The 43,041-nt window shown below is 68.5% G+C and carries 36 protein-coding genes and 1 pseudogene (1 of these 37 cut by a window edge); 19 read left to right on the forward strand and 18 right to left on the reverse strand.

The features are described from left to right. Positions 1–170, forward strand: partial view of a carbohydrate ABC transporter permease gene (locus FGD71_RS04340; protein WP_119099030.1) — the 3' portion only. 661 nt of this gene lie to the left of the window's left edge; only the last 170 of its 831 coding nucleotides appear in the window; its start codon lies off the left edge, out of view; the stop codon is at positions 168–170. Here FGD71_RS04340 and FGD71_RS04345 read toward each other — a convergent pair. Further along, positions 148–1,428: an HRDC domain-containing protein gene (locus FGD71_RS04345; RefSeq protein WP_119099031.1), complete on the reverse strand. Its 1,281-nt coding sequence runs from the start codon at positions 1,426–1,428 to the stop codon at positions 148–150. The genes FGD71_RS04340 and FGD71_RS04345 overlap by 23 nt on opposite strands. Before the next feature lie 232 nt (positions 1,429–1,660). Here FGD71_RS04345 and FGD71_RS04350 point away from each other — a divergent pair, with 232 nt between their 5' ends. Both FGD71_RS04350 and FGD71_RS04355 read left to right on the forward strand, forming a co-directional pair. After that, positions 1,661–2,290, forward strand: a complete 630-nt coding sequence (locus FGD71_RS04350; protein WP_119099032.1) for a phosphotransferase-like protein — start codon at positions 1,661–1,663, stop codon at positions 2,288–2,290. Positions 2,291–2,336: 46 nt separating this feature from the next. After that, positions 2,337–2,954 carry a LysE family translocator gene (locus tag FGD71_RS04355; protein ID WP_119099033.1) on the forward strand — a complete coding sequence of 206 codons (618 nt, stop codon included), beginning with the start codon at positions 2,337–2,339 and terminating at the stop codon, positions 2,952–2,954. A 152-nt stretch (positions 2,955–3,106) separates the two neighbouring features. On the opposite strand, the gene FGD71_RS04360 is transcribed toward FGD71_RS04355, so the two are convergent. Together FGD71_RS04360 and FGD71_RS04365 are read right to left on the reverse strand one after the other, a co-directional pair. Then, entirely contained in the window at positions 3,107–3,769 is a 663-nt protein-coding gene (locus FGD71_RS04360; protein WP_119099034.1) for a helix-turn-helix transcriptional regulator, read from the reverse strand. 293 nt (positions 3,770–4,062) lie between these two features. Continuing rightward, positions 4,063–4,731, reverse strand: a complete 669-nt coding sequence (locus tag FGD71_RS04365; protein WP_119099035.1) for a DUF3000 domain-containing protein — start codon at positions 4,729–4,731, stop codon at positions 4,063–4,065. Between the two features lie 150 nt (positions 4,732–4,881). Between FGD71_RS04365 and hemE the strand changes: the two genes are divergently transcribed. Beyond that, positions 4,882–5,946, forward strand: a complete 1,065-nt coding sequence (gene hemE, locus FGD71_RS04370) for a uroporphyrinogen decarboxylase (RefSeq protein WP_119099036.1) — start codon at positions 4,882–4,884, stop codon at positions 5,944–5,946. A gap of 135 nt (positions 5,947–6,081) precedes the next feature. Here the strand turns inward: hemE and FGD71_RS04375 are convergent, their stop codons facing one another. Next, positions 6,082–7,524: an MFS transporter gene (locus FGD71_RS04375; protein WP_119099037.1), complete on the reverse strand. Its 1,443-nt coding sequence runs from the start codon at positions 7,522–7,524 to the stop codon at positions 6,082–6,084. Positions 7,525–7,729: 205 nt separating this feature from the next. Further along, entirely contained in the window at positions 7,730–7,894 is a 165-nt protein-coding gene (locus FGD71_RS48415; RefSeq protein WP_240436385.1) for a hypothetical protein, read from the reverse strand. Between the two features lie 46 nt (positions 7,895–7,940). Here FGD71_RS48415 and FGD71_RS48420 point away from each other — a divergent pair, with 46 nt between their 5' ends. Together FGD71_RS48420 and FGD71_RS04385 are read left to right on the forward strand one after the other, a co-directional pair. Then, positions 7,941–8,210 (forward strand): DUF6153 family protein, encoded by a 270-nt coding sequence (locus FGD71_RS48420; RefSeq protein WP_240436386.1) that lies wholly within the window; start codon positions 7,941–7,943, stop codon positions 8,208–8,210. Between the two features lie 84 nt (positions 8,211–8,294). After that, positions 8,295–9,875 carry a multicopper oxidase family protein gene (locus FGD71_RS04385; protein WP_119099039.1) on the forward strand — a complete coding sequence of 527 codons (1,581 nt, stop codon included), beginning with the start codon at positions 8,295–8,297 and terminating at the stop codon, positions 9,873–9,875. Between the two features lie 137 nt (positions 9,876–10,012). Here FGD71_RS04385 and FGD71_RS04390 read toward each other — a convergent pair whose 3' ends face one another. The 5 genes from FGD71_RS04390 to FGD71_RS04410 all read right to left on the reverse strand — a co-directional run bounded on the left by FGD71_RS04390 (position 10,013) and on the right by FGD71_RS04410 (position 14,125). After that, positions 10,013–10,297: a hypothetical protein gene (locus FGD71_RS04390; protein WP_140935819.1), complete on the reverse strand. Its 285-nt coding sequence runs from the start codon at positions 10,295–10,297 to the stop codon at positions 10,013–10,015. Between the two features lie 439 nt (positions 10,298–10,736). Then, positions 10,737–11,600, reverse strand: a complete 864-nt coding sequence (locus FGD71_RS04395; protein WP_119099040.1) for a F510_1955 family glycosylhydrolase — start codon at positions 11,598–11,600, stop codon at positions 10,737–10,739. A 32-nt stretch (positions 11,601–11,632) separates the two neighbouring features. Then, positions 11,633–12,658 carry a C40 family peptidase gene (locus FGD71_RS04400; protein WP_119099041.1) on the reverse strand — a complete coding sequence of 342 codons (1,026 nt, stop codon included), beginning with the start codon at positions 12,656–12,658 and terminating at the stop codon, positions 11,633–11,635. Between the two features lie 196 nt (positions 12,659–12,854). Next, a complete protein-coding gene (locus tag FGD71_RS04405) occupies positions 12,855–13,760 on the reverse strand; it encodes a M56 family metallopeptidase (protein WP_119099042.1) in 906 nt (301 codons plus the stop codon). Further along, a complete protein-coding gene (locus FGD71_RS04410; protein WP_119099043.1) occupies positions 13,757–14,125 on the reverse strand; it encodes a BlaI/MecI/CopY family transcriptional regulator in 369 nt (122 codons plus the stop codon). Before FGD71_RS04410 ends, FGD71_RS04405 begins: the two co-directional genes overlap by 4 nt. 195 nt (positions 14,126–14,320) lie before the next feature. Between FGD71_RS04410 and FGD71_RS04415 the strand changes: the two genes are divergently transcribed. Then, positions 14,321–15,196 carry a hypothetical protein gene (locus tag FGD71_RS04415; protein WP_420878233.1) on the forward strand — a complete coding sequence of 292 codons (876 nt, stop codon included), beginning with the start codon at positions 14,321–14,323 and terminating at the stop codon, positions 15,194–15,196. Between the two features lie 14 nt (positions 15,197–15,210). Here the strand turns inward: FGD71_RS04415 and FGD71_RS04420 are convergent, their stop codons facing one another. The 4 genes and pseudogenes from FGD71_RS04420 to FGD71_RS04435 form a co-directional block, all read right to left on the reverse strand. Continuing rightward, on the reverse strand, positions 15,211–15,951 hold the full coding sequence (locus tag FGD71_RS04420; protein ID WP_140935820.1) for a hypothetical protein: 741 nt from the start codon (positions 15,949–15,951) through the stop codon (positions 15,211–15,213). Positions 15,952–16,055: 104 nt separating this feature from the next. Further along, positions 16,056–16,757, reverse strand: a complete 702-nt coding sequence (locus tag FGD71_RS04425; RefSeq protein ID WP_119099045.1) for a cation efflux transmembrane domain-containing protein — start codon at positions 16,755–16,757, stop codon at positions 16,056–16,058. Beyond that, positions 16,757–17,092, reverse strand: coding sequence for an ArsR/SmtB family transcription factor (locus FGD71_RS04430; RefSeq protein WP_119099046.1), 336 nt, complete (start codon positions 17,090–17,092; stop codon positions 16,757–16,759). Before FGD71_RS04430 ends, FGD71_RS04425 begins: the two co-directional genes overlap by 1 nt. 58 nt (positions 17,093–17,150) lie before the next feature. Then, positions 17,151–17,374: pseudogene (locus FGD71_RS04435) on the reverse strand (rhomboid family intramembrane serine protease); the annotation flags it as partial. Between the two features lie 60 nt (positions 17,375–17,434). On the opposite strand from FGD71_RS04435, the gene FGD71_RS04440 reads away from it, so the two are divergent. The 6 genes from FGD71_RS04440 to FGD71_RS04470 all read left to right on the forward strand — a co-directional run bounded on the left by FGD71_RS04440 (position 17,435) and on the right by FGD71_RS04470 (position 25,626). Continuing rightward, the gene (locus tag FGD71_RS04440; RefSeq protein WP_119099047.1) at positions 17,435–17,602 is read left to right on the forward strand and encodes an ABC transporter permease; all 168 of its coding nucleotides are present in this window, start codon (positions 17,435–17,437) and stop codon (positions 17,600–17,602) included. A gap of 223 nt (positions 17,603–17,825) precedes the next feature. Then, a complete protein-coding gene (locus FGD71_RS47245; RefSeq protein WP_162931019.1) occupies positions 17,826–17,990 on the forward strand; it encodes a hypothetical protein in 165 nt (54 codons plus the stop codon). Positions 17,991–18,134: 144 nt separating this feature from the next. Then, positions 18,135–21,374 (forward strand): type 2 lanthipeptide synthetase LanM family protein, encoded by a 3,240-nt coding sequence (locus FGD71_RS04445; RefSeq protein WP_119099048.1) that lies wholly within the window; start codon positions 18,135–18,137, stop codon positions 21,372–21,374. A gap of 66 nt (positions 21,375–21,440) precedes the next feature. Beyond that, positions 21,441–22,265, forward strand: a complete 825-nt coding sequence (locus tag FGD71_RS04450) for a class I SAM-dependent methyltransferase (protein WP_119099049.1) — start codon at positions 21,441–21,443, stop codon at positions 22,263–22,265. Between the two features lie 677 nt (positions 22,266–22,942). Next, complete coding sequence (locus FGD71_RS04460) at positions 22,943–23,761, forward strand: AfsR/SARP family transcriptional regulator (protein ID WP_119099050.1); 819 nt, start codon at positions 22,943–22,945, stop codon at positions 23,759–23,761. Between the two features lie 590 nt (positions 23,762–24,351). Further along, on the forward strand, positions 24,352–25,626 hold the full coding sequence (locus FGD71_RS04470) for a sensor histidine kinase (protein WP_162931021.1): 1,275 nt from the start codon (positions 24,352–24,354) through the stop codon (positions 25,624–25,626). A 143-nt stretch (positions 25,627–25,769) separates the two neighbouring features. Here FGD71_RS04470 and FGD71_RS04475 read toward each other — a convergent pair whose 3' ends face one another. Beyond that, the gene (locus FGD71_RS04475; protein ID WP_119099052.1) at positions 25,770–26,432 is read right to left on the reverse strand and encodes a response regulator; all 663 of its coding nucleotides are present in this window, start codon (positions 26,430–26,432) and stop codon (positions 25,770–25,772) included. 1,969 nt (positions 26,433–28,401) lie between these two features. Between FGD71_RS04475 and FGD71_RS04480 the strand changes: the two genes are divergently transcribed. Beyond that, a complete protein-coding gene (locus FGD71_RS04480) occupies positions 28,402–28,872 on the forward strand; it encodes an ATP-binding cassette domain-containing protein (RefSeq protein WP_140935821.1) in 471 nt (156 codons plus the stop codon). A gap of 49 nt (positions 28,873–28,921) precedes the next feature. Here FGD71_RS04480 and FGD71_RS04485 read toward each other — a convergent pair whose 3' ends face one another. Continuing rightward, positions 28,922–30,190, reverse strand: a complete 1,269-nt coding sequence (locus FGD71_RS04485) for an AAA family ATPase (RefSeq protein ID WP_119099054.1) — start codon at positions 30,188–30,190, stop codon at positions 28,922–28,924. A gap of 1,284 nt (positions 30,191–31,474) precedes the next feature. On the opposite strand from FGD71_RS04485, the gene FGD71_RS04490 reads away from it, so the two are divergent. Further along, positions 31,475–32,683 carry a glycosyltransferase gene (locus FGD71_RS04490; protein WP_119099055.1) on the forward strand — a complete coding sequence of 403 codons (1,209 nt, stop codon included), beginning with the start codon at positions 31,475–31,477 and terminating at the stop codon, positions 32,681–32,683. Between the two features lie 187 nt (positions 32,684–32,870). Here FGD71_RS04490 and FGD71_RS04495 read toward each other — a convergent pair whose 3' ends face one another. Together FGD71_RS04495 and FGD71_RS04500 are read right to left on the reverse strand one after the other, a co-directional pair. Continuing rightward, positions 32,871–33,698 (reverse strand): hypothetical protein, encoded by an 828-nt coding sequence (locus FGD71_RS04495; protein ID WP_119099056.1) that lies wholly within the window; start codon positions 33,696–33,698, stop codon positions 32,871–32,873. 290 nt (positions 33,699–33,988) lie between these two features. Next, complete coding sequence (locus FGD71_RS04500) at positions 33,989–34,420, reverse strand: cold-shock protein (protein WP_420878234.1); 432 nt, start codon at positions 34,418–34,420, stop codon at positions 33,989–33,991. A gap of 1,311 nt (positions 34,421–35,731) precedes the next feature. Here FGD71_RS04500 and FGD71_RS04505 point away from each other — a divergent pair. From FGD71_RS04505 to FGD71_RS04520, 4 genes are all read left to right on the forward strand, one after another. Then, a complete protein-coding gene (locus tag FGD71_RS04505) occupies positions 35,732–38,551 on the forward strand; it encodes an ATP-binding protein (protein WP_119099057.1) in 2,820 nt (939 codons plus the stop codon). A gap of 560 nt (positions 38,552–39,111) precedes the next feature. Then, positions 39,112–40,740 (forward strand): flavin monoamine oxidase family protein, encoded by a 1,629-nt coding sequence (locus tag FGD71_RS04510; RefSeq protein ID WP_119099058.1) that lies wholly within the window; start codon positions 39,112–39,114, stop codon positions 40,738–40,740. Positions 40,741–40,845: 105 nt separating this feature from the next. Further along, a complete protein-coding gene (locus FGD71_RS04515) occupies positions 40,846–41,964 on the forward strand; it encodes an agmatinase family protein (RefSeq protein WP_119099059.1) in 1,119 nt (372 codons plus the stop codon). A 236-nt stretch (positions 41,965–42,200) separates the two neighbouring features. Continuing rightward, entirely contained in the window at positions 42,201–42,974 is a 774-nt protein-coding gene (locus tag FGD71_RS04520; RefSeq protein ID WP_119099060.1) for a thioesterase II family protein, read from the forward strand. Positions 42,975–43,041: the final 67 nt, after the last annotated feature.

Genomic DNA, 43,041 nt, shown 5'->3' on the forward strand with positions numbered 1-43,041 from the left:
AGGACCTTGGCGTGATTTCGACGTCGCTGTTCCGCTTCAAGGGACCGTTCGGAGCGCACTGGGAGAACATCTCGGCCGGTGCGGTCCTCGTCATCCTCCCGACGCTGATCGTCTTCCTGTTCCTGCAGCGCTACATCTACAACGGCTTCACTCGGGGGGCGACGAAGTAAGGGCCGTCACCAGGACCGGGGCGACCTGAGCGATCTGCCAGGGCCGCGCCCCGTGTCCGGCGAGCGCGGCCGCGACCGAGGCGGCGTCCGGCACGGCGGGCGGTTCCCAGCACACGCGGCGGACGGTGTCCGGGGTGATCAGGTTCTCCTGCGGCATGTTCAGGGTCTCCGCGAGGGCCGACACCGCCGCGCGCGCGGCGGAGAGCCGGGCCGCGGCGGCCGGGTCCTTCTCGGCCCAGGCACGCGGTGGCGGGGGACCGGTCACCGGCTGGCCCGGCTGCGGCAGCTCGGAGTCCAGCAGGGCCTTCGCGCGGTCCACGGCGGCCTGCCACTGCTCCAGCTGCCGCCTGCCCATGCGGTGCCCGAAGCCGTTCAGCGCGGTGAGGGCGTGCACATTGGCGGGCAGGGCGAGCGCGGCCTCGACGATCGCCGCGTCACCGAGCACCTTGCCCGGCGAGACGTCCCGGCGCCGCGCGACCCGGTCCCGGGCCTGCCACAGTTCCCGTACGACGGCCATCTGCCGGCGGCGGCGCACCTTGTGCATGCCCGACGTGCGGCGCCACGGGTCCTTGCGGGGCTCCGGCGGGGGCGCCGAGGCGATCGCGTCGAACTCCTGGATGGCCCACTCCAGCTTGCCCTGCCGGTCGAGGTCCTTCTCCAGCGCGTCCCGCAGGTCGACGAGCAACTCCACATCGAGCGCGGCATAGCGCAGCCACGGCTCCGGCAGGGGACGCGTCGACCAGTCGACCGCGGAGTGCCCCTTCTCGAGGACGAAGCCCAGGACGCCCTCGACCATCGCGCCGAGACCCACGCGCGGGAACCCGGCGAGCCGTCCGGCCAGCTCGGTGTCGAAGATGCGGCTGGGGATCATGCCTATCTCGCGGAGACAGGGCAGGTCCTGCGTGGCGGCGTGCAGTACCCACTCCACACCGGAGAGCGCCTCGCCGAGTCCGGACAGATCGGGGCAAGCGACGGGATCGATGAGCGCGGTGCCCGAGCCCTCACGGCGCAACTGCACCAGATAGGCCCGCTGGCCGTAGCGGTAACCGGAGGCGCGCTCGGCGTCGACGGCGACGGGGCCGCTCCCGGCGGCGAACGCGGCGATCACCTCGGCGAGCGAGGCCTCGTCGGCGATCACGGGCGGAATTCCGTCGCGGGGCTCGAGCAACGGGATCGGCGCCGTTTCGACGTCGTCCGGAGGAGCGCCTCCGGTGGTTCGCAGTGAGCTGTCTGCTGCGGTCTCTTGGGCGTCGGTCACCCGTCAAGGGTATCCGTACTGAGCGGTCTCCTGACCTGCACTTTCGGACGAAGCTCCGACTGACCTGCGGAAACGGGTTCTCGAGACTTGTCCCGGTTTCCGGGTTTTTCCCGCCCCCTGCGGCATGCACGCGGCCCCTACTTGGTCGGCTTACCCTCGCTCTGTTCCGGCCTCAGGCGCGCCGGCCAACTCCAGCGCCTGAGCGGCCCACTGCGGACGGAAGGATCACACCATGGCAACCGAGGCGGCTGCGGACACGGCCGACCCGGCGCACGCGCGCATCCCCGGCACCCCGGCCGGGGGCACGGTCATCCTGCTCAACGGGACGTCCAGCTCCGGCAAGTCCAGCATCGCCCGCGCACTCCTCGGCATCCTCGACGGAACGTGGTTTCACATGCCGGTGGACGCCTTTCACGCCATGCGCTGCGAGCGCCCCATAGCCGACGAGGACCTCCAGCCCGAGATCGACCGCACCGTCAAGGGCTTCCACCGCGCGGTCGCCGGTATGGCCGCGGGTGGCAACAACCTCGTGGTCGACCATCCGCTCAGCCGCCGCTGGCGGCTGCTGGATCTCCTTGATCTGCTGGTGCCCGAAGACGTGGTCTTCATCGCGGTCCGCTGCCCGCTGCCCGAGCTGGAACGCCGTGAGGCCGCGCGCGGCGACCGGCAGCCGGGACTGGCCGCCATGCAGTACAGCCAGGTGCACTCCCACGAACTGCACGACCTCGCTGTGGACACCAGCCGCCACACCCCGGAGGAATGTGCCCTTCGCATCCGCGGCTTCCTGTCGGAGCGGCCGAGCCCCACCGCCTTCGCAACGCTCCAACGGGCCCTGCGGAAACCGGCTGCCGGCCGAGGGTGATCGTTGTCACAGCTTGGATGTGATCGTTCCGCAGCAGACTGGCCCCATGTGGACACAGACAGCCGCGGCGCTCGGAGTGCTCGCCCTGTTGACCGTGGTGCCAGGGCCGGACATGGCCGTGGTCACCAAGCACGCGATGGCTTCCGGCAGGGCGGAGGCCCTGCGCACCGCCGCCGGCATCACCGCCGGGCTGCTGGTGTGGGGCGTGTTCACCGTCGCCGGGCTTTCGGCCGTCCTCGCGGCCTCGGCGGAGGCGTACTTCGCCGTCAAGATCCTGGGCGCCGCGTACCTTGTCTTCCTCGGTCTGCAGGCCCTGTGGCAGAGCCGCCGCTCCGCGCCGCGGAGCGCCGCGCCGGCGGCCACCGGATCGGGGCACGCGTTCCTGACGGGCCTGACCACCAACGTCCTCAACCCGAAGATCGCGGTCTTCTACACCGGTCTGCTGCCGACCCTGGCCCCGGACGTACTGCCCACGGCGGCCGGTATGGGACTGCTGGTTCTGCTGCACGCGGCACTGACCCTGACCTGGCTCGGCGGATACGTCTATCTGCTCTCCAGGGCGCGCTCGGTCTTCGAACGGCCCCGCGTCCGGCGCCTGCTGGACCGGGTGGCGGGCGTGGTGCTCATCGGCTTCGGCGCGCGGGTCGCCGCGGAAGCCAACTGAGGATCCGGCCGCGAGCAGTGCGGTCCCGAAGAGGTCCGTGCATGGACAACGCCCGTCGACGGAACGTTCCGTCCACGGGCGTTTGAGCGGGCAAACCAGTCAGGTAGGTGAATGGATCCGGGTTGGGGTCGGTGAATTGAGTCTGGTCGCGGTCAGTGGATGATCCCGGTCCGCAGTGCCACCGCCACCATGCCGGCACGGTCGCCCGTGCCGAGCTTGCGGGCGATGCGGGCCAGGTGGCTTTTGACGGTCAGTGCGGACAGGCCCATCGAGACGCCGATGGCCTTGTTCGACTGGCCCTCCGCCACCAGCCGCAGCACCTCGACCTCGCGGCCGGACAGTTCGCGGTAGCCGCCCGGGTGGCTCGGGGCGCCCGGGGGGCGGCGGTGCATACGGGCGGCGACGGAGCCGATGGGGGCGGCGCCCGGCCGGGTGGGGAGCCCGATGTTCGTACGGGTGCCGGTGACGACGTAACCCTTCACACCGCCCGCGAGGGCGTTGCGTACGGCGCCGATGTCGTCGGCGGCGGACAGGGCCAGGCCGTTGGGCCAGCCCGCGGCTCGGGTCTCGGAGAGGAGGGTGAGGCCGGAACCATCCGGCAGGTGGACTTCCGCGACGCAGATGTCACGGGGGTTGCCGATGCGGGGACGAGCCTCCGCGACGGACGAGGCCTCGATCACGTCGCGTACACCGAGCGCCCACAAGTGGCGGGTGACGGTGGAGCGCACGCGGGGATCGGCCACGACCACCATCGCGGTCGGCTTGTTCGGGCGGTAGGCGACCAGGCTTGCGGGCTGCTCGAGGAGAACGGACACCAGGCCTCCTGGGGTGCGGGACGGGACCGGCCTGGGGGCAAGCCGGAACGAACCGTTGCTTTCAAGGTCACAAGGGTCTTCGGCACCAAACCCGTCTGCCTTTAGAGAATGATCACGATTTGGTGAGTAACAATCCGTGCAATTCGGACGCGCGATCGATCAGTCGAAGATCGAACGAGTTCGCTCCGCTTCGTTATGAGGCTGAAAGTGGCCGTATCGACAAAGAGGTTGGCCCGCTCAGGGCGCGGGGGCGCTGCGATTGTCGTACGGCGGAATGCGGTGGAATGCGGCGCTCAGCGGGGCTGGGGGCCGCGGCGCTGGGGGAGCGTCACCACCGACGCGTCGCCCGGCGCGACCGGGGGCAGTCCCGCGACCTGGCACAACAGGTCGCACCATGCGGCAAGGTGGGACGCCGCGTCCGGGACACCGCCGAGCCCCTCGCGGGGGGTCCACGACGCGCGGATCTCGATCTGGGAGGTGGACGGGCGTTCCGCGAGGCCGCCGAAGTAGTGGGAGCTCGCGCGGGTGACGGTGCCGCCGGGTTCGCCGTACGACAGGCCGCGGGCCCGGAGCGCGCCGGTCAGCCAGGACCAGCAGACGTCGGGCAGCAGCGGATCGGCGGCCATCTCCGACTCCAGTTCCGCGCGGACCAGGGTGACCAGACGAAAGGACCCCTGCCAGGCTTCGTGGCCCGCCGGGTCGTGGAGGAGGATGAGGCGGCCGTCCGCGAGGTCCTCGTCGCCGTCGAGGACCGTGGCCTCCAGCGCGTGCGCGAACGGGGCGAGCCGCTGCGGCGCCCGGGTCGGGTCGAGCTCGATCTCCGGCCTCGGCCGTGCGGCCTTGAGCGCCTCGACGGCCGTACGGAAGGGCAGCGGAGCCGCGTCCGTACCATTGCGCTCCCCCTCTCCCGCCTCGTCCATCCCGTCAGCGCCGTCCGACAGTCGTCCTTGAGCCGCAGCCATGCGGGGAAGGTTAAGGGGAACGAAGCCTTCGTGCAGGGAGAGACACCCGTGCACCCGGCCACTGTCCGGATCACGCCCCCTCAAACACGCCCCTGCGCTCCTGTGGGACCCAGGCTTGAGGTGTTTCCAGGGCGTGCGAGACTTTTCGACGTGAACGCCAACGACCGCCCCCTGGGCCAGCCGACAGCCACGTACGAATCCGTCTTCATGAAGGCGTGCCGGCGTGAGAGCGTGCCGCACACGCCGGTGTGGTTCATGCGGCAGGCCGGGCGTTCCCTGCCCGAGTACCGCAAGGTGCGTGAGGGCATCCCCATGCTCGAGTCGTGTATGCGGCCCGAGTTGGTCGCGGAGATCACGCTGCAGCCGGTGCGCCGGCACAACGTCGACGCGGCGATCTACTTCAGCGACATCGTCGTACCGCTCAAGGCCATCGGCGTCGACCTCGACATCAAGCCGGGCGTCGGCCCGGTGGTCGAGAACCCGATCCGCTCCCGCGCGGACCTCGCGCAGCTGCGCGACCTGACGCCCGAGGACGTCTCGTACATCACCGAGGCGATCGGACTGCTCACCGCCGAACTCGGCGAGACCCCGCTCATCGGCTTCGCCGGCGCGCCCTTCACGCTCGCGAGCTATCTCGTGGAGGGCGGTCCCTCACGCAACCACGAGCACACCAAGGCACTGATGTACGGCGACCCGCAGCTGTGGGCCGACCTGCTCGACCGGCTCGCGGAGATCACGGCGACGTTCCTGAAGGTGCAGATCGAGGCGGGAGCCTCCGCCGTCCAGCTCTTCGACTCCTGGGTCGGCGCCCTCGCCCCCGCCGACTACCGGCGCTCGGTCATGCCCGCCTCCACCAAGGTGTTCCAGGCCGTCGAGGGGTACGGAGTTCCGCGCATCCACTTCGGCGTCGGCACCGGCGAGCTGCTCGGCCTCCTGGGAGAGGCGGGCGCGGACGTCGTCGGCGTCGACTGGCGCGTCCCGCTGGACGAGGCCGCCCGCCGTGTCGGCCCGGGCAAGGCGCTCCAGGGCAACCTCGACCCCGCCGTCCTCTTCTCCTCCACCGAGGCCGTCGAGACCAAGACCCAGGAGGTCCTCGACGCCGCCGCGGGCCTGGAGGGCCACATCTTCAACCTCGGCCACGGCGTCCTGCCGAGCACGGACCCGGACGCGCTGACCCGACTCGTGGAGTACGTCCACACACGGACCGCCCGCTAGTCGCCCGCCAGGGCCTGTCCGGCGGATCAGGGCAATGAACCCGTGGGCACGATAAGGGGGCCGCTCGATGTCTTGCTGAGACATCGGGCGGCCCCTGGTTGAGGTGTCGCATGAGGTTGCCGGGCAGCCCATCGGCTAGACGCCGACCTGCTCGCCCTTGGCCGCCGGTGCGGACGCCTGCTGTGCGGCGGCTGCGGCCTTGTCGCCGCGCATCACGAGGAGGGTGATGAGACCGCCGGCGGCGGCGACCGCGGCGGCGCCCAGGAACGCGGCACTGAAGCCGTCGGTGAGCGCCGGCAGGTTGCCCAGCTGTCCCGCGCCCTGCGAGGTGGCGAGAGCGGTCAGGGTCGCCAGACCGAGGGCCGAGCCGACCTGGTAGGTGGTGTTGACGATGCCGGAGGCCAGGCCCGCCTGCTCCTGCGGGGCACCGGACATGGCGGCCATCATCGCCGGGATGTACGCCAGCGACATGCCGAGCGCCGCGACGAGCGAGGCCGGCAGGACGTCGACGGCGAAGGTGCCGGTCGGTTCGACGGCCGAGAGCCACAGCAGGCCGAGGGCGAGGACCAGCAGGCCGCCGCCGATGAGCGGCTTGGCGCCGAACCTGGCGAGCAGCTTCGCCGTGATCGCCGTCATGAAGATCATCAGCAGGACGGTCATCGGCAGCAGCGCCGCGCCGGAGGCGAAGGCCCCGTAGCCGAGGACCTGTTGCAGGTAGAGGTTGAGGAAGTACCACATCGGGATCCAGGCGGCGCCCAGCAGCGTCATCGCCAGGTTGGCCGAGCCGAGGCGCGGCACCCGCCAGATGCCGAGCGGCATGAGCGGCCGGCGCACCGACTTCTGGATCACGAAGAACACGGCCAGCAGGGCGGCAGCACCTCCCAGCTGGAGAACGGTGACGGTCGAGCCCCAACCGACGTGCTCCGCGCGGACGATGGCGAACACCGCGAGCGCGAGGCCGGCGGTGACGGAGGCGGCCCCGAGCACGTCCACCGCGCCACGGCGAGACTCGACGGCGGGCAGCAGCTTGGTGGCGGCGAGCGTGGCGACGCCGATCGGGACGTAGATGATGAAGATCCACGGCCAGCTCAGCCACTCGGTGAACACACCGCCGAGGAACACGCCGGCGGTGCCGCCCGCGGGGGCCGCCGCGCCGTAGAGCGCCATGGCCTTGCCGAGCTCCTTCGGGTCGTGAGCGAAGAGCATCATCAGCAGCGTCATGGCGGCCGGCGCGATGAGGGCGCCGCCGACTCCCTGCACGGCGCGGCCCACGACCTCGACCCAGGCGGTCTGCGCGGCGGCGGCCACGATCGAACCCGCGATCAGGACGACCCAGCCGGCGTTGAAGACCTTCCGGGCGCCGAGCAGGTCGGAGAGGCGTCCGCCGAGCAGAAGCAGTCCGCCGAAGGCGATGACGTAGGCGTTGAAGACCCACTGTAACTCGCCCTGGGAGAAGCCGAGTTCACGCTGCATTTCGGGGAGCGCGACCCCGATGATGCTCGTGTCCATGATCACCATGAACTGAGCGGCGGCAAGCACGATCAGTGCCCACCAGCGCCGGGGACTGACAGTTGACATGGTCCTACCCCTTTCTTTCCCATACCCCTAGGGGGTATCTCTGGAGCGGGACTGTAACATACCCCATGGGGGTATGCAATGGAGTCATTGCCGTCGCCTTCAACTGCTGCGAGCGGCGAGGCTGTAAGGTACCCCCAGGGGGTAGAATGCGGCTCCGGTGACCAGTCAGCACGGCACAGGTGGAACTCATGGTGATACGGGCAGCTCACGGCGGCGGTATGGCCGTCCGCTGGGCGTACGGGGCGTCCCTCACCCTGTGCGTCGCGCTGGCTGTACTCCTCCACCACGAGACGTCCATGACGTCCGTGACGTCCGTGACGTCCGTGACGTCCATGACGTCCATGACGTCCATGACGTCCGCGTCGCCCATGTCGACCTCCTTCCCTGTGCCGGCTCCTGCCCACGCGGCTCATGCGATGGCGAAGACGGCTCATGTGATGGAGGGTGACGCGGCATCTTCCGCATCGGAATCGTCCACGCACGGCGTGGATTCCGGCGCCTGCGCCATGTCCGGCATGCAGCACTGCACCACCGCGAGTGTCGTTTCCGTACAACTGGCCGTGCCGGGCCAGAGCGCGCTCGACCCGCCCGCGGACCCGGAACTGGCGGCCGCGGGCCGTGCCCCCGCCAGTGCGGTGGGCCGTGCCCCGCCCGATCTGTCCGTCCTCTCGCAACTGCGCATTTAGGCCACGCCGGACGGCGCGTGACCGCGTGATGTGCCGTCCCTCCGTGACCGCATCGGCAGTTTCGAGACAGAGGACACAACACAAATGGACAGCATCAACCGCCGCTCCGTCCTGCTCGCCGGACTGGGATCCGCAGGCGCCGGAGTGCTCGCCGCCTGCACCAATGGGGGTGGCTCCAGCGGCAGCAACGCTCTGATCAACCCCTCCGGCTCGGCAGTCGCCGCTACCGAGAAGAAGCGCAAGAGCACCGGACGCCAGCAGAAGGTCACCCTGACGGCCGCACCGGCCATGATCGATCTGGGTGGCGGCGTCATGCCCAAGACCTGGGCCTACGACGGACGCACCCCGGGCAAGGAGATCCGCCTCTCCGTCGGCGACACCCTGGTCGCCGAGTTGTCGAACCAGCTCCCGAACGAGCCCACCACGTCCATCCACTGGCACGGCATCGCCATGCGCAACGACATGGACGGCGTCCCGCCCACCACCCAGACTGCCGTGCGGGCCGGCTCCACCTTCACGTACAAGTTCATCGCCGACGCCCCGGGCACGTACTTCTTCCACCCCCACGTCGGCGTCCAGCTCGACCGCGGCCTGTACGCCCCGCTGATCGTCGAAGACCCCAAGGAAACCCTCGACTACGACGACGAGTGGGTCGTCCTCCTCGACGACTGGGTCGACGGCGTCACCGGCACCCCCGACGAGGTCTTCGCCGAGCTCAGGCAGGGCATGGGCGGCATGGAGGGCCACGGCATGGGGGACATGGGCGGGATGGACATGGGTGCTTCGCCGACCCCCTCGGCCTCCGCCTCCTCCGATGGAGGGTCGATGAAGTTCATGCTCATGGGCGCCGAAAGCGACCTGCTCGGCGGCGACGCCGGCGACGTGGAGTACCCGCACCACCTCGTCAACGGCCGGGTGGCGAAGGACCCGGACGTCTACACCGGCAAGCCCGGCAAGAAGGTGCGGCTGCGGATCATCAACGCAGGCGGAGACACCGCGTACCGGGTGGCCCTCGGCGGCCACAAGCTGACCATCACCCAAACCGACGGCTTCCCGGTCCAGCACCAGGAGGTGGACGCCCTGCTGGTCGGCATGGGTGAGCGCTACGACGTCCTCGTCACCCTCGGCGACGGGGTCTTCCCGTTCGTCGCCGTGGCTGAGGGCAAGGACGCGAACGGCTTCGCTCTCGTGCGCACGGGCTCAGGGAGCACGCCGTCCGCGACCGTCCGCCCGAAGGAACTCGACGGCGTGATCGTGTCCGCGTCCCAGCTGCGGGCGGCCGACGATGTAAGGCTCACGTCCGCCAAGACCGACGTCACGCACCAGATCAAGCTGACCGGCGGCATGATGAAGTACAACTGGGCCATCAACGGCAAGCCGTTCACCATGAATGATCCCCAGGCGAACCCGATCCTCATCGAGCAAGGGCAGCGCGTACGGCTCGACTTCGTCAACGACACCGACATGTGGCACCCGATGCACCTGCACGGCCACACCTACCAACTCGGCACCGCTGGGCCGCGCAAGGACACCTCGATCGTGCTGCCCAAGAAGAAGCTGTCCGTCTACTTCGACGCCGACAACCCCGGCCAGTGGATGCTGCACTGCCACAACGCGTACCACGGTGAGGCCGGGATGATGGCGAACGTGGCCTATCGAGCCTGACCCTCCGACCGCGCGGCATTGGTGCCACCGGCCCTCGCGCTGTGTGTCCGGACGGGCTCATCGACTGCCGGTGGGCGCGTCCGGACACGTTGGAGGGTGAGCCCACTTCTCGGGGTATGCAGTCGACGGAGTAGCCGCTAGTCAGCGCCTCCTTGGTCACGGCGGCTTTCGCCCTCGTGCGGATGGCGTTGAGGGCTTGGCGCCAGGGGCTCTCCCTGTCTGCGCTGTCGCCGTTCTCTCCATGCCAGTTCTGCGGTCAGGCCCAGCACGAGGGCGACGACCAGCACCATCGCTATGACGCCGAGTGTGGAAAATCCTGACAGGAGCCCGCCCTGCTCGTCCTTGACGTCTGATGCGAGATGCATGGCATCGGTCATGCTGCTGGCAGTGCAGCCGGTGCAGGCGTCACTGAATCCGGTCATGTCCCCTCCGGTTCCCCCCTGGACGGGGGCGATCCCTACGCTACCCGAATTCTTCTAAGATTCTTAGTAGATGTGGGGCTCAGGTGCCTGGTGGCTCACTGGCTGGGCCAAAGCCCCCAGCGGCAGGGTGTGGTGATGAGGTTCGGTCAGCGGGGGCAGGGGCCGGTGCGCAGTCGGGAGAAGAGCCGAGCGCACTCAGTGATCAGAGTGCCGTGCGCGATGGCTGTGGTGCCCGCGCCGACTTGTTCTTGGCTTCCCGTCGTCGGGCACGGCGTGTGTGTCGCGCAGTCCGGACAACGTGACCGTCACGAGACGATCGGCCGCCGCTTCTCGCAGGCAGCAGGAGGCGCATCGGCAGCGGCCTGACGTACGTGGCGATCAGTCGACGGGGCCGGCAGCTCCTTGAACAAGCGGAACTGACAGCGTTCCGGTCGCGGAGTCAGGAGGCGAGCGGCGCGAGTTCGGTGAACGTCTTGCCGCCGTCGCGGGACTCGTACACGCCGTCCTGGGTCGCGGCGAGGATGCGTTCGGCGTTCACGGCGGTCAGTGCCTGGGGCCGGCCGCCGGGCACGGTTGCGAGCTGCTGCCATGTCTTGCCGCTGTCACTGCTGCGGCTCAGCTTTCCGGACAAGTCGATGCCGAACAGGGACTCGTCCGCGGGCCAGGACGCGAACGCCTGCACGGGCTCGGTGGCCTCGCCGAAGGTGCGCCCGCCGTCCGTGCTGGCCACGACACCGTCGGCCGTGGTGGCCAGTAGTGTGTCCCCGTCCGGGTTCACCGCCAGGTCGAGTGCCTCCAGCGAGGCCCTGTCGTCCCAGCTCTTGAGGTCACGGCTGACCCGGATCCGACCGCCCTCGTATCCGTAGACCGTTCCCCTCACCGACTCCAGGGAGTGGAAGTCGGCGTCCCCCTCCAGCGACCGGGCCGTCCATGTCCGGCCCGCGTCAGTGCTCTGGATCAGGCCGAGGTTTCCCGGGCGGCCGCTGCCCTCGGCGCCGTGTCCGCTGGCGATGAGGGTGCTCTCGTCGGCCACGGTGAAGCCCATGAAGTCGTCCTTGCGGTCGCCGACGAGCTTCGGCTGCCGCCCCTCAGCCACCGTATACAGGCCGTCGTGGGTCGCGACGTACACACCGCTGTCCGCCGGGCCGACGCCGAGGCCATGGACATGGGACAGCTCCGCCCCCTCCGACCCCCTGCCCGTGTCGGACCCCTCACCCCCGCAGGCGGCGAGGAGCAGGGCGGCGAGAGCCGTACCCGCGGTGGTGAGAGGCGCGCGGGCAGGTGGACGGCGGTGGGCGGTCACGGAAGTTCCTTGGACGGTACGAACGTTGGTGCTCAGGGCCGGCTTGCGGCGAAGAACGGCATGGAGTCCAGCGGGACGATCTCGATGTTCTTGCCGGTGCGCGGTGCGTGGATGGCCTTGCCGTTGCCGACGTACATGCCGTTGTGCTGGTTGTCGTTGTACCAGTAGATGATGTCGCCGGGCTGCAGGTCAGATCTGGCCACCTTGCGGCCGGCGTCGTACTGCTGCTTGACGGTGCGAGGCAGCGAGACGCCCGCCGCGCGCCAGGAGGCGCCCGTGAGCCCCGAGCAGTCGAAGGAGTCGGGGCCGGTCGAGCCCCACTCATAGGGCTTGCCGAGCTGCGCGTACGCGAAGTCGAGTGCGGCCTTGGCGCGGCCGCTGGCCGGGCCGTTGTAGGTGGCGGCGCTGTCGCTGGCTCCCGCGGCGACGTCGTCGCGCTTCTGATCGGCTTCCATCTTGGCGCGCTGTGCGGCCGTCAGGCTGTTCAGGAGCTTGCGCGCCTTCGCGAGCTTGTCCTGGACCTCGTTCTTCTTCTTGCCGGCCTGGGTGCGCGTCTCCTCCAGGGCCTTCAGGCGCTTCTGGGCGGCCTCTCGCTCCTGAGTGAGTTCGCGCTGCTTGGTCTGCATCGCACGCAGGGATTCGGCCTGCCTGTTGCTCGTACGGTCGAGCATCTCGGCCTGGTCGAGATAGCTGTCCGGGTCGCCGGACAGAAAGAGCCGCACGCTCGGGTCGACGCCGCCGCTGCGGTACTGCGCGGCCGCCAACGGGCCTATCGCCTCGCGCAGTTCGTTGATCTCCTGTTGCTTGCGAGCCAGGCGGTCCTGCGCACGGTCGGCCTCGCGCTGCAGTTTCTTCTGCTCTTCGCTGATGGCGTTGTACTCCTCGGTGGGGGCCTCGGCCTCCTCGTAGAGCTTCTCCACCTGCTTGCGTACCTCGTCCACCGTGGGCTTGGGGGCCGCCTGGCTCTGCGTCGGCAGGAGGCTCACGGCGCCGGCGGCCATGCCGAGCGTGGCGATCCGGGCGCGGCTGGGCGGCTTCGGCCGACGGTGCGTTCCCATGCTCGGGCGACTCCTCTGCGCGTCTGCGGACAAGGCGACGGTGACAGGACTCGCCGTCAGGAACCGGCGTCTCATGGTCTTGGTCAGCCGGAAGTAAGCGGGTCAGAACTTAGTAGATTAGTAATACCTATCGCAAGTGAGGCCGAGTTACAGGGGTCTCACGCAAGTCGGCCCGTTGAGGACGGGGGGGCGGCGATCAGCCGAGGCCGGGCGGACAGACGACGAGCAGCGGCAGTAGTGGAACGGCCACGGCGGCCACAGCCCCCCAGGCGGCGGGGTGAGGAGCCTTGCGAGGGCCGAGCACCCGCTTCAGGCGGATCAGCACCATGTGCCCGCCCGCAGCGAACGCGCCCTTCGGGGTCCGCGCCGCCGCCATCTCGTACATGGCGGTCGCCAACGCCTCGTCCGAGTGGCCGCGCAGAGCACGGTCATCCGCGACCATCTCCAGCAGGAGTGCCGTTTGCTCACGGGCGTGCCGGGCCAGCGGGAGCCGGCGGAAGACCGAGTGGAACGCCTCCACAGCGGCCAGGGCCAGATGGTGACGGCCCAGAATGCGGGCCTGCTCGTGCTCCAGCACGGCGGCGAGTTGCTCAGGCGTCAGCTCGCGCACAGCCGCATCACTGACCACGACTCTGGGATGGCGGCCGGGCAGGCAGTAGGCGGCCGGGGTGTCGTACGGCAGGACGGTGGCGCTCAGTCGGGCCGAGTGGCGGCCCACCAGGTCCACCGCTTCCCGGTGCCGTGCCCGCGCTCGACGGGCTCGCGCGACGTGGAAGGTGAAGGCCGAGGCCAGGGCGACTCCGATCGAAGCCGGCAGGGCGACGGCGAGCCGGTGGGCGGTCATGGGGTCGGGATCTCCCGCGCTGATGTCCAGTCCGCAGGAGTGCAGCAGGCCCAGCAGGCCCGCGTGCAGGTGCTCGGTGGGCATGGCCAGGTTGTACGCGGTCAGCGCGGCCCCAAGTGAGAATGAGACCGCGAGGGCGTGCCAGACCGCGGTGGCAAGGGCGGGTGCCCGATGCGGCCAGCGGGCGCGCAGGATGAAGTGCGGAGCGATGAAACCCACTGCCCCTGTGTAACCGACCAGGAGGGGGGTCGCGTTCACGACTTCCCCTGTCGTCCCACGGTCCGCAGGGCCTTCCGCAGGGCGGCCACCTCTTCCTCGGACATGTTCTCCACGAAATGGACCAGGGCGGCCGGGCGGTCCCTGCTCTCTTCCAGGCCGTACTCCATGAGTGCGGCGGCGTACGCCTCACGGCTGCGCACCGGCGAGTACAACCAGGCGCGGCCCTGCTTGCTGCGCAGCAACCAGCCCTTGGTGTACAGGATGTTGGTGACGGTCATCACCGTCGTATAGGCGATGGGGCGGGTCTTGTTGATGTCGTCGACGACCTCGCGCACCGTGGCCGAACGGCTCCACGTCCAGAGGCGATCCATGATCTCCGCCTCGAGATCCCCCAGCCGCCGCATGGCCCTGACTCCCTTTCGTCACCTGATGCGCAAGCGAATACGCAAGGCCATAGTAGATGGATGGCCTGTCAGCCTTTTGGAGCAGCCCCGTTCTCCGCGCCGTCGCGCGGTGGCACTTGAGCGCCATGCCGTCCGCAGCTCGTCGATGTGAGCGCCGACCGCCTCGCTTCGCGGCCCCAGTGTGAAGGGGCGACCATGAAGAGAGAGGAGTCAAGCATGAATCACGGTAGCGGCGAGCACGCAGGGCACACTGGGCACACTGGGCACACTGGGCACACCACCGCGCTGCCCGGCGGACTGCAGGTTTCCCAGGACGGCTACACCCTCGATCTGAAAACGCCGCGCATCACGGCCTGCGAGGAGGCGCCGCTGCGCTTCGCGATCAGAGACGACAGCGGCAAGGCCGTCACCGACTACACCACGGTCCACGGCAAGGACCTGCACCTGATCCTTGCCTCACGGGACCTGAACACTTTCCGCCACGTGCACCCTGCCCTCGGGCCCGAGGGAACCTGGAGCATTCCCGTCAACCTGCCGACCGCAGGCGACTACCGCGTTCTCGCCGACTTCGCCCCGGCCAGGCAAGGAGCCAAGGCCATGACTCTCGGCGCGGACCTTGCTGTCGCCGGCTCCTACCAGCCTCGGGACCTGCCCGCAGCGAAGCCCACGGCCGAAGTCGACGGCTACACCGTCACCCTCGACGGCGAGCTCACGCCCGGAACGATGAGCGAGTTGAAGCTGAGCGTGGCCAAGGATGGCAAACCCGTCACCGACCTCGAGCCCTATCTCGGCGCCTATGGCCACCTCGTCGCCCTGCGCTCCGGGGACCTCGCCTACCTCCATGTCCACCCCGAAGGCGAGCCCGGCGACGCCACGACCAAGCCGGGGCCGGAGATCTCCTTCATGGCCACCGCGCCCAGCCACGGCACTTACCGGCTCTTCCTCGACTTTCAACATGAAGGCACTGTCCGCACCGCGGCCTTCACCGTCCACGCGTCCGCCCACGCTTCCAGTGCGGACACCGACGCTCGCACCGCAGGTGGCAACCGCAGCGGCGCCGGGCACCACTGAACCCTCACGCTTCACTACGGGGCTTCACGGCTCGATCGCCGCCCGTGCTTTCGCATGCCGCTGATCAGGACTCCAAAAGCGAAGATCAAGGCCACGATGAAGAAGGCGATACCCAGGGCGTCCTGAAGCCCGCTCGCCAGACCGCTGTAGCCGACGTCTACGCCAATGACCACCGAAATGATGCCCGCGAGAACAGCCGCCCAGCCCAGCGCTCCCGCGACCGAACGACCAGCGATCAACGCTGCCCCGAACAGTGCGAAAGCCAGCCCCAGCAGGATGCGGAAATAGCTCTGAAACCCCCACTCGAGCCACCGCACCGTCTCGGCATCGGCGAATCGGATCTGCTTGTCCGCCGCTGATGCCGCCGCCCAGGCGTCGGCGGCCTGTTTCAGCCCCACGCCGTCCAGCCCCTGCAGAACAGCCCACATCGCAGCAGTCGCAACCGTCAACGCGGCAGCGAGGTGCGCAAGCAGAGCGGACCGGCCGGTACCGCGCAGGGCGCGGTAGAGAACGAGCAACCCACCGAGCGCGACGAGGACGCCGACGAACTGGCCGAGGTGAACCGCGACCCATGCGTCGCTGTCGGCGTACTCAGTGAAGATCGCCTGGTGATCGTCTTCCTCTCCCGACGGGTGCAGCGCGGTCGAAACGATGTTGATGAGGAAGCCCACGACCATGAGCGCGCCGGCGATCGTCAACTCGCTGCCTGCCGAGCCGGCCGGGTGCGTCTCTCGTGTAGATCCTGCTGCCGGCATCCGTCCTCCACCTCCGCGGAAGCCGTCACCGTAATGCGCGCCGGGTGCCGCCGGCGGTCTTCGCCACCGCGTCACTCACTCGAACGAGGGCCGGTCACCGCCGATCAGGCCTGACACGTGCAGCCCGGTCGGCAGCCGCAGGTGCCCGTACCGGTGGCTGCGGGAGCCGCTGTGGCGGCGCAGCAGCCCTTGCCCTGCCAGGCGTCGCGGCCTTCCTTGACAGCGACGGCGGCGATGACGAGGGCGGCGATGGGGTCGGCCCATGCCCAGCCGAGGGTGGCGTTGAGGGCCAGGCCGACCAGAAGCACAGCCGAGAGGTAAGTGCACAGCAGGGTCTGTTTGGAGTCGGCGACCGCGCTGGCGGAGCCGAGTTCGCGGCCGGCGCGGCGCTGGGCGGCGGACAGGAACGGCATGACCGCCAGCGACAGGGCGGCGATGACGATGCCGGGGACGGAGCGGTCCGCCTCACCACTTCCGGACAGCGCGCGGACGGCGTCGACGGTGACATACGCGGCGAGCGCGAAAAACGACAGCGCGATGATGCGCAGGGTGGTCTTCTCACGTGCCTCGCGCACAGCGTGGTCGCGGGCGGAGAACTGCCAGGCGACCGCGGCGGCGGAGGAGACCTCGATGATCGAGTCGAGTCCGAAGCCGATGAGCGCGGTCGAGGAGGCGATGGCGCCGGCGGTGATGGCGACGATCGCCTCGATGACGTTGTAGGTGATCGTGGCGGCGACGAGCAGCCGTATCCGCCGGGTGAGCGCCTCGCGTCGAGCCGAGGACGGCCCGAGGGATATCGCGGTCATCAGCAGCAGCCCTTCGAGGCGGCGTCGGGGCAGGTCTTGTCCGCCTCCACCGCGACCACCGCGACCCGCAGATCGTCGAGCGCGTGGCCGATGCGTTCGTCGGCGAGCTCGTATCGGGTGCGCCGCCCGTCGGGCGAGGTGATGACCAGGCCGCAGTCCCGCAGGCAGGCCAGGTGGTTCGACAGCCGGGTGCGGGAGATCCCGAGGGTGTCGGCGAGAGCGGCGGGATAGGCGGGGGATTCGCGCAGGGCGAGCAGGATCCGGCAGCGGATCGGATCGGCGAGCGCGCGGCCGAAGCGGGCCAGCACGTCGATGTCAGAGGCGACGATCAGCACACCACGACAGTACAGCACATCCTGAATTCAGGAAATCGTGGATTAAGACTGGCCGTTCTCACCAACCCGGTCGGGCACGCCTGCCCCACAGCAGGCCGCGCGGTTCGGGTGGCGGTGGGAGACGCCCGCGCCGGACGAGTACACCGCCTGCAGGACGAACCAGGAGCCCAGGACGATCCAGGCCGGCAGGCGCAGCGGCAGGAAGATCAGGAACGGCACCAGGACCCAGACCCGGGCCTTCGGATAGAGCACGAGGTAGGCGCCCAGGACACCGGCGATCGCGTCGGTGGTAACCCTCGGGGTCGTCAACACCCTGGCCATGTCGCCTTCCTCGGCTGGGCGGTGGGCGAACTGGTCGCCCCGCACATGGTGACCTACGAACCGGTCGTGCCTGCGGGGCGCATGTCGTTCTTCCTGGTCTTCGCTGTTCTCGTCGGGGCGTTCACGGCCTTGTGGCCCGCCCACCGTGCGGCACGAACGGACCCGCTGGAGGCGATCAAGGCCGAGTAGCCGCACCGAACGGGGATTGCGGCGACGGCTGCCCGTTCGAGCCGGAACCGTTCGCTCCGCCAACGGCCGACTGTCGCTCACGAGGTGGCCCACAGCCCCTTCACCAGCAGTGCTACGGATCTACTACCGATGCACTACGCGCGGTGAGAAAGACTCGGGGAGCGCTCACTCGGAGCGTACGTTCCGGGTTTGCGCTGACGCACTCTCACCCAAGGAGGAAACCATGAGCGTTGAGGCCCGCCAGTGGAAGAACGGTTCCCAGGACGAGACGAACCCGGCCGGCGCCGGCTTCGGGGAGCTCGCTCTGGAGGACCTGCGCGAGGGCCACAAGGCCCACTGGCTCAGCAGCGGCGCCCTCTGCACCGTCACCACCGAATGTGGCTGCTGAATTCTCCCGCTGAATGAGAGCCCGTCGGGTCCGTGAACCCGGCGGTCGACCGAGCGGGCGGCGGACGGGGCCCGGCCCTGTCCGCCGGCCCTCTCCGGGGTCAACCGGGCCTGACCGTCAGCATGGACGTACGTTTGGAGTGACATGGCCGTCGCCAGAAGGACATCTTTCGCCCATGCCGGAAACGCCGCCTACAGCTGCGAACGCACACCGGTGGAAGACAGCAACCGCGACGGGAACGCCCCGGCGGTGGCTGCCTGGCGGGAGTCGATGCTCACGTCCGAGGAGACCTTCCGGGTGCGGTTGCGTCACTCGGGCCTGACGGAGGAGAGCTTCGGCGAGCGCATCGGTGCCGGACCCTTCACGCCGGCGCCCGAAGCGATCGCGTGGACCGAGGACCTCGCCGCGGCGCTGGCGACACCGTCTGGCGACATCACGGATCTGCCGATCACCACCAAACAGTTCGCCACCGTTTTCCCGCGACTGCCGTTCGAAGGGCTTCTCGGCCCTCTGCTCGCATACTACGAAGGACAGCTCTCGGACAGGCTCGCCGCCGGACCGGAGCCGGAGACGGCACGCCGCATCGCACGCTCACTGCGCGGGCAGTTGCTCGGTTCGCTGGCCAACCGCCTGCTGCTGATCTCTCTGAGAACCCTCATCCTGGAGCTCAATGTCGCCCGGGTGGACGGCCGACTGCACGGTGCGACGCCCGAAGAGCGTTATGACTGGTACAGCAGGGAACTGCTGGCCGAGCCGTCGTACCTGGAGGAACTGTTCAGCGAATACCCCGTGCTGGGCCGGTCGATGGCGGAGTGCGGCAGCCAGTGGACCGCCCATGTCGCCGAAATGTTCAACCGTCTGGCGGCAGACGTGCCGAATCTGCGTACGCACCAGCTGATCGGCCTGTCCGCCGGTGATCCCTGCGACATCCGGCTCGACCTCGGAGACGCCCACAACAGAGGGCGATCCGTCGTCCTGCTGACCTTCCGGGACGGGAGCCGCGTCGTCTACAAGCCGCGTTCGATGGCCACGGAGATGCTGTACAGCCAGGTCGTGCAGACGGTCAACGCCCACGGATCGCGCTGGCCCAACAGGGCCATGCGCGTACTCGAGCGGGACGGTTACGGGTGGGGCGAGTTCATCGAACACGCCCCCTGCGACTCCTCCGACGACGTGACCTCGTTCTACCGGCGCGTCGGTGGGACGCTGGCGAACCTGCTGTATCTGGGTGCCATCGACTTCCACCTCGAGAACATCATCGCGGCGGGGGCGTATCCCGTCCCGATCGACCTGGAAACCGTGTTCCAGCAGGCCCCGTACGAGGACGACGCCGTCACCGCCCACGAGCACGCGATGCACACGCTGTTCGAGAGTGTCCTCGCCACCGGAATGCTGCCCGCCCTGGTCTTCGGCGATCACAGAAGGGGAGGCGTCGACCTCAGCGGCATCGGCGGCGGGGTGCCGCAAAAGGCCTCCCGGGCCCTGCCGGCCGTTGTCGACGAGTACCGGGACACGATGAGGATAGAGGCCCGTTTTCCCGAGATACAGGACGCCGCGAACCGTCCCTACACCGAGAGCGGGGACATACGGCCCGAGCACTACACCGAGGAGATCGTCGCCGGGTTCAACGAGACGTACGACATCATCACCAAGAACAGCGACGTCTTCTCGGGCGTCCTCGGCCGCGCGGCCGACATCGAGATCCGCCACCTCGCCCGGCCGACCCGGCGCTACGGCCTGTTCCTGACGGAGGGTTACCACCCGGACTATCTCCGCGACGCGCTCGACCGCGAGCGGCTGTTCGACAAACTGTGGGCAGCCGCCGACACCCGCCCCGGTCTCATTCCGCTCGTCGAGCTGGAGAAGCTCCAACTGCTGCACGGCGACATCCCGTGCTTCCGCACCCGCCCGAGCGGTACGGGGCTCGACGCCCCGGGATACGCGGAGGTTCCCGAGTACTTCACCCGGCCGAGCATCGCCGTCCTGCGCCGGAGGTTCCGGCGATACGGCCCCGATCACCGGGACGTGCAGGAGCGGATCGTCCGGGAAACGATGAGCACCCTGGCGACCGGGGCCTGGCAGGTGCGTCACCGACCGCCGACGGAAGACGCACAGATCCACGTTCCCGAGGCCGCCCGGGCCGCCGCCAACAGGCTCGCCGCACAGCTGGCGGACCGCGCCGTGCTGGGCCGGGACGACTGCAGCTGGATCGGGATCAGTATCGACGGTGGCCAGGAGGACGCCCTCACCTACAAGCCACTGGGCACGGCGCTGTACGACGGCCTCGCGGGGATGGCCATGATGTTCGGACATGCGGCCACCCTGTTCGAAGACGACCGGTACCTGGACCTCGCGCAGCGCAGCGCGGTGCCGCTGTTGGAACATCTCGAGGACGCGAGGGAGAACGGGCTGATCGCGTCGTCCGGAGCCTTCGACGGAATCGGCGGGTTGTTGTACGCGCTGGATCACTTGGAGTGGCTCACCTGCGACCCTCGCTACGCCGAGGGGATCGCCGCCGCGGCGCCGCTGCTGCTGCGCACGGCCCAAGAGGAGTCGTCACCGGACGTGGTCGGCGGTCTGGCCGGTTGCGCCGTTGTCGCCGCCGGGCTGTACCGGCGGCACGGGGACCGGCGGTTCCGCGAGGTGGCGGAGGTGTGCGCGCATCGACTCATGGAGACGAGTGTCGAAGGCGACGGGACGGCCGGCTGGAAGCCGGCAGTGAAGTCGCAGCCCCTGGGCGGCTTCTCGCATGGCTCTGCCGGAATCGCTTGGGCCCTGTCCGAACTGGCCGCGCTCTTCGACTCGGCGGACCTTCGCGAACTGTCCCGTAAAGCGGTGGAGTTCGACCGCCGGTTGTTCGTCCCCGAGGAAGGCCGATGGCGTGACCTGAGGCTGGAGCAAGGGATCGTTTCCCGTCGGCCGAGGGAGCAGGCGGGCTGGTGGTGCAACGGCGGCGTCGGGATAGGTCTCTCCCGGCTGCTGTTGTCACGCGGTGAGCCGGAACAGGAACTGCTTGAAGAAGCCCGGGTGGCGTTGGAGACGACGCATGATGGGGGATTCGGCCAGAACCACAGCCTGTGCCACGGGGACTTGGGCAACCTCGAACTCTTCACCCTGGCGGCTCGCGTACTACCCGACGAGGCTGAGGCCACGCGCTGGCGGCGAGCCGGAGAGCGCATCGCGCAAGCGGCGCTGGGACGCATCGAGGAGACGGGCGTGCGCAGTGGCGTGCCGGGGGCTGCCGTCGACGTGCCGGGCATGATGATCGGCACCGCGGGTGTGTGCATGGGACTGATGCGACTCGCTGCTCCGGAGCGCACTCCCTCCGTGCTGTGGCTGGAGTTCCCCGCGAGCCCCGAAGAGCCGGCCCCACTGGTGGGATGACCCGGCCCGTGCCCCGGCCCACGCACGCCTGACAGCCGATCCATCAACTGAATCCGGAGTTCGGAGATGACACAGACCCCCGCCCCCGCGGACCTCTACAACCATGCCCTGGCCGACGCGTACGACGCCTTGAAGATGGCCGCCGACTACGAGATCTGGGCCGATCTCCTGGAAGGCGTCCTCCAGGAGCAGGGCTGCACCGGTCGCCGCTTCCTCGATGTCGGATGCGGGACCGGCACCAGCAGCCTCGCCATGCAGCGCCGTGGTTTCGAGGTCACCGCCTGCGACATCTCCGAGGAGATGCTCGAGATCGCACGGGGCAAGGACCGGGCGGGCAACGTGCGGTTCCTTCAGGCTGACATGCGCGCCCTGCCCGATTCGCTCGCCGGCTTCCACCTCATCCACTGGCTGGACGATGTCGCCAACCATCTGCTCGGCCCCGCGGATCTGGGCGCCGCCGTGCGCAGCAGCGCCGGCGCGCTGGTTCCAGGAGGAGTCCTGGTCTTCGACGTCAACCCCCTCGCGACGTTCACCGCCCACTACAGTCTCCGGCGCCGGAGTGTCGTCGAACGCGATGACACCGTCATCATCTCGACCGGGCTGACCGCGCGGCCTTCCGCCGATTCCCCGGCCGAGGCCCGTCTGACGGCCTTCCGTCACCAGGGCGACGGCCTGTGGACGCGTAGGAGCGCCACTGTTCTGGAACACCACTTCGAGGACCGGACTGTCCGGAATGCCATCGCCGACGCGGGGCTGGACCTGGTCGGCTCGTACGGCTTCGGGGACATGACCGCGCCCGGCAAGCTGGTCCGACCCGCCGATGAGCAACGGCACCCGAAGATCGTGTACGTCGCGCGCCGACCGGTTTCGGCTGACCGAGCGGGGCACTGACCGGCGCCTTGGCAAAGACCTGAGCCTCAACGAGCTGTTCGTCTCGGTGAACGGCCCGGCGTGCTGCCGCAGCTGACCGACGATCCCGACGCACTGTTCGACGAACTCGCCCCTTGGATCACCTCCTGGCCTGGCAGCCGGCGGCACGCCACTACGAGTCCCTGTTCGAGCTGCTGGCCGACCGGTTCGATTGCGGCGCGGTTGTCGAACGCTCCGGGCATTTTCTCGCCCGGGTCCCTCTGCTCCACGCGTCGCACTCCGCTTGCCGCCACAGGAATTGTCGGCACTTGAGGAGCGCTGCACACCTGGTGTCGAGGCTCTCTGCGAATCGATACCCGCCAAGTGACAGCCCCTTGCGGATTTATACAGATGTCCGTTTCCGCACTGAGGTCAACCGGCGTCCATTATTTCCGGCCGAAATCCATGCCCCAGGGGCCCCTTAATACATGCCCGTACCAAGTGGGGTGGTTTAAGGGTGGGTGAAACTGCCCCTCGGCGCTACCGTTTCGGTTTGGAGAGAGGTGGTGCCAGCGGCATGCGTCCGTGAATTTCGCAAGACCGGTTGAATCGTTCCGAAAGCAGCTGAGTCGGGGTTGTGGTTATCGTGGAATCAGTCGTTGGTGTCCGTGGGAGGATGAGAGGGAACGCGAGACAGACCGATCAAAGTCGGGGCGTACATGGCTGTACCGGTCGGGTGGTGCTCGAGGTCGGCCGTGGAGATTAGGCTTCTGGGCGCGGTCGAAGTGATCGACGACGAAGGCACACCCTGGCCTGTGGGGGCGCCGCGGCTGCGAGCCACGCTTGCCACCCTCGCATTGCGTCGAGGACGCGTGATGAGCTCCACCGAACTGATCGACCGGCTGTGGGGACCGACGCCTCCGGTCACGGCGGCTGTCACCCTGCGCAATTACGTCAGGCGGCTGAGGAAGGTGCTGCCGACTCCGCTCATTCAGACCGAGTCGGGCGGATACCGGCTGACTGCCGGTCAGGAGCAGGTCGACGTCGAGCGGTTCCAGGAACTTGTGCAGCGCTCCCGCACCGTACGGGGGCACGACCTGGCCGAGGCGGCGCGGATGTTGGACAAGTCGCTCACCCTGTGGCGCGGGACCCCGCTGACCGGCGTGGGTGACTGTCCCATGCTGGAGATGGAACGCGCTCGACTGGAGGACATGTACCTCACCGTGCTCGAAGAGCGGTTCGAGCTGCGGCTGAGCCTTGGTGAGCACCACCTGATCGTGGACGAGATCGTGGCCGCCGCCCGCACCAACCATGTGCGCGAGCGGCTGATCCGGCAGCTCATGGTCGCTCTTTACCGCTGTGGCCGGATCGCCGAGGCGCTCGCCGCGTATCGCGTGACGCGCGATCGGATGATCGAGGAACTCGGCATCGAACCTGGGGTGGATCTCAGGAACCTGCAGCAGGCGATCCTGCGATCCGACGCAACGCTCGTCGAGCCCCCGCCGGTGTCGCCCCGGATCCTCGCCGATCGGTACTGAACTGCTTCGAGAGGTGAAACGGCCTGGCCGTGCCCGGGAGTTGAGCACGGGGACGGCCAGGCCTTCGGCGGCGTCGAGGCCCGCGGAAGACGGCCCCGTGCCCCTGGTGCGCCCGTTCGACGACTTTCCGGAACGGTCACGGGCCCCGGACTTCCCGGAACGGCCTCGGGCCGGCTGTGCCGGGGTCGAATCGGTGACGCGACTTCTCCGTGATGCGGATCTCGCGCCGACGATGTCGCCAACGCCGTCCTGCTCTTTCGACGCGAATATTCCTCTTCCTTATTGCGTCTTTCGGTCATCTGCGTCAGGCCCATCGATTCCCGCAAGAGGCTAGTGCGGCTTGGGCCTTCCAGGGCGGACTCGAGGACCCTCTTCGTCAGCTGCTGCTGCAGCAGCAGCCCGCCCTCGCCGGTCAGCCTCGATCCGATTGCGCAGCAAGTCAGCCAAGGTGTGCGGCAGAGCGCTTCGTGGGAAGTGGAAGCGACCAAGGTCGCAACCTGTCCGGTGCAATACCCACTTTCGTACGCGCTGTGATGGCCAAGAGAACACATGTGTCCCTGCGACGCCTTGGCCGCAGTACGGTGACTGGCGTGAAGTGCCCGATTCGGTGGTTGGGCCGCGGAGTCGTTCTGGACATCCTTCTCGTCGTCATGCTTGTGGTGTTCAACGTGTACGTGGCCGTGTGGAGTGGTCTCCCGCAGGAGGGGCGTCCCGGGTGTGGTCCGTGGGCCGGGCTTGTTCTTCAGGTCGTGGTCGCGTTGGCCATGCTGGCGCGCAGGACGCGGCCGTTGGCCGTGCTCGGCGTGGTCGCGGTGTCGGCGGTCGTCATGTCGTTGTCGATGTGGCTGGTTCCCGGGTGGTTCCTGGCCTCGGCGGACGGCGCGGGGGTGTGGGTGCCCTCGGCTACGCCCTTCGCGGCGTACAGCGCGGTGGTCTTCTCGGCTCGGCCGCGTGTGGCGTGGGTGCTGACGGGTGTGTTGACGTTGCTGGCCACGCGGCTGTGGGCGTTGTCGTTCGCGGTGACGGCGAGCGGGCTGGTTCTGACAGCGGTTCCGGCGCTGCTGGGCATGTACGTGGGGGCGCGGCGAGGGTTGATCGCGGTGCTGACTGAGCGGGCCGAGCGGGCAGAGCGAGAGCGGGTCCTCGTGGCGGAGCAGGCCCGCGCGGAGGAGCGAGTACGGCTCGCGGGGGAGATGCATGACGTCGTGACGCATCGGGTCAGTCTGATGGTCTTGCAGGCGGGGGCGTTGTGCGTGACGGCTTCCGACGCTCACGCGCGTGCTGAGGCCGAGGCGTTGCGGGCAGCGGGGTGTCAGGCGCTGGAGGAGTTACGGGACTTGGTGGGCGTGCTGAGGTCACCAAGGAGCGCCGTGAAGGTGGTGGGGACCGCTGAGAGGGATGTGAGTGGGTCGGGCCCGGGATTGGCCATGCTCGTGGCGGAGTCCCGGGCGGTGGGCATGGAGGTGGAGTTCCGGGAGGTGGGGGACGGGTCGGTGCTGGCACCGGTGGTGGCGCGGACGGCGCACCGCATCGTGCAGGAGGCGCTGACGAATGTCCGCAAGCACGCCCCTGGGGGCTCGGTGCGGGTGGATGTGCGGTACGAGGTGGACCGGGTGCGGCTGCTGGTGCGCAATACCGCGCCGACGAAGCCGGGCGACGTCGAACTCGCGGCGAGTGGCTCGGGGAGTGGCTTGAGCGGGCTACGGCAGCGCACCGAACTCGTCGGCGGGACTTTCGCGTCGGGCCCCCTCCCCGACGGCGGCTTCACAGTGGAATCGGCCCTGCCGACCTATGTGCCCACGACGAAGACGTGGATCCGGTCCGGCCAGCCGGCTGCCTCGGGGCTGTGGGGCGACGACGACTGACAGCAGCCGACGGCGAATGACGTGCCGGCGTGCACGGTCCTCGCAGCTCTCGTGCCGGAACTCTCTCCTCCCTCGTCCCGCTCCGCGGGACGAGGGCCCGCACGGTCTGCCGCCCCCCTCCGGGCCTGGTCGCAATCGTCGTCTCAGCGGCTGACGAGCCCGGCGTCGTAGGCGAGCAGACCCGCCTGAGTCCTGTTGGTGCATCCCAACTTGACCAGCATGCGCGAGACGTAGCCCTTTACCGTGGCCTCGCTCAGAAACAGCTTCGAGGCGATCTGGGCGTTCGAGAGCCCCTCGCCGAGACAGGTGAGGACGTCCGTCTCGCGCTCGGTGAGTTTGCTAGCCATAAGCTTTGCGCGCTCCCGGGCCGCCTCTTCCTCGGAGGAGGCGGCGACCAAGCGGCGCGCGGCTACGGGCGAGAGGACCGCGTGGCCGTCCGCGGCAACGCGGACGAGACTGATCAGGTCCTCGGGTGGCGTCGACTTCACGAGAAAACCGCTCGCGCCGCTGCGCAGCGCTCGCAAGACGTACTGGTCCGCGTCAAACGTGGTAAGGGCCACGACTTTTGGCGGCTGGTCGAGTTTGGTAATGCGGTCGATGGCGGTCAGTCCGTCGACGCCGGGCATACGCAGATCCATGAGGACGATGTCGGGGCGGTGCCGCACCACGGCCTCCACTGCGGCCGCACCGTCATGGGCTTCGTCGACGACTTCGATGTCTTCGGCGGACCCGAGAATGGTCCGCAAGTGCGCGCAGACCATGGGCTCGTCATCGACGACCAATACACGGATTAATTTGTTCCCCATGCCGCGCAGTCTATCCAGGCGAACCCAGTTCGTCGCCGTCCACCAGCGCCGCCTGGCCGGCTGGGTGCTCGCGGACCCCATGGGCACCCGAGCACGGACCTTGACAATGCACCGCTCGGTGCGGGTCGGGGTTTGGCGCGGGTTGGTGCACGGTCGGCTCGAGCGTTCGGCGGCCTGGTTGGTGTTGCCCCAGAGCCATGATCGCTCGTCTGGCCTCCGGCTCTCCGCGTTCTGGAGGTGCGTGGGAGGCCCACGGCAGCCGCGTTCGCGGTAGCCCTTCCATCATCTGCCGTCTCGTGCCAGGCCCACGAGTAGGGAAATGTCATGTCGCGGGGCAACTTTCATCGGTGGCCATACCAACGTTTCCCGCTGCCTGACGGGGAGTCGACCGGTGTTCCATAGGTCTTGGCACCGGAACAGGGTATCGAGTAGACACCGCTTGGATCTCTGCGGGCCAAGGCGTCCCGGTGGTCGATTTCCCCCGTAATCGACCACCGGGATTTCCTTTTTCCTCCTGTTCCGCGGCGAAAATGTGGTGCCTCCTGTGCGTAAAAGTAATCTTTTGGTACGTGGAATGGTGGAGACGGTTCGGAAGATGACGGTGTGCCCCGAGTGCTGATTGCGATCTCGTGATCTTCGCAGCGCTCCGGTTCCGCGAAAGCGTCGGATTTCGGGATCGGCGACTTCCGAGCGGTGCGGTGCGCGGGGCTCGGCGGGACCGCTCGAAGCGGTGGGCCCTCGCGAACTCCGGCAGGGTTCCCGAACTGCGCCCGAAGCGAGATCCCAGGGCGGTGAGCGCAGAGGCGCGGGGTGGGTCGATCGCCTCTGCAACCATGGCGCGCGTGATACCAAGGTCGTTTTCGCCACGACGAGGGACGGGTCTGTCCGGGCAGCGAAGGGCGGTCACACCCGCCCGCTCCGAACAGGGGCCGCAGAGACCGTGCGGCGGGGGAATCGCCGAACCGCCGGCGAGGGAAAGTGCCGCAGCCATGAAGCCGTCCAGCCCTGTGCCGAACCGTGCGTCCGTTATTCCTCCTCGACCATCCGGGTGTGACGGTCGCCGCAGTGGGGGAGAGTGAAATCCGGCCCGGCAGGATAAGGGATTTCCCCTGCATCGGTCGCACATTTCGGCCGCGTGCCACGAGCGAGAACTCGCCTGACTGTGGCGAGATCCGGCGCCACGCGCCCCGAGTGACTGCGAAGAGCCGGTATCGGCCGGTGCGTGGAGCGTGTGACGCTCCGGAATCCGGCCATGTCACCCTCCGACCGCAGCCTCGATCGGTGCCGCATGCAACGGTAGGGCGGAACCCCTTGACCATCCCCTTACGCCTGCCATCTCGGTCCACGCGGGTACCGGAAGAGGCGGTATTCACACCATGATCCGCATGACAGTCTCGTCACGGCGCGTGTTCACCAACGCGACCGGACTTGGTCGGGTCCGTCGGTCCGCAACTGTGTACGATCCCGCAGGTCGGCCCGCAAGGCTGTACGACGGCAGCGGTGAGGTGAACATCCCTGAGGGGTGCGCGGATATCCATTGCCGGACTCAACGGATACTTTAGTCGCGCCGTTTCGATCCCGAAGACCGTACGAAATCCGGGTGAAACCTGAAAACATTGGAGCTCCAGCCGCCGCAACGAGCCACACAGGCTCACCATCTACTTGAAGAGCGAACCTCTACTCACCACCGGGAGATTTCATGCAGCCAGGGGCGGACAACCTGAGGTTTCCGGTACATGACAGCAGCCCTGGCAGCATGCTCGGGAAGGCCGACCCGGAACCGGTGGCTGCCCTGGAGGTGAGCAGCAGGACACGGAGCGGCGCACACGGGGTGGCGGGCGAGGGGCTCAGCTTCCGTGTTCCGCAGCATGCCTGTGCGGCTGCCGTGTCGGAAGGCGGATCGGCTGCCTCGTTCCTGACCGGACTGCTCGATCGGGCCCGTCCGCTGGAATGCGTGAAGGTATACGGCGTGGATACGCAGGCGGATCCCTCAGCCGCCGCGCGCCTGGTGGGTCTCGTACCCGAGGGGATGCCGCTGAGGGAGATTCCGGTGCGCGATGCCCTGGTGGAGGCAGGCGTCGACCAGGGGCTCGACCGGGACACCGCCGAGGAGCGCACGACGGAAGTACTCGACGCGTTCGAACTGCGTGACACCGAGTGCGTTCCGACCACCCGGCTCCTCCCCGGCCAGCGTTCCCGTGTGGCGCTGGGGTGCGCTCTGCTGCCCCTGCCCAGACTGCTGCTGCTCTGCGACCCGTTGGACGGCGTGGACTCCGCTTCGGAAGCGATCATCTGTCGTGCCATCAGCCGTTTCGCGGCGTCCACGGGGACCGTGGTGTTCTCCACCGGATCGACGGACGTCGTGGACCGTGTGGCCGACCATGTGCTCCTGATCCGTGATGATCAGGTGGTGGGTTCGCGTGTCTCTCCGCGGTGCTGACCGTGAGGCAGGGCTGCCGGGGTGCAATCGCCGGTTCAAGCAGGTCAGTTCAGCCAGATGTCGCTGCGGTGCGGTCCGCTTCCACAGATGCGGTCGGCCAGTTGGAGGCAGGTGATGTCCGGCAGTCCCGCAGCGGTGGTGGGGGCGCGGCCTCCCACTGCGCCTCCGGGGACTGAGCGTCCACGACAGCGTCAGCGGCGATGATGTGCCGTGCGACGACGGGTGCTTCGGTACCAGGCTGCCGTAGGAGATCGACGGCCCCCAGAATCAGGGCTGTTCGGTCGTCAGGCGGAAGGTCGGCGAGGACGGCGTCCCGCGCGGCCGGGCAGCGAAAGGTTCCTCCGTCGACCAGCCCTATCGCCTCGAGTTCGCGCAGGCTCAACGCGACTGCCTCGGGGGAGAGTTCGAGAACTCGGGCGAGCGTGTCCTCCGCGGCGGCCCCGTCAAGGACTGCCAGGCCTCTGGCTACGGCCAGAACCGATGGCTCGACCCGGTGGAGGCAGCTGAGCACCGCCTGCCGGAAGGCGTGACCGACCGCCGGCGCGTGAGGAGTCCGTAGCCGACGGCCGCACTGCTCGCTGCCGGGGAGGAGGTCATGGACGAGGGCTCGTACCAGCAGTGGATTGCCGCCGCTGATGCGGTGCACGTCCCGGGCGATGCGGCGGGCGGTGGCCTCGTCGAGGTACTCGCGGAGCAGCTCGGCCACGGCCTGCCCGCTCAGTGTGGTCAGGGGCATACGGATCAGACCGGGTTGGCGCAGCAGGCCGGCGCCGAAGAGCGGTCTGGTCAGGCGCAGTCCGGTCCGCCATGCCAGTACCACCGCCGCCGGCTTCGTACGCAGCTCCTCCATCGCGTGCCGCAGACACTGCAGCGACGGGATGTCCGCGTAGTGCATGTCGTCCACCGCGATGAGGACAGGACGCTCTTTCGTCGGGCTCACCATGGCCGTGGTCAGTGACCGAATGGTGTGGGCCTTTACGTGTTCTTCCTGCTCGGAGTCCGGGTCCTTCAGCAGGGCGGAGAATTTCGCGGCGTCGAGCTGCTTCGCCACGGACTCCGACCGCTCCCGCGGCTGTTCGCCTCCCAGGAGCAGCTGCTCGAGCACAGCCATGGGGGTCCGACGCTGTCTTCGCAGACCGATGGCTCTCAGGACCGTGAAACCCGCCGCTTCGGCCTGGTCGACGGCGAAGTTGAGCAACTCGCTCTTCCCCGAAGCCACAGGACCTGTGACAGCGATCACTCGGGAGGACATGTCTCCCGTGCCCGACAGGATCTCCTCCAGGAGAGCGAATTCGTCGGCCCTCTCGACCAACCTCATAGCTCAGTTACCTCCCCGTGAGCCTGCCTGGGTCAACGCGCCGGTCCTCCATGGCGAATTCCGCGCCAACAGGAAGTAAACGGAACCAGATTTCACAACGTGAGGCGGCCTCAACAATTTCCCCACAGAGGCCCCTCCAGTAGCAAGGGCTTACATCAACTATGGCCGAATCCCGTTGGCGAGGTAGCCCCGAAAGAAGCCCCGACGTCGGCCGAATGCATCGCCCCTCACGTCGTTCAGCCCTACCTTCTGATGCTGTTGATGTGATATAGGCGATCAGGTCCAAGCCCGCGAGCAATGAGTAAACCATTCCACTTGTGAGAGCAAGAGGCCGGCGGGTGTCGTTCAAAGTGAAACTGTGGTGGGTAGTGAGAAGGGCTTCACGCAAAACACGTAGTCAAAGGGGAGGAAAGGAATCCTTCCCCGTCGCTGCGAACCCATGGCTCACTGCTCTGCGAGCTGTCGCCCCGCCTGGCGGCCACGTTGCGATCTTGAGGGATGGTTACGCAGAGGCATACACTCCGCCCGCCGGGAGTCCGGCGCGTGGTCCGCTCATGCCGCCGGAGGCAACCGCCTCCGATCAGATTCACACAGCCGCATCGGACTCCGGTCGGTCCGGCGGCCTGATACCGCGTTTCCGAAATCATTGGATCCGGTGGTGTGCCGGATACTGGCCTCGGCCGCTTTCACTTCCTATGCGGGCGACGCTGAAAGCGAAACGTATCCGGAACCTTGGTGCGGGCTTAGTGCAAAATGGATGCAGTGCTGTTTGCTGCGGCGCCGCGGTCTGTTTTCTCAGGGGCGACGGCGTGATTGCTGATGAGCTGAAATCCTGAGTCTTCCGCGATCCCGCCCCCCGGATCCGACGGCTAGGGGATGGCTAGGGGTGGAGGAAGGCTGCCGCCCCGCATAACCTCCCTGAACGAACGCACCGCTGCGGCAGTGGACATCGCCTGATTCTCGAGCGGCTTCCTCGGCGAACCCATGACGTAGTGACCGGCGTGGTTGTGGAGGGCTCCAGGAGCTGTTCTTCCCGGAGTGCCCCTCATTCTCCCCGGCCGGCGGTCGGGCCTGGACCCGCGCCCGTCTCTCGCCATCCCCACGCACAGCAGCTGCCCCACCGCACAACCCGGCGAAACCTGTCGCCCGGAGCCGCGCCGACGTGATCAACCCGCGCAGACTGTAGAGGACGACCATGGCGAGACTGCCCATCACGGGTTCCCCTGCCCTTCGACAGCCACGGCGGGCCTCCGCCCGACCCGCCGGATCGCCAGGGGTGCCTCGATGACCGTAGCCCACCCCGGTGCCGGGGAACTCGACGACGGCGGTGTGCCGAGCGGCGGGAGCAGCAGTGCGACGGTGATCATCCCGACCTTCAACGAAGCAGAGAACGTACGGGAGTTGCTTTCCCAGCTCGCCGCCTGCCTACCATCGCGGGACCGGTACGAGGTCCTGTTCGTCGATGACAGCACCGACGACACCCCGGCCATCGTCGAGCAGGCCGCGGGCGCGTGTCCGTTTCCGGTCACCGCCATGCACCGGGACGTCGCGGTGGGGGGCCTGAGCGGCGCCGTCGTGGAGGGCATGAAGGCCGCGGCATGCGACTGGATCGTCGTCATGGACGCCGACCTGCAGCACCCGCCGTCCCTGGTCCGCGAACTCGTCGCCACCGGACGCCGGACAGGAGCCGACCTCGTCGTCGCCAGTCGCTACGCGGGCGGCGGTAGCAACTCGGGGCTGTCCGGCCGTTATCGGGTCGCCGTGTCACGCGGCTCGACGCTTCTGGCGAAGTCGCTGTTCCCCTCGGCGTTGCGCGGGATCAGTGACCCCATGAGCGGCTTCTTCGCGATACGCCGCAGCGTGGTGCACTCCCGAGCGGACGTCCTGCGGCCCCTCGGCTACAAGATCCTCCTTGAGCTCGCGGTCCGGTGCCGCCCGCGGACCGTCGCCGAAGTCCCGTTCTCCTTCCAGGAGCGCTTCGGCGGCGACTCGAAGTCCACCGTGCGCGAGGGGCTCCGCTTCCTGGTGCACCTGACCTCGTTGCGTACCGCTACGCGCGGGGCGCGCATGCTCGCCTTCGGGCTGATCGGCCTGACCGGTTTCCTGCCCAACCTGAGCGCCCTCGCCACGTTGACCGCGCTGGGCATGCACTACGTGCCGGCCGAGATCGTGGCGAACCAGTTCGGAGTCCTGTGGAACTTCATCCTCATAGACCTCCTGCTCTTCCGTGACCGCCACGGCCGCCGGTCCTGGGCGAACCGTCTGGGCCGCTTCGCCCTCCTGGCCAACGCGGACCTGGTGTTGCGCGTCCCTTTGATCGCCCTCCTCGTCGGCGGCAAGTACATGGCCGTGCTGCCCGCCACGGCACTCGCCCTCCTGACGACGTTCGTCCTGCGTTTCATCGCCACGGAACTACTGGTCTATCTGCCCTGGCGCGGCAGGGACCGGCAGAAGGGCCTGCCGACGGCGAGAGAGCGGGAGACCACCCCGTGAGCTGAGCGAGGCACGGGGATAGGGAGTGGCCCCTTGGCCGGGTCTTCACCGCAGCCTGTTGTGTCCCGCTGCCGTGCGTGCCCTGCGCAACGGCCAGGCTGCGTGCCCTGCGCAACGGCCAGGCTGCGTGCCCGCGTTCGACACGGACCCTTCGGCGCGGGGCGCGGGCCGGTCCCTGAGGGAGGATCTACCGCTGCTCGGAGACGGTGAGCAGTTCGGACACGGTCTGCGCGACAACCGGGCTGCTGAGCATCTCGGTGTGCTTGTCCCTGAAGGAGACCTCCCGGGCGACGAACCCGGCTTCCGGTAGCAGGAGGGCGGCCCGCGTACGGCTGAGTCCCTTGCCGGGGCTCGACGAGCACAGCGCGGTGCAGCGGGACCACACCGGGATCACGTCGTACGCCTCGGCGAGGGCCAGGACGGACAGCCGGTCCACGGCCCGGTTCAGGCGCTCGGTCGTCGCGCGCGCACGCGTGCCCGACCGGTCCGCCGCACGTATGAAGACCGACTGCAGGCGTACGGCCAGGGCTGCGGGATCGTCGAGGCATCGCTCCGCCACGGAGTCCAGGTCCCGATCGAGGCGGGTGACTTCCTCGGCGCTCAGCAGGTGCGGGTCGTCGGCCAGCATGCGTCGGAACTCGCTCACCACCATGTCCGTATCGACCAGTTCCGGGTCGAAGAGCAGAACGGACGGAGGCGGCTGTCCGGGCCCACCGAGCGCCTCGGCGATCGCACCGGCCAGGACGGAGCCCACACGGTGGCCGAGCACCGCGCGCACCCTGAAGCCGCTGCTACGTACCGCGTCCGCCCAGGGCTCGACATACGCGGCGAGACTGCCGCCCTCCAGGGGAACATGGGCCTGTTCCACGGCACGCCACACGGTGTGTGCGGTGTTCAGAAGGGGGACGAGTTCCCGGAGGCCCATCGCGTTCTCGCCGGACGGGATGTCGACGGCGAGAATCAGTTCGCCAGTCGTTCCGGACCGTGACTCTTCCCAGAATTCAGGACCGCCCATGGTGGATTCCCATTCCTTGATGCCGTGGCACGATGCGGCTTTACGAGCCCACGTAAGGACGAGGCAGGCAGACCGGAACGGTGGCGTCAGGGAGGGGATCCACCGTTCCGGATTCCGACTGCGGGGAAAGTGGCCGACGCGTGAAAGAGCGAAGCCGAGCTCTCCCGTTTCGAGCTGTTGCCGTGGCCGGCGGCCAGTAATGGGCGCCCTCTCGCCGACCGGCTGGTCAGCCGTTCACGACTCCAGGCTAGAGCGAGGGGTGGGGACCGAGTACCCCTACTGATCCCTTATCAGGGGGTGATCCAGCCCCGGGCACTGGCCAGTCCGACGACACATTCGCGGACCTGCTTGATCTGGTCTGCGGTCAGCGTGCCCGCCGACTCGAGCAGGGCTTCCGTGAGTTCCGTGCGGAACCGCGCCACGCTCGGGGCAGCACTCCCGGCGGCGGCCCGGCCGTCCTGCCGGTCGGCCGCCGAGCCGTCGGGCAGCGCTGGACGGGCGGGAAGCCGGTTCCCCGACGGCTGGTAGACGAGACGGATCTGTGAGGCCTTGGGGCCCTTGTCCCCCATCTCCATGAAGAACTCGACTTCGCTGCCCTCTTGATAAAGGTACTTCGCATCGAGCAGGTCGTTCGCGTGCATGAAGACATCCTCACCCGCCTCCGCGGGTGCGATGAACCCGTAACCACGGTCCTCGTCAAAACGTAGAACCTTGCCTGTCATCAACACAGCCCACACCTCCGACACCAAAACCACTACAGCCGAGGGACTCCGCACGGAGCACCACTCGATGGGGAAACTTACAGCGCTTCGGCGAATGCGCGAGGTCCGGCAACGGCCCGCCACGGCCAGGCAGCGCGAGATCCGCCGCTGTCCACCGGCTCGGGGCCCCCACCGCACCTCGGTCTACGGTCGCTTCGACCACACCGACGTCCCGTGCCCCGCGGGCGAAGTGGAACCTTGGCGCCGGCACCGTGACAGGGCTCCCGTCAGTGAACGTACAGGGACTCCTGCGGGGTCGCCGCCCATGCTCGCCTGCCGAAGGTCCCGATGGAGTGGCGACTTCTTCGGCGGACTGGCGCGACAGGGAGGTCCGCACTCGACTGGGCGTGGGCCCGTTTGTGTGGGGTATGAAACTTTCTGTCGTACAAGTCGGGAAAAACCCACCGCCACTTCTCATGACCGCACGGAGGCCGTGTCGCGCGATGTTTTCAGCCTAATTGAGGCTGGATTACGTCGCCCTGTGTGGTCTCGGAGTGGCCGCGACGGGCGCGGCGAGTGACGACTGACACATGAACCGAACGCGCATGATGGAACTTGTCCGGCGCTCCGCCGGAATTGCCCGGGCGATTCTGTCGGGTCTCGCTGGCCCCTTTGCGTTGAGGGTCGTTGGAGTGTGAGTTGATTGCCCTGGGGTGATCCATTGTTGCCCGGCGACTGGCTACGTTCGGTAACGGACGCGGGCCGTCGCCCTATGGCTGTGGATCCCGGCTGCGGGGCCGGTTGTGGGCGGTGTTGCCTGCGGAGGCAGGGAGCGGAATGATGTCTTCCAGGTTTGTGGGTGGCTCCCCTTCGAGTTGGGAAGAGCTTCTCCAGGCCTTGCCGCGTCTCTGGAATCTCGACGCTGATGGGCCTTTGACCTGCTGTGTCGGCTGGGGATTGCGACGGGTGCGGCGCTTGACGCCGTCCGGTCGGCATAAGCGGAATTCTCCATTCAGCTCTTGTGGGCTGGGCGGTCGCCCCGACTATCACATCCACCGCCGAAAAGGGAAGGGCTGAACGTTTCGAGTCCCGGTGGATTTGGTTGGCGCCCTCACCTCTTTCGGGGCTACCTTGGCATCGGGAATGAGTCATAGTTGATGCTGTTGTGCTCCGGGAAGCTCTTGAAGAGAAGCCATTGAGTAGAGCCTGTCGCTGTGTGTTGTGGTGAACTTCACCAATAGGACACACCTGGGCAGGCCTCATAGGTGACTTGGAGCCGGAAGAGATGCCTGAGGCAGGCGGAGATGCCTTGAACGGGGAGGTAATCTTGATATGAGCTTGGTTGAGCGAACCGATGATTTAGCACTCCTCGGGGAAATGGTGAGGGGGAATGCCGAGAAGCCTTCTCGGGTTGTCCTCGTCAGAGGGCCGGTGGCGACCGGAAAAAGTGTGCTGCTGAATTACGTCGCCGAGGAGGCCGAAGCCGCAGGCGTCACGGTCCTCGCCGCGGCGGGGCTGCGTACGGAGCGCCGTACGCCCATGGCGGTGTTCGGACAACTGCTGCTCGGCGGCCAGCTTCCGCAGCGGGAAACGGAACGTGTGGAGAAGCTGCTCGACGCCGCCCGCTTCACCGCGATGCTGCGAAATCCCGACTCCGAGCGGGAGGAGCACGTCAAGACTCACCTGATGCGGTCGCTGACCACGACCCTGGTGAGCCTGGTGCGGGAGCGGCCGCTGGCCGTCATCGTGGACGACGTCCAGTACGCGGACATCCCGTCCCTGCAGTGCTTGCAGTACGCGATGCGCGAGCTGCGTACCAAGCCCGTCCTGACCGTCCTCGCCGCGGGCACCGGACCGCACCCGGCCCGGCCGCTGTTCGGCGCGGAGTTGCTGCGCCACCCCCGCCTGACCGAGCTGCGCACCAGCACGCTCAGCGAGCGGGCCGTGGCCCAGACCCTTGAGGAGAGCCTGCACGACGCGGCCGCGCGAAGCCTGGCTCCGGCCATCCACCGGGCCAGCGGCGGCAACCCGCTTCTCGTACGCGCTCTCGTCCACGACCTGCGCACCGATGACGAGGGCAGCGGCGAGGACCAAGGCGTCAGCGGCGCACCGGTGACCGGCCACGCCTATCAGCAGGCCGTCCTCGGGTGCTTGTACCGCAGCGAGCCGGAGGTGCTCGCCGTCGCCCGCGGCCTGGCCGTCCTGGACCGGGCCGCGACCGACCGCCTTCTGGCGGACCTGCTCGAACTCGACCCTGACATGGTCGCCTCGAGTCTGCGTGAGCTCGAAGCAGCCGGTCTCGTCGAACGCGACACGGAGTGCCGAGCCTTCCGCCACCCGGCTGCCCGGGACGCCGTCCTCAACGACCTGGAGTGCGACGAACGCGTCGAGCTGCACCTCCGGGCCGCCGACCGACTGCGCCGGCTCTGCGCCGAACCGCCCGTCGTGGCCCGGCACATCGTGGCCTCCGGGCACGTCGACGACGCCCAGGCTCTCGACGTACTGTGCGAGACCGCGCGGCGCGCCCGCGGCGCCGAAGACGCCTCCTTCGCCATCGCCTGCCTGCAACTGGCCGACAGTGCCTGCGGCAACGGACCACGCCGCAGCGCCATTCTCGGCCAACTCACCAGGCTCGTCGGGCGTCTGAGCCCGACGACGGCCGGCTCCTGCCTCAGCGCGCTGCGCACCGCCTTCGACGAGGGGTGGCTCGCCGAACAGGAGGTGCCGCTGCTCATCAAGGGCCTGCTGCGTCAGGGCAGCTTCCAGGAGGCCGTGGACGTCGCCCACAAGTCCCGTGGCACCTACGACGGTTGGTCGGCCGCGGAGACCTACCTGGCCAACGGCGCCGTACGCACCACGTATCCCGCCCTGCGCGAGCACTTCCCGCCCGATGACAACCCCGCACCGCCACCGGTCCTCGGTAACGAGATCATCGCGGCGCGCGGCGCGGACCCCGGCGTCAAGGCGGGTACGGCCCTGCACATCATCCTGACCAAGGGCTGCGACGCGGGCGCCGCCGACCTCGCCGAGCACCTGCTGCAGGGCACCTCCCTGAGCGAGGTCACACTGGACCCGCTGCTCAGCGCGCTGTCCGTGCTGGTCTACGCGGACCGGCTCGGTACGGCGGCGCACTGGTGCGACGCCCTGCTGCGCGAGGCGACCAAACTGGGCGGGTCCGGCTGGCAGGCACAGCTCTCCGAGTCCAGAGCCAGGATCGCGCTGCGGCAGGGCAATCCGGCGGACGCCATCCGGTACGCCACGAACGGCCTGGGCTGGATGCCCGCGCACAACTGGGGTGTCGCCCTCGGCTCCCTGCTGGCCACCCTGGTGGCCGCGCACACCGCGATGGGTCAGTACGAACAGGCCGCGGCCTACCTGGACGGGCATATCCCGGACGCGGTCCACGACACGCGCCACGGTCTCGAACTGGTCTACGCGCGTGGTCAGTTCTACGCTGCCACCAATCGCCCGCACCCCGCCCTGGACGACTTCCTCACCTGCGGGGAGCGCATGCAGCGGTGGGGTGTCGACCAGCCGTCCCTGGTGCCGTGGCGCTCCGCCGCCGCCGAGATGCACCTGCGTACCGGCGGAGAGGCCGAGGCCGAGAAGCTGGCTCAGGAGCAGCTGGCCAAGTGCGGCCCCGGCCAGTCCCGCACCCGGGCCCAGTCCCTGCGGGTCCTGGCCGAGGCGGCCGGGCTGCGGCGCCACCACCACCTGCTGCGCGAGGCCGTCGAAGAGCTCGAACCCTGCGAGGACCGCCTCGAACTGGTCCGCGTCCTCGGCGCGCTCAGCCGCTCGCACCACGCGCTCGGTGAACTCGGCCAGGCGCGCATGATGGCCCGCAGGGCCTGGCACATCGCCCACGACACCCAGGCGGAAGCGCTGTGCTCGCAGCTGCTTCCCTACGGCGGTGGCGAGACCGGCACCGACCAGCAGGCCGTGGCGGGGGACAGCGGCGCAACCGAACTGACCGACGCGGAGCGCCGCGTGGCAAGCCTCGCGTCATTCGGGCACAGCAACCGCGAGATCGCCAGGAAGCTGTTCATCACCGTCAGTACCGTCGAACAGCACCTCACCCGGGTCTACCGGAAGCTCAACGTGTCACGCCGCAGGGACCTTCCGCACGACCTGCTCGCCGACACGGCCTGCTGACCGGCGGGGCGGGCGCGGCGTACGAACCACATCTGACCGTAGGGGGACAAGAGAGCCGTGCCGAGCGTCACGTGGGCGTGGTCGGCACGGCGCCCGGTCGTGTACCCGCGACCGCCGGCGCGCGGAACGAGGGCGTCCGCCGCGCGCTGCTCGACACGTCGTCGGAAACCGGGTCGTCGGAAATCTGCGGCCTCTGGTCCTCCGCTGCGCGAAGAATGTTTCCTGTGCGTTTCGCGCCGTGTTCAGGGGCAAAGCTGTACTACTGGAATGCCCGACGCATCCCACCACCGATCTTCATTCCGGGCCCTTTCATAGGAGTGATGAGGGGGCGGTCAGGGGTTCCTCGGTCACCCTCAACTACGGCAATAATCAAGGGTGTCGCGAGGACGTGCCGTGTGCTGGAGGCGGGCCGATCGGGGTCCCTCTCGCCGTTGCCGGAACCCGGCCTTTCGCGGCCGTTCGAGAATGTATTGCCGGGCCGGCCCCCACCACGGTCAGAGGAGTATCCGTTGCTTGCCGTCAACGATGGTTTGCACTCTGGAACTACTGATTCCGTCACCATGCTGGGACCGGACTTCCCCTTCGTGTACGACGACTGGATATCCCACCCGGCCGGAATCGGGCGCATTCCGAAGGACGCCCTGGGAACTCCGGTCGCGGTGATCGGCGGGGGCATGTCGGGCCTCGTGACCGCCTATGAACTCATGCGCCTCGGACTGCGACCGGTGCTGTACGAGGCCGAGCAGATCGGTGGCCGGATGCGCTCGGCCGCATTCGAGAGCCGTCCGGACGTCACGGCCGAACTGGGCGCCATGCGGTTTCCGACGTCGGCGACCGCGCTCCACCACTACGTGAACCTCGTCGGGCTCGAGACCCGGCCCTTCCCCAACCCGCTCACGCCCGTGAGCGGCAGCACCGTCATCGACCTGGGCGGTGTTCGGCACTACGCCCGCAACGCCGGCGACCTGCCCGACGTCTACCAGGAAGTCGAGATGGCCTGGGACAAGGCGGTGCAGGAGGGCGCCGAGTTCTACGCCATGGACGACGCCATCCGCCGCCGGGACGCCGCCGCCATCAAGGCCATCTGGAACCCGCTCGTACGTGCCCTGGACGATCAGTCCTTCTACGGCTTCATCGCCGGGTCGCCGTACTTCCAGTCGTTCCGCCACCGCGAGATCTTCGGCCAGGTCGGCTTCGGAGCGGGTGGCTGGGACACCGACTTCCCCAACTCGATGCTGGAGATCCTGCGCGTCATCTACACCGGCGCCGAGAACGACCACCAGCTCATCGTCGGCGGCTCCCAGCAACTGCCCGAACGCCTGTGGCACCGCACTCCGGACGAACTCGCGCACTGGCCCGTGGGCACCTCCCTGGAGGCGCTGCACGGTGGCGCCCCGCGCGGCGGCGTCGCGCGGATCGAACGCACTGCCCGCGGCATCACCGTGCACGCGTTGGACGGCAGCGCCCACACCTATCCAGTGGCCGTGTTCACCCCGCACAAGCGCACCCTCGTCACCAACATCCGCTGCGCCGGCCCCTTGCTGCCCGGGCCTGTGTGGACGGCGGTGGAGCGCAGCCACTACATGGGCGCCTCCAAGCTGTTCGTCCTCGTAGACCGCCCCTTCTGGCGCGAGCGCGACCCGAGAACCGGACGCGAGGTGATGAGCACTACGCTCACCGACCGCATGCCGCGCGGTGTCTACCTCTTCGACGACGGCCCCGACCGTCCCGGCGTGATGTGCCTGTCGTACACCTGGAACGACGACTCCTTGAAGATGGCGCCGCTCACCGTCGAGGCGCGTCTGGAGGCCGTCCTGGAGGTGCTGGCCGAGATCTACCCCGACGTTGACATCCGGTCCCGGATCATCGCGCCGCCGCGCACCGTCACCTGGGAGACCGAGCCCCACTTCATGGGTGCCTTCAAGGCGAACCTGCCCGGCCACTACCGCTATCAGCGCCGCCTGTTCACCCACTTCATGCAGGACCAACTGCCCGACCACCAACGGGGGTTCTTCCTCGCGGGTGACGACGTCTCCTGGACGGCGGGCTTCGCCGAGGGTGCCGTGACCACCGGTCTCAACGCCGTGTGGGGCGTCGTGAACCACCTGGGCGGCGGAACCCCGCCCGGCAACCCCGGGCCCGGTGACCTGTTCCACGATCTGGCTCCGGTCGACCTGCCCGACTCCTGACAGGGACAGGGCGCAGTCGGGGGTGGTTAGGGGTTCTGCTGCCGACGCGGCCTGCATACGGTCGCCTTGCAGCCGCAGTGGCCCCGGTCGCGAACGAGGAGAGAGATGAGCGAAACACCCGAGTCCGAGACCTGGCGCCTGAAGGTCGACCGCTCCTTATCGCCACGGCGCGACCCCGGGCCGATCGACCTGCGCCGCTACTACGTGCAGCCGGCCTACTCGGGCATGCCCACGTTCATGGGCGTTCCGCTGGCCCTGACTCAGGAGGACCTGCGCGCCGGCAAGGTCGACGTCGCCGTGGTGGGCTGCCCGGTCGACTCCTCCACCGGTCACCGGGGCGCCGCGTTCGGGCCCCGGGCGATCCGGGCCGACGAGCGGTACATGTACGCCACGCCCGAGGGCTACATCCACTCGGCCACGCGGATCAACCCGTTCAACATCCTCAAGGTCGTCGACTACGGCGACGCGGCCACCGACCCGTTCGACGTCGCCCGGTCCATGGAACCCATCCGCGGCCTGGTCCGGGAGATCGCCGAGGTCGGGGCGGTCCCTGTCGTCCTCGGCGGCGACCACTCACTGCTGTGGCCCAGCGTCGGCGGGCTCTCCGACGTACACGGGCACGGCAGCATCGCCGTCGTCCACTTCGACGCCCACCCGGACTGCCACGACGAAATCTTCGGCCACAAGGCCACCCACACCACGCCGATCCGCCGCCTGCTGACCGACGAGCGGTTGCCTGGGCCGAATCTCATCCAGGTGGGTCTGCGCACCGCCACCGGCCCCGACGACCAGCTCTTCAACTGGATGCGCCGGGCCGGCATGCGCTCGCATTTCATGGCCGAGGTCGAGCGCATCGGCTTCGGAGCGGTCGTGGACAAGGTCGTCGAAGAGGTCAAGGCGGTCGCCGACCACGTCTACCTGTCCCTGGACATCGACGTGCTCGACCCGGCGTACGCGCCCGGCACCGGCACCCCGGAACCCGCGGGCCTGACCACGCGCGAACTGTTCACGGGGCTGCGACGCCTCGCGCACGAGACCAACCTGATCGGTATGGACGTCGTCGAGGTCGCGCCGCACCTGGATCCGGGCTACACCACCGCGATGAACGCCCGCCGGGCTGTCTTCGAAGCCCTCACCGGCCTCGCGATGAACCGGATCAAGATCTCCACGGAGAACTACGCCAACCCGATCGTGGCCGGCGAGGTGCGCTTCCCGCTCGCCTAGGGGGTGATCCAAACGCCCCCCAGGTCCTCCCGGCGGGCTCCGGAACCCCGACCGTCACCGCGTGGCTCGGCCTCACGTGCCCGGCGGGCCCGAATTCCCCGACGTGACCGAGGACAGGCCCCGTGCCCGTCCTCGGTCCGTTTCGGTTCTCCACGGCTTCATTCCGACGCTTTCCTGTCCGCTTTGCTCACTCGCCTATGTCCACCCTCCCTCACGACCACGGACGGATCACAGCCATGACCTCAACCCTCTCCGCGGGACGGGACAGCGACCAGTGGGTGCGCCGCTACCACCCGGCCCCCGACGCCTCGCACCGCCTGGTGTGCTTCCCGCACGCGGGTGGCTCCGCCAGCTTCTACTTCCCCGTCTCCGCGGCTCTGAGCCCCCGCGTGGAGGTGGCCGCGGTGATGTACCCGGGGCGCCAGGACCGTCGTACGGAACCGGGCATCGAGGACATCGCCACCATGGCTGACCGGGCCGCGGCGGCCCTGGTGCCCATCAGTGACCGGCCGCTCACGTTCTTCGGCCACAGCATGGGAGCCGTCATCGCCTTCGAGGTGGCCCGCCGCTTCGAGCGCGACGGCCGTGGCCCCGTCCACGTCTTCGCCTCCGGGCGTCGGGCGCCCTCGGTGTTCCGGCCCGAGAACGTGCACCAGCGCGACGACGACGGCATCGTCGCCGAGATGAAGGCCCTCAGCGGCACCGACTCACGGGTCCTGGGCGACGAGGAACTGCTGCGCATGGTGCTGCCCGCGATCCGCAGCGACTACCGCGCCATCGAGAAGTACCAGGCCGAGCCCGGCGCCACGATCGGCTCCCCGCTCACCGTCCTGACGGGCGACGCGGACCCCCGCACCTCCCTGGACGACGCCCGTGCCTGGGAGCAGCACACCAGCGGCCGCTTCGACCTCAAGATCTTCCCCGGCGGTCACTTCTTCCTCTCGGAGCGGGCAGCCGACGTGATGGCCGTACTGAAGGAGCACTTCGCGGCACAGACACCGGCCGCCTAGCGCCTCGTACGACAACGGCGGTGTACGACGAGAACGAAGCAGGGGGCGGGCACGGACCTGAGGTCCG

Origin of the sequence: Streptomyces sporangiiformans, from assembly GCF_005768555.2 — a bacterium.
Classification (GTDB): domain Bacteria; phylum Actinomycetota; class Actinomycetes; order Streptomycetales; family Streptomycetaceae; genus Streptomyces; species Streptomyces sporangiiformans.

Bases quoted from the DNA above. Each gene is read 5' to 3' on its own strand.
- FGD71_RS04350 (WP_119099032.1), top strand. From the start codon at position 1,661: ATGGCAACCGAGGCGGCTGCGGACACGGCCGACCCGGCGCACGCGCGC.
- FGD71_RS04355 (WP_119099033.1), top strand. From the start codon at position 2,337: ATGTGGACACAGACAGCCGCGGCGCTCGGAGTGCTCGCCCTGTTGACC.
- FGD71_RS04365 (WP_119099035.1), bottom strand. From the start codon at position 4,731: ATGGCTGCGGCTCAAGGACGACTGTCGGACGGCGCTGACGGGATGGAC.
- FGD71_RS04375 (WP_119099037.1), bottom strand. From the start codon at position 7,524: ATGTCAACTGTCAGTCCCCGGCGCTGGTGGGCACTGATCGTGCTTGCC.
- FGD71_RS48415 (WP_240436385.1), bottom strand. From the start codon at position 7,894: ATGGGCGACGCGGACGTCATGGACGTCATGGACGTCATGGACGTCACG.
- FGD71_RS48420 (WP_240436386.1), top strand. From the start codon at position 7,941: ATGGCGAAGACGGCTCATGTGATGGAGGGTGACGCGGCATCTTCCGCA.
- FGD71_RS04385 (WP_119099039.1), top strand. From the start codon at position 8,295: ATGGACAGCATCAACCGCCGCTCCGTCCTGCTCGCCGGACTGGGATCC.
- FGD71_RS04390 (WP_140935819.1), bottom strand. From the start codon at position 10,297: ATGACCGGATTCAGTGACGCCTGCACCGGCTGCACTGCCAGCAGCATG.
- FGD71_RS04400 (WP_119099041.1), bottom strand. From the start codon at position 12,658: ATGGGAACGCACCGTCGGCCGAAGCCGCCCAGCCGCGCCCGGATCGCC.
- FGD71_RS04410 (WP_119099043.1), bottom strand. From the start codon at position 14,125: ATGCGGCGGCTGGGGGATCTCGAGGCGGAGATCATGGATCGCCTCTGG.
- FGD71_RS04415 (WP_420878233.1), top strand. From the start codon at position 14,321: ATGAAGAGAGAGGAGTCAAGCATGAATCACGGTAGCGGCGAGCACGCA.
- FGD71_RS04420 (WP_140935820.1), bottom strand. From the start codon at position 15,951: ATGCCGGCAGCAGGATCTACACGAGAGACGCACCCGGCCGGCTCGGCA.
- FGD71_RS04425 (WP_119099045.1), bottom strand. From the start codon at position 16,757: ATGACCGCGATATCCCTCGGGCCGTCCTCGGCTCGACGCGAGGCGCTC.
- FGD71_RS47245 (WP_162931019.1), top strand. From the start codon at position 17,826: ATGAGCGTTGAGGCCCGCCAGTGGAAGAACGGTTCCCAGGACGAGACG.
- FGD71_RS04445 (WP_119099048.1), top strand. From the start codon at position 18,135: ATGGCCGTCGCCAGAAGGACATCTTTCGCCCATGCCGGAAACGCCGCC.
- FGD71_RS04450 (WP_119099049.1), top strand. From the start codon at position 21,441: ATGACACAGACCCCCGCCCCCGCGGACCTCTACAACCATGCCCTGGCC.
- FGD71_RS04460 (WP_119099050.1), top strand. From the start codon at position 22,943: ATGGCTGTACCGGTCGGGTGGTGCTCGAGGTCGGCCGTGGAGATTAGG.
- FGD71_RS04475 (WP_119099052.1), bottom strand. From the start codon at position 26,432: ATGGGGAACAAATTAATCCGTGTATTGGTCGTCGATGACGAGCCCATG.
- FGD71_RS04485 (WP_119099054.1), bottom strand. From the start codon at position 30,190: ATGAGGTTGGTCGAGAGGGCCGACGAATTCGCTCTCCTGGAGGAGATC.
- FGD71_RS04490 (WP_119099055.1), top strand. From the start codon at position 31,475: ATGACCGTAGCCCACCCCGGTGCCGGGGAACTCGACGACGGCGGTGTG.
- FGD71_RS04495 (WP_119099056.1), bottom strand. From the start codon at position 33,698: ATGGGCGGTCCTGAATTCTGGGAAGAGTCACGGTCCGGAACGACTGGC.
- FGD71_RS04500 (WP_420878234.1), bottom strand. From the start codon at position 34,420: ATGACAGGCAAGGTTCTACGTTTTGACGAGGACCGTGGTTACGGGTTC.
- FGD71_RS04505 (WP_119099057.1), top strand. From the start codon at position 35,732: ATGAGCTTGGTTGAGCGAACCGATGATTTAGCACTCCTCGGGGAAATG.
- FGD71_RS04510 (WP_119099058.1), top strand. From the start codon at position 39,112: ATGCTGGGACCGGACTTCCCCTTCGTGTACGACGACTGGATATCCCAC.
- FGD71_RS04515 (WP_119099059.1), top strand. From the start codon at position 40,846: ATGAGCGAAACACCCGAGTCCGAGACCTGGCGCCTGAAGGTCGACCGC.
- FGD71_RS04520 (WP_119099060.1), top strand. From the start codon at position 42,201: ATGACCTCAACCCTCTCCGCGGGACGGGACAGCGACCAGTGGGTGCGC.